At 39.3% G+C, this 57,671-nt stretch carries 41 protein-coding genes, 1 pseudogene and 1 other annotated feature (2 of these 43 running past the window's edge); of the genes and pseudogenes, 33 read left to right on the top strand and 9 right to left on the bottom strand.

Annotated features, from left to right (window positions below; genetic code table 11):
• Together IGJ45_RS14185 and IGJ45_RS14180 are read left to right on the top strand one after the other, a co-directional pair.
• A protein-coding gene (locus IGJ45_RS14185; protein ID WP_029486312.1) for a phosphoketolase family protein crosses the window boundary here: on the top strand, window positions 1-1,959 show its 3' portion. It extends 405 nt beyond the left edge of the window; only the last 1,959 of its 2,364 coding nucleotides appear in the window; its start codon lies off the left edge, out of view; the stop codon is at window positions 1,957-1,959.
• Window positions 1,960-2,585: 626 nt separating this feature from the next.
• Window positions 2,586-4,226, top strand: a complete 1,641-nt coding sequence (locus IGJ45_RS14180) for a glycoside hydrolase family 43 protein (RefSeq protein ID WP_005470138.1) — start codon at window positions 2,586-2,588, stop codon at window positions 4,224-4,226.
• Window positions 4,227-4,330: 104 nt separating this feature from the next.
• On the opposite strand, the gene IGJ45_RS14175 is transcribed toward IGJ45_RS14180, so the two are convergent.
• A complete protein-coding gene (locus IGJ45_RS14175; RefSeq protein ID WP_096710904.1) occupies window positions 4,331-5,485 on the bottom strand; it encodes an ROK family transcriptional regulator in 1,155 nt (384 codons plus the stop codon).
• Window positions 5,486-5,759: 274 nt separating this feature from the next.
• Here IGJ45_RS14175 and xylA point away from each other — a divergent pair, with 274 nt between their 5' ends.
• From xylA to IGJ45_RS14145, 6 genes are all read left to right on the top strand, one after another.
• Complete coding sequence (gene xylA, locus IGJ45_RS14170) at window positions 5,760-7,067, top strand: xylose isomerase (protein ID WP_003128196.1); 1,308 nt, start codon at window positions 5,760-5,762, stop codon at window positions 7,065-7,067.
• 135 nt (window positions 7,068-7,202) lie between these two features.
• Window positions 7,203-8,711, top strand: coding sequence for a sugar ABC transporter ATP-binding protein (locus tag IGJ45_RS14165; protein WP_003128197.1), 1,509 nt, complete (start codon window positions 7,203-7,205; stop codon window positions 8,709-8,711).
• Between the two features lie 61 nt (window positions 8,712-8,772).
• The gene (locus IGJ45_RS14160) at window positions 8,773-9,741 is read left to right on the top strand and encodes an ABC transporter permease (protein WP_096710905.1); all 969 of its coding nucleotides are present in this window, start codon (window positions 8,773-8,775) and stop codon (window positions 9,739-9,741) included.
• A 48-nt stretch (window positions 9,742-9,789) separates the two neighbouring features.
• A complete protein-coding gene (locus IGJ45_RS14155; protein ID WP_003128199.1) occupies window positions 9,790-10,848 on the top strand; it encodes a sugar ABC transporter substrate-binding protein in 1,059 nt (352 codons plus the stop codon).
• A 188-nt stretch (window positions 10,849-11,036) separates the two neighbouring features.
• Window positions 11,037-11,663, top strand: coding sequence for a ThuA domain-containing protein (locus IGJ45_RS14150; RefSeq protein WP_003128200.1), 627 nt, complete (start codon window positions 11,037-11,039; stop codon window positions 11,661-11,663).
• Between the two features lie 119 nt (window positions 11,664-11,782).
• A complete protein-coding gene (locus tag IGJ45_RS14145; RefSeq protein WP_003128202.1) occupies window positions 11,783-12,982 on the top strand; it encodes an iron-containing alcohol dehydrogenase in 1,200 nt (399 codons plus the stop codon).
• 194 nt (window positions 12,983-13,176) lie between these two features.
• Here IGJ45_RS14145 and IGJ45_RS14140 read toward each other — a convergent pair whose 3' ends face one another.
• Window positions 13,177-13,350 carry a hypothetical protein gene (locus IGJ45_RS14140; protein ID WP_005470142.1) on the bottom strand — a complete coding sequence of 58 codons (174 nt, stop codon included), beginning with the start codon at window positions 13,348-13,350 and terminating at the stop codon, window positions 13,177-13,179.
• A 604-nt stretch (window positions 13,351-13,954) separates the two neighbouring features.
• On the opposite strand from IGJ45_RS14140, the gene IGJ45_RS14135 reads away from it, so the two are divergent.
• The 4 genes and pseudogenes from IGJ45_RS14135 (at window position 13,955) to IGJ45_RS14120 (ending at window position 24,218) form a co-directional block, all read left to right on the top strand.
• Complete coding sequence (locus tag IGJ45_RS14135; protein WP_096710906.1) at window positions 13,955-17,212, top strand: MucBP domain-containing protein; 3,258 nt, start codon at window positions 13,955-13,957, stop codon at window positions 17,210-17,212.
• Between the two features lie 973 nt (window positions 17,213-18,185).
• Window positions 18,186-18,820: pseudogene (locus IGJ45_RS14130) on the top strand (CatB-related O-acetyltransferase).
• A 601-nt stretch (window positions 18,821-19,421) separates the two neighbouring features.
• Complete coding sequence (locus IGJ45_RS14125; RefSeq protein ID WP_096710907.1) at window positions 19,422-20,942, top strand: helix-turn-helix domain-containing protein; 1,521 nt, start codon at window positions 19,422-19,424, stop codon at window positions 20,940-20,942.
• Window positions 20,943-21,581: 639 nt separating this feature from the next.
• Window positions 21,582-24,218 carry a mucin-binding protein gene (locus IGJ45_RS14120; protein WP_257007635.1) on the top strand — a complete coding sequence of 879 codons (2,637 nt, stop codon included), beginning with the start codon at window positions 21,582-21,584 and terminating at the stop codon, window positions 24,216-24,218.
• A 280-nt stretch (window positions 24,219-24,498) separates the two neighbouring features.
• Here IGJ45_RS14120 and IGJ45_RS14115 read toward each other — a convergent pair whose 3' ends face one another.
• Together IGJ45_RS14115 and IGJ45_RS14110 are read right to left on the bottom strand one after the other, a co-directional pair.
• Window positions 24,499-26,148, bottom strand: coding sequence for an ATP-binding cassette domain-containing protein (locus IGJ45_RS14115; protein ID WP_029486316.1), 1,650 nt, complete (start codon window positions 26,146-26,148; stop codon window positions 24,499-24,501).
• Between the two features lie 568 nt (window positions 26,149-26,716).
• Entirely contained in the window at window positions 26,717-27,052 is a 336-nt protein-coding gene (locus IGJ45_RS14110) for a hypothetical protein (protein ID WP_003128211.1), read from the bottom strand.
• Window positions 27,053-27,586: 534 nt separating this feature from the next.
• Here IGJ45_RS14110 and IGJ45_RS14105 point away from each other — a divergent pair.
• The 12 genes from IGJ45_RS14105 (at window position 27,587) to IGJ45_RS14050 (ending at window position 43,578) form a co-directional block, all read left to right on the top strand.
• Complete coding sequence (locus IGJ45_RS14105; protein WP_003128212.1) at window positions 27,587-28,963, top strand: PTS transporter subunit EIIC; 1,377 nt, start codon at window positions 27,587-27,589, stop codon at window positions 28,961-28,963.
• Window positions 28,964-28,989: 26 nt separating this feature from the next.
• The gene (locus IGJ45_RS14100) at window positions 28,990-30,057 is read left to right on the top strand and encodes an ADP-ribosylglycohydrolase family protein (RefSeq protein WP_029486318.1); all 1,068 of its coding nucleotides are present in this window, start codon (window positions 28,990-28,992) and stop codon (window positions 30,055-30,057) included.
• Window positions 30,014-30,733 carry a GntR family transcriptional regulator gene (locus tag IGJ45_RS14095; protein ID WP_225585883.1) on the top strand — a complete coding sequence of 240 codons (720 nt, stop codon included), beginning with the start codon at window positions 30,014-30,016 and terminating at the stop codon, window positions 30,731-30,733. The genes IGJ45_RS14100 and IGJ45_RS14095 overlap by 44 nt, the downstream gene beginning before the upstream one ends.
• A gap of 169 nt (window positions 30,734-30,902) precedes the next feature.
• Window positions 30,903-31,136, top strand: a binding site (T-box leader).
• A gap of 264 nt (window positions 31,137-31,400) precedes the next feature.
• Window positions 31,401-32,045: an amino acid ABC transporter permease gene (locus tag IGJ45_RS14090; RefSeq protein WP_003128216.1), complete on the top strand. Its 645-nt coding sequence runs from the start codon at window positions 31,401-31,403 to the stop codon at window positions 32,043-32,045.
• A 13-nt stretch (window positions 32,046-32,058) separates the two neighbouring features.
• Window positions 32,059-32,691 (top strand): amino acid ABC transporter ATP-binding protein, encoded by a 633-nt coding sequence (locus IGJ45_RS14085; protein ID WP_021150538.1) that lies wholly within the window; start codon window positions 32,059-32,061, stop codon window positions 32,689-32,691.
• A gap of 12 nt (window positions 32,692-32,703) precedes the next feature.
• Complete coding sequence (locus tag IGJ45_RS14080) at window positions 32,704-33,507, top strand: amino acid ABC transporter substrate-binding protein (protein ID WP_003128218.1); 804 nt, start codon at window positions 32,704-32,706, stop codon at window positions 33,505-33,507.
• Between the two features lie 295 nt (window positions 33,508-33,802).
• Window positions 33,803-36,199: a DNA translocase FtsK gene (locus IGJ45_RS14075; protein WP_096710908.1), complete on the top strand. Its 2,397-nt coding sequence runs from the start codon at window positions 33,803-33,805 to the stop codon at window positions 36,197-36,199.
• Between the two features lie 54 nt (window positions 36,200-36,253).
• Window positions 36,254-36,955, top strand: coding sequence for a GntR family transcriptional regulator (locus IGJ45_RS14070; protein WP_003128220.1), 702 nt, complete (start codon window positions 36,254-36,256; stop codon window positions 36,953-36,955).
• A 70-nt stretch (window positions 36,956-37,025) separates the two neighbouring features.
• On the top strand, window positions 37,026-37,823 hold the full coding sequence (gene proC, locus IGJ45_RS14065) for a pyrroline-5-carboxylate reductase (RefSeq protein WP_021150536.1): 798 nt from the start codon (window positions 37,026-37,028) through the stop codon (window positions 37,821-37,823).
• Between the two features lie 57 nt (window positions 37,824-37,880).
• Window positions 37,881-38,558: an HAD family hydrolase gene (locus IGJ45_RS14060; protein ID WP_029486321.1), complete on the top strand. Its 678-nt coding sequence runs from the start codon at window positions 37,881-37,883 to the stop codon at window positions 38,556-38,558.
• A 272-nt stretch (window positions 38,559-38,830) separates the two neighbouring features.
• A complete protein-coding gene (locus IGJ45_RS14055) occupies window positions 38,831-41,533 on the top strand; it encodes a YhgE/Pip domain-containing protein (RefSeq protein WP_029486323.1) in 2,703 nt (900 codons plus the stop codon).
• Window positions 41,534-41,754: 221 nt separating this feature from the next.
• Window positions 41,755-43,578 (top strand): APC family permease, encoded by a 1,824-nt coding sequence (locus IGJ45_RS14050; protein WP_003128226.1) that lies wholly within the window; start codon window positions 41,755-41,757, stop codon window positions 43,576-43,578.
• 138 nt (window positions 43,579-43,716) lie between these two features.
• Here IGJ45_RS14050 and IGJ45_RS14045 read toward each other — a convergent pair whose 3' ends face one another.
• Entirely contained in the window at window positions 43,717-44,607 is an 891-nt protein-coding gene (locus tag IGJ45_RS14045) for an ArsR/SmtB family transcription factor (protein WP_003128227.1), read from the bottom strand.
• A 317-nt stretch (window positions 44,608-44,924) separates the two neighbouring features.
• Between IGJ45_RS14045 and IGJ45_RS14040 the strand changes: the two genes are divergently transcribed.
• From IGJ45_RS14040 to IGJ45_RS14000, 9 genes are all read left to right on the top strand, one after another.
• A complete protein-coding gene (locus IGJ45_RS14040; RefSeq protein WP_003128228.1) occupies window positions 44,925-46,175 on the top strand; it encodes an extracellular solute-binding protein in 1,251 nt (416 codons plus the stop codon).
• 44 nt (window positions 46,176-46,219) lie between these two features.
• Window positions 46,220-47,110: a carbohydrate ABC transporter permease gene (locus tag IGJ45_RS14035; protein ID WP_171917874.1), complete on the top strand. Its 891-nt coding sequence runs from the start codon at window positions 46,220-46,222 to the stop codon at window positions 47,108-47,110.
• A gap of 12 nt (window positions 47,111-47,122) precedes the next feature.
• Window positions 47,123-47,974: a carbohydrate ABC transporter permease gene (locus tag IGJ45_RS14030; protein WP_003128230.1), complete on the top strand. Its 852-nt coding sequence runs from the start codon at window positions 47,123-47,125 to the stop codon at window positions 47,972-47,974.
• Window positions 47,975-47,982: 8 nt separating this feature from the next.
• On the top strand, window positions 47,983-48,399 hold the full coding sequence (locus IGJ45_RS14025; protein ID WP_021150529.1) for a hypothetical protein: 417 nt from the start codon (window positions 47,983-47,985) through the stop codon (window positions 48,397-48,399).
• Between the two features lie 15 nt (window positions 48,400-48,414).
• The gene (locus IGJ45_RS14020) at window positions 48,415-49,371 is read left to right on the top strand and encodes a glycoside hydrolase family 43 protein (protein ID WP_003128232.1); all 957 of its coding nucleotides are present in this window, start codon (window positions 48,415-48,417) and stop codon (window positions 49,369-49,371) included.
• Window positions 49,372-49,385: 14 nt separating this feature from the next.
• Window positions 49,386-51,008 carry a glycoside hydrolase family 43 protein gene (locus IGJ45_RS14015; RefSeq protein ID WP_003128233.1) on the top strand — a complete coding sequence of 541 codons (1,623 nt, stop codon included), beginning with the start codon at window positions 49,386-49,388 and terminating at the stop codon, window positions 51,006-51,008.
• A gap of 10 nt (window positions 51,009-51,018) precedes the next feature.
• Window positions 51,019-52,464, top strand: a complete 1,446-nt coding sequence (locus IGJ45_RS14010) for an alpha-N-arabinofuranosidase (protein ID WP_034705107.1) — start codon at window positions 51,019-51,021, stop codon at window positions 52,462-52,464.
• A 4-nt stretch (window positions 52,465-52,468) separates the two neighbouring features.
• Window positions 52,469-52,729, top strand: a complete 261-nt coding sequence (locus tag IGJ45_RS14005; protein WP_003128237.1) for a DUF6171 family protein — start codon at window positions 52,469-52,471, stop codon at window positions 52,727-52,729.
• A 207-nt stretch (window positions 52,730-52,936) separates the two neighbouring features.
• Window positions 52,937-54,154 carry an arabinan endo-1,5-alpha-L-arabinosidase gene (locus tag IGJ45_RS14000; RefSeq protein WP_096710909.1) on the top strand — a complete coding sequence of 406 codons (1,218 nt, stop codon included), beginning with the start codon at window positions 52,937-52,939 and terminating at the stop codon, window positions 54,152-54,154.
• 327 nt (window positions 54,155-54,481) lie between these two features.
• Here IGJ45_RS14000 and IGJ45_RS13995 read toward each other — a convergent pair whose 3' ends face one another.
• The 4 genes in view from IGJ45_RS13995 to IGJ45_RS13980 are tightly spaced (at most 4 nt apart) and all read right to left on the bottom strand, a layout consistent with a single transcriptional unit that may run on beyond the window.
• Complete coding sequence (locus tag IGJ45_RS13995; protein ID WP_003128239.1) at window positions 54,482-55,144, bottom strand: ABC transporter permease; 663 nt, start codon at window positions 55,142-55,144, stop codon at window positions 54,482-54,484.
• A gap of 4 nt (window positions 55,145-55,148) precedes the next feature.
• Window positions 55,149-56,069 carry an osmoprotectant ABC transporter substrate-binding protein gene (locus IGJ45_RS13990; RefSeq protein WP_003128240.1) on the bottom strand — a complete coding sequence of 307 codons (921 nt, stop codon included), beginning with the start codon at window positions 56,067-56,069 and terminating at the stop codon, window positions 55,149-55,151.
• Window positions 56,070-56,705, bottom strand: a complete 636-nt coding sequence (locus tag IGJ45_RS13985) for an ABC transporter permease (protein WP_003128241.1) — start codon at window positions 56,703-56,705, stop codon at window positions 56,070-56,072.
• A 2-nt stretch (window positions 56,706-56,707) separates the two neighbouring features.
• A protein-coding gene (locus IGJ45_RS13980; protein ID WP_005470181.1) for a betaine/proline/choline family ABC transporter ATP-binding protein crosses the window boundary here: on the bottom strand, window positions 56,708-57,671 show its 3' portion. The gene runs 203 nt beyond the window's last position; only the last 964 of its 1,167 coding nucleotides appear in the window; its start codon lies off the right edge, out of view; the stop codon is at window positions 56,708-56,710.

Genomic DNA, 57,671 nt, shown 5'->3' with positions numbered 1-57,671 from the left:
ACACCAGGATCGATCCATGAAGGGGGCGAACTAGGTTATTCCATCGCGCATGGAACAGGAGCTGTCCTTGATAATCCTGATGTGATCGCTGCTGTTGTGGTTGGAGATGGCGAAGCTGAAACCGGTCCGTTAGCGGGCAGCTGGTTTTCTAATACATTTATCAATCCGGTAAATGATGGGGCTGTTCTGCCGATCTTACATCTGAACGGTGCTAAAATCTCTAATCCAACGATTCTGGCTCGCAAATCGGATGAAGACCTAACCAAGTATTTTGAAGGAATGGGTTGGACACCTTATTTTGTTGAGGGAGATGATCCTGCTACTGTTCATCCGCAAATGGCGAGAGCATTGGACCGCGCCGTTGAGCAGATCAAAGCGATTCAAACCAAAGCTCGTCAAGGAAAAGCTGATGAAGCAGTCATGCCCCACTGGCCTGTTCTGATCGTGCGCACACCTAAAGGATGGACAGGACCAAAAATTTGGGAGGGAGAGCCGATTGAAGGCGGTTTTCGCGCCCACCAAGTACCTATCCCAGTCAATGCGCATCAGATGGAGCACGTGGATGCACTAATCGATTGGCTGAAATCGTATAAGCCAGAAGAACTCTTTGATGAATCTGGCCGCATCAAGGCTGAGATTCAAGAACTCGCGCCGAAAGGACAGCAACGGATGGCAATGAATCCCATCACTAACGGGGGAATCGATCCTCAACCGTTGAAAATCACCGATTGGCGACAGCATGCGATCGATATTGGTGTTCCTGGCTCAACCACTGCTCAAGACATGATGGAGTTCGGAAAGTTTGCTCGGGATTTGATTGTTGAAAACCCGACTAATTTTAGAATCTTTGGTCCGGATGAAGCCAAATCCAATCGTTTGAACCATGTTTTTGAAGTGACAAATCGCCAATGGTTAGAACCAAAACAGCCAAACTATGATGAATGGCTAAGTGCTACCGGACGGGTGATTGATTCCCAATTATCGGAGCATCAAGCAGAAGGCTTCCTAGAAGGCTACGTCTTAACTGGGCGTCATGGCTTTTTTGCTAGCTATGAATCTTTCTTGCGAGTGGTTGATTCCATGATCACTCAGCACTTTAAGTGGACGCGTAAATCGAAAGAATTGCCTTGGCGCCATGCCTATCCGTCATTGAATTTGATTGCTTCCTCAACCGTATTCCAGCAAGACCATAATGGGTATACCCATCAAGACCCAGGGATCATGACACATATCGCTGAGAAAAAAGCGGAATTCGTACGGGTCTATCTACCAGCAGATGCCAATAGCTTGATGGCTGTAATGGCAGAAACATTCCAAACTGAAGAACAGATCAATCTGATTGTTTCTTCGAAACATCCTCGGCCGCAGTTTTATACGGCAGAAGAAGCGGAGATATTGGTAAAAGACGGCTTAAAGATCATTGATTGGGCTTCAACAGACCAAGGAGAACCTGATTTGGTGATCGCTGCAGCAGGGACAGAGCCAAATTTAGAAGCTCTCGCTGCTGTAAGCCTGCTGAATGAGGCGTTTCCAGAGTTGAAAATCCGCTTTATCAATGTTGTTGATTTATTGAAACTACGTCATCCGGATGTCGATCCTCGTGGATTGACAGATGAAGAATTTGAGGCTTACTTTACTAAGGACAAGCCAATCATTTTTGCTTTCCATGGCTATGAAGGACTGATTCGGGACATTTTCTTCGGCCGCAAGAATCAGCGTTTGCATATTCATGGCTATCGTGAAAATGGCGATATCACCACACCATTTGACATGCGGATCTTATCTGAACTTGATCGCTTCCATTTAGCGAAAGACGGCGCTGAGTGGGTCTATGGCGAACAAGCTGCCGACTTTGCGCAACGAATGACAGAGACGGTTGCCTATCACCATGACTTTATCCGTGAGAATGGCTATGACATTGCTGAAGTCCAAGATTGGCAATGGAAACCATTGAAATAGAAGACGAATCAAACAAAAAACTGTCCAGCAACGATCAAGAGATCTGTTGTTGGACAGTTTTTTTTAAACAGAATCTAAATGGTCTTTTGTTTTACAGACACTATAAATGGAAAGAAGCTGAGACTGTTATAAGTAAATTAGGGTCTAGAAATTTTCTAGATATAAGTTGAACGAATGAAAATAGTAGCTAAATAGAGGGAATGCGCAGGAAATGATTTTTACGGGAAAAAACAGGTCTTGCTTTTTTTCTTGTAAGCGTGTACTATGAGGAATATAGTTGGTTTGGAAATAAAACGAACTAACTTGTTTGTCACCATGGTCACTGACAAAGGATGTTTCTTAGAGCGATTGCTAGCTCAGAAAAAAGAAGAAATGATAACGGGAGATGAGTTCTATTACCGAAAGATTTCCCTATATGTTAATTAACTAGTCAATGCTATTGCGTGACTCCTATTGTGACTTCAATATAGTTGAAAGAACTAAATGGTGTTTCAAGGGGTCTAACATACGCCGATATGAAAGCGTTTCATTCGGCTGATTGTTGCTAGAAAAAATTAGGAGGGCTTTGAAAACGATGTAAAATAAGCCGCCCTTTATTAAATAATGGATATACGGAGGTAGTTAGTATGAAAATTAAAAATCCTGTTTTACCTGGTTTTAATGCAGACCCATCGATCATTCGCGTCGAAGATACGTATTATATTGCCAATTCGACATTTGAATGGTTTCCAGGAGTGAGATTGCATGAGTCAAAAGATCTGGTTCATTGGAATCTATTGCCTTCTCCTTTATCAACAACGACATTATTGGATATGAAAGGAAACCCTTCTTCTGGCGGAATTTGGGCACCAGATCTCTCCTATGCAGATGGAAAATTTTGGTTAGTCTATACGGATGTCAAAGTAGTTGATGGTGCATTTAAAGATATGACCAATTACTTGACGACAGCGACAGATATCAAGGGTCCTTGGACTGATCCGATTAAATTGAATGGTGTTGGTTTCGATGCTTCTTTATTCCATGATGAGGACAATCGCAAATATTTAGTCCAACAAACATGGGATCACCGCGAATACCATCATCCATTTGACGGAATCACGTTAACAGAATTTGATACACAGACGATGAAATTAAAGCCAGATACTGCTAGAACCATCTATCGCGGGACAGCAGTCAAATTAGTTGAAGGACCGCACCTTTACAAAATCAATGGTTATTATTATCTTTTTGCGGCAGAAGGGGGAACTGTTTTTACCCACCAAGAAGTGGTGGCACGCTCTAAAACATTGGAGGCAGATTCATTTGAAACGGAACCAGATGGTCCATTCCTAACGAACTTTGATACCCCAAATTCCTATCTACAAAAACAAGGACATGGTGCCTTAGTAGATACGCCAAGTGGTGAATGGTATTATGCTTCACTCGCTGCACGGCCATGGCATCATCCAAATGAATCGATTACTGATCCAAGAGGATGGTCAACATTAGGTAGAGAAACATCGATTCAAAAAGTCGAATGGGATCAAGATGGCTGGCCAAGAATAGTAGGGGGGCACGGAGGAACAACTTATGTTGATGCACCTAAAGATGCGATTTTGACGGAAGCACCAAACGATCATTCACAAATCGATGATTTCCAAGATGAAAAACTGGATATAAACTGGAATACACTGCGCGTGCCATTTTCAAGTCAGATGGGGCGTGTTGGAAACGGACAACTGAAATTGATTGGCCGGGGTAGTCTTGCTAACTGCCATGACTTATCCATGATTGCTCGCAGATGGCAAGCCTTCTATTTTGATGCCGTGACAAAAGTAAAATTTTCCCCATTTTCGTATCAGCAAATGGCAGGATTGACCAACTATTATAATGACAAGCATTGGTCCTTTGTATTTGTGACGTGGAATGAAATAAATGGCACAGTTATTGAGGTAGCTGAGAATAACAGGGGTGTTTACACCTCTTATTTAAAGGACGCAGCCATCAATGTTCCGGAGGGGATCGAGTATGTCTGGTTTAAAACAAAAGCAAGAAAACAAACCTATACTTATGAATACTCGTTTGATGGAAACAATTGGCAGACGATCCCTGTGACGCTAAATGCAGCTGTTTTGTCAGATGACTATGTACTGCAAACATCTGGCGGCTTTTTCACTGGCGCCTTTGTAGGGTTGGCCGCAGTGGATTATTCTGGATATGAAACTGAAGCCCAATTCGATTTCTTTGAATACAAGGAATATGGGGATGAAGCTGATTCCGTAAAATAGGAATGAAGCCCTTAACTAGGTGGAAATGAACACCTAGTTAAGGGCTATTTATTAGGAGTAATGTGAAGCGCGAAGTGATAATAAACATTCAGATAGTGGAACAGTTAATTGGTCAGCTTTAAGTGTTTGATGTTTAGGAAACGTTGAAGATTAAAAACAAGGCCGCCTAGCAAGGTAGCTTTTTCATCTAATAGACTACTTCTAACAATCACTTTTTCAGAGAAACGACTATGTAGCGATTTTGTTAATTGCCCAATCATATCAGGAATTTCATGATACAAAGAACTATTCAAGATGATGACCTCTGGATCATAATGTACAACCAGATTGTTGATGCCAGCACTTAAGTAATGGACATTTTCCTCAGTTACATGAATCGCATCCGGATCATTATTTTGGTAATATTCGCGCAAAATGATGGCATTCACATAATCCATCGATTTTATGTTCGCAAATTTTTCAAAACAAACTTTATTTGCAGCATACATTTCCAGACAGCCGTGATTGCCACAAGGACACTCAATCCCATAAAGTACCACGATTTGATGCCCGATTTCTCCCGCCAGTCCATTTGTCCCGGTTTGTAGAATACCGTTCTGCACAATTCCCGCACCGATGCCGCTATGCATATTGATACAGATCAAACTAGAAGATTTCGAAGAGAAGGTATACTCCCCTAAAGCAGATAGATTCGCTTCATTTTCCAAGTAGACCGGATAATCGACTAATTCTTCGGCAATGTCCCGAAATGGAATCTGAGCCAGCTCGTGGTGGGGCGTAAAGATGACATTGCCCTCATGAACAGGACCGTGAACAGCGATCACTACACCAATAATTCCATAATAAGTTTCTGGCAAGGATTTCTTAAAGTGATTAAAAAGCTCAGTGAAATGGTCTTTGATCGTATGCTCATCTAAATGGATCGGCTTTTTTTGAATCGACTGGACTTCTTCTCCATCAAGAAAAGCCAATAGTCCATTGATATAGTTGTAGCCAATATCAATGGAAATGGAAAGTCCAGATTTTCCGTTGTATTGCAAAATGATTGGTTTGCGTCCGCCAACATTGCTGGATTCGCCAGTGCCGATTTCGATGACTAGCTGATCTTCAATTAATTTTTTGACGATAGCGGAAGTGGTGGCTTTGGTAAGTCCAGTCATTGTTGAAAGGTCTGCCCGGGAAAGATTGTGATTGTTCATAATCAATTCTAGACAAAGAGATTCGTTTTTTGTACGGCTGATATAAGTTGATTTGGTCATAAATAAATTCACCTCGTTAATTTATTAATTAAATATACTTACTTTATTGTAGATGTTTTCTCGTTTTTTTGCTAGTTATTTTGTATGTGAAACAAAATGGAATCCTTTACAATAAACATTTTAACTCAAAATGAAGACAGAGAAGAAGAATACTTTGATTTATAAATAGCACTTGACTAATTTATGGAAAGCGGATACAATATCCTTGTTAAGTTAGTTCGTAAGGTAAACGAACTATAAAATATTGTTATTTTGCTTTTAGGAGGAATAGAGAATGAGTTATTTTCCAAATGTAGAAAAAATTAAGTATGAAGGCCCTCAAACAACAAATCCATTTGCTTTTCGTCATTATAATCCAGAGGAAGTTATCGCTGGAAAAACTATGAAGGACCATTTGCGTTTTGCTATTGCTTACTGGCATACAATGACACAAGACGGTAGTGATCCATTTGGTTTACCAGTGAATCAGCGTACTTGGTTTGGCGCAACAGAGATGGAGACTGCACGAAATCGTGTAGTAGCTTTTTTTGAAATTTTAGAAAAATTAGGCGCAGAGTATTTCTGCTTCCATGATGTCGATATTGCACCTGAAGGCGATAGCCTAGAAGAGTTCTACAAGAACCTAGATGAAATCACCGATCTCATCAAAGAGCAAATGGACCGGACAGGAATCAAATTGCTTTGGAATACGGCAAATATGTTCAGTAACCCAAGATATATCAACGGAGCTGCGTCAACAAATAATGCAGATGTTTTTGCTTATGCAGCTGCTCAAGTAAAAAAAGGATTGGATATTTCGAAAAAACTCGGTGGAGAAAATTATGTGTTTTGGGGCGGTCGTGAAGGATATGAAACGCTGCTGAATACAGATATGGCATTTGAGCAAGACAACATTGCCCGCCTGTTTAAAATGGCAGTCGCTTACGGAAATAAAATCAATCATAAACCGCAATTCTTGATTGAGCCAAAACCAAAAGAACCAAGCAAACACCAATATGATTTTGATGCAGCGACCGCACTGCAATTCATTCAAAAATATGGGTTAGCAAGTGACTTCAAATTAAACTTAGAAGCCAACCACGCAACATTAGCTGGTCATACATTTGAGCATGAAATCGAAGTTGCAAGAATCAACCAAGCACTTGGATCACTGGATGCCAATCAGGGAGATGTTTTGCTAGGCTGGGATACGGATGAATTTCCGACGAATGTTTACGATGTCACACTTGCAATGTATGGTGTCTTAGAAAACGGCGGTATTGCTCCTGGCGGAATCAACTTTGATTCAAAAGTTCGGCGCTCGAGCTTTGCAATGGAAGATTTGTTTTTAGCCCACATTGCCGGAATGGATACATTTGCTAGAGGCTTGAAAGCAGCGGTTAAATTGAAAGAAGACCGTTTCTTTGATGAATTGAAAGAAAAACGCTATGCCAGCTTTCAAACAGGGATTGGTGCATCCATTATTTCCGATCAAGAGGACTTAGAAAGTCTGACTGAATATGCACTAAAATTAGAGGATATTCAATTAGAATCTAGCCACATCGAATATGTCAAATCACGCTTGAATGATTATTTAGTCTAAACTACTTGGTCAGTAATATAGAAATAGTCTGAGCAGGAGCAATCAGCCATTCTTAGTCTCACTCCTGCTCAGGGAATAAATGTTTTCGATTATTGTAGAAAATAGGCTGACGTTTTTTACAAGAAGGAGGTTTTCATGGAAAATGAACTTTTGTTTTCAATGACAAATATTGAAAAAAGTTTTGGGCCTGTACATGTATTAAAAAAAGCAAGACTAGAAGTTCGAAAAGGTGAAATCCATGCTTTCATGGGAGAAAATGGAGCTGGAAAATCAACACTGATGAACATTTTAGCTGGTCTAATAGACAAAGATGAGGGAGAGATCATCTTTGAAGGAAAAGAAATCCACAAAATGACCCCAGAAAAAGCAACTAAGTTAGGGATTGGCTTTGTGCATCAAGAGCTGAATTTAGCGGAAGATTTATCTGTTGCAGAAAATGTGTTCATAGGCCGGTTACCTTATAAGAATCAGCTATTAGGAATTGTCGACTACAAGAAACTTTATGAAGATACTCAGTATTGGTTGAATCTTATTGATGCAAAGGTGAAACCGACTGATCTTGTAGCTGGGTTATCCACAGCTAATAAGCAGTTAATCGAAATTGCAAAAGCGCTGAGCCTGAATGCAAAAGTAATCATTTTTGATGAGCCAACAACCTCATTATCCGACAAGGATGTCGAAGTATTATTTATTATTATTCGAAGATTAAAAGAAAAAGGGTTTTCAAGTATCTATATTTCCCACCGGATGAAAGAAATTTTTGAACTAGGTGAACGAATCACGATTATGCGTGATGGTGAGTACATCGCCACAGACGAAGTGAAAAACTTATCCGAAGATCAAATCATATCTATGTTAGTAGGGCGTGAGATTAAAGACTTATATCCCAAACAACCAACTATCATTGGTGAACCGTTTTTACAGGTAAATCATTTATCGGATCATTTGGAACGTGTGAAGGATGTCAGTTTTGAAGCAAGAAAAGGTGAAGTTCTTGGATTTGCTGGGTTGGTAGGTAGTGGCCGAACAGAGACGATGCGCTTGCTTTTTGGCGCAGATCGCATAAAGACCGGCGATATTAAAATCAACCAACAAAAAGTTTCAATAAAATCCCCCGTTGATGCGGTTCGCAATGGGATCAGTTTATTGACAGAAGATCGTAAACATCAAGGCTTATTGCTAAATCTTTCGATTAAAGACAACATCAACATCACCAATTTAGAAAATTTTGTTTTAAATCAAAATCAGTTAAAAGAGAATGCACAGACATTTGTCAAAGATATTAATATCAAAGTCAGTAATATCGAAAATCCTGTTGCCAGTCTTTCGGGAGGAAACCAGCAGAAAGTTGTTTTAGCAAAATGGTTAAACAAAGATAGTCAACTATACATCTTTGATGAACCAACTAAAGGAATTGATGTCGGGGCAAAATCCGAAATCTACTCGATTATTAATAAGCTGGCGCTGCAAGGGAAAACAGTTTTGATCGTTTCATCTGAAATACCAGAATTGTTAGGTATCTGCGACCGAATCCAAGTGTTTTGTGAGGGAACGATCGCCGGTGAAGTTAAGGTCAGTGAGTATGCAGATAAAAGAGATGAGGCACAAGAATTAATTATGAAATACGCAACGACGGATCAATAAAATAGTTATTGGATTCATCTCGAGTTCACTTATCTTTTGTTTGAATGAAGGAGATATAGATATGGAAAATGTAAAACAAAAATGGAACCTAAAAACGCTTTTTATGAATTATTCGGTATACATTGTGTTAATTGTTCTAGTGGCGTATTTCTCATTAGCTAATGGAGACTTCTTAAGCACTTATAATGTGGAGAACTTTTTGCAGCAAATTCCGCCAGTAGGAATTTTAACGGTCGCTTATGGTATGGTGCTGATTTGTGGATACGTTGACTTATCAATTGGTTATGTAGGAATGGCAGCTGGTATGGTTGGATTATATACCGCTAACCTAGGAATGCCGGCTCCGCTTGTAATAGTTATCTCATTGTGTGTCGGTGCTCTATTAGGAATTATGAATGCGCTTTTAATAAAGAAGTTTGATTTGCCCGCATTTATTTTAACTTTAGGGACAAGTTATGTCATCAAAGGAATGTTAGGTTTTTTCACGGATGAGCAATTTATTGGTTCGGAAACAGAATGGTTCAGCAAACTTGCTAAAACACCTATTGGAACGGAGATGATCAAGAGCAATGCGTTGATCTTTGCTATTGTGATTATCATTTTTGTTTTTATTATGAATAAGACTCGTTTAGGAAAATATACGTATGCAGTAGGATCCAATCAAGAAGCCGCACGACTTTCTGGAATCAATGTTGATTTACATATCGTGAAAATCTTTGCTATTGAAGGCATGCTGGCTGCTATTGCTGGATTGTTGATTGTATCGAATTTGAATGGAGGCGCCTCTAAGGATGCCAATGGATTAGATTTGTTTGCGATGGCAGCAGCAATTATGGGGGGAACTTCATTTAGTGGCGGTATCGGAACAATCGGAGGAGCAGTCGCCGGTATCTTAACCTTGCAAATATTCAAGAACGGTTTAACGCTAATGGGAGTAAACTCATTCTTACAAGATACTGTGACAGGTTTGGTAATCATTTTTGCTATTATAATTGATTATTTGAAACGGCGCGCAAGTCGTCAGTCGTAAAATGATTAATTGATAATAAAAGATAAAACAAATAGGGAGCGGATAAAAATGTTTAAAAAAAGCAAAATTGTTTTAACGGGTATTTTGATGACAATGGTCCTATTGGCATCTGGCTGTAGTAACGGGAGCTCGGCGGCCAGCAGCGATAATGACAAAACACTGTATTTCATTCCTATCGTTGACACAGGGGCATACTGGAATCCTATGAAAAAAGGAGCCGAAGATGCTGCCAAAGAACTTGGGTACACGTTAGTTACAAAAACATCTCCTTCTGCTGAACCAAGTAAAAAAGAAAAACACATTGGGTTTATTAAAGAAGCAACTGCTAAAAATGTCGCAGGAATTGCTATTGCGCCAATCGAAAAGAAAGCCTTTGTTGATCCAATCAAAGCAGCAATGGATAAAGACATTCCTGTAATCACATTTGACGCTGATTTAGAGAATCCAGATGATCGTACGGCTTATGTTGGAACAGACAACGTTTCTGCCGGAAAAGAACTTGGAAAACGTGCTGCGGAAGAAATGAAAGAAAAAGGAATTACTGGAGGTTCGATTGCTATTGTCTGTGTGGATGTGGCACAGCCAACAATGATTGATCGCGAAAAAGGCTTGAAAGAAGGCTTTGAAGAAGTGTATGGCACAGATGCTAAAAACTTCAAATTCTTGGCAACAATTCAAGATAATGATCAACCTTCTGAATCTAAAAAACAATTAGAAGGGTATATCTCAGCGAATAAAGACTTAGTAACAGTATTCTCATTAGGTTCTGAAGGACCAGATGTGGGTGTAATGAGTGCTATTGAATCTCAAGGAAAATCTGGAAAAATTTTACACTATGGATTTGATTACACTGATACATGGTTAAAAGGTATTGAAGATGGCCGAATCACTGCAATCGTAGATCAAGATGCTTACCAAATTGGCTATCAAGTTATCGAAAACTTGGTAAAAGCGATTGATGGAGAAAAAATCGATGCGACGATTCCAATCGATGTAAAATATGTGCCAGCAGCAGAATTGAAGTCATACGGTGAAGAAAAAGGAAAAATCAAAACCGATTCAGTAGAAGATTCTACTGAAGAAACAGTAGAAGATTCTAGTAAATAAACAAGTGCTATCTGCATAACCGCAATCGAAGAGCGTAGACGTTGTTTAGAAAAAAGTAAACGATCAACTGATTCGCCAGCGGCATCTGCTATTTAAAAAAAGAGTGGAATTAAAAGCAATTCTTTCAATAGTAGAAAGAGAAAACTTTTATTTTCACTCTTTTCTTTGTTGAGACAGGAGAATCATTTATGAAAAAAGTAGTGAGTATTTTGGGTGATCCTTATCATCCCCACGAGCCGTTAGTTCAATTTATCCAAACTATTCTGAAAAAGCTACCGCAAAAGACCTACTGGAAGGACAGTGGAATGGAGGAATTAGGCAAAGAGTTGGGAGACAAGCCTGATCTAGTGATTCTTTCTAAAGAAAACCGGTTATCGCTGGGTGACGCTGTCAAAAATATGTGGCTGACAAAAGAGCTAGATCATGCGTTGGAAAACTATGTTGCTGAAGGCGGCAATCTTTTAGCGCTGCATTCCGGTCTTTCTTGTTACCCGGAAACTTCCCGCTATCATCAATTATTGAAAGGTCGCTTTGTCCATCATCCTAAGCAAACGCAAGTTACCTATCAATTAACAGATGGTACGTCATTTTCATTTTACGATGAACATTATTTTACCCAAGTCAAACAAGAAGAGACTGAAATTTTCTTGCGCAGTTTTTCTATCTATGGTGAATCTCTGGCTGCTTGGCGGCATTCTTATGGAAAAGGAAAAGTTCTTTGTTATACACCTGCACATAGTCTTGCAGGAATGTTGGAAGATATGAATCAGCGAACCCTCATCGAAAATATTCTTTGGTTTTTTGAGAGTAAATGATTTATTGGCAAGTAGCTACTAGTGGCTTTTGGAAAAGATGTTTGACGTCACTCTCAGAAGGAAAAGCTAATGCTATCAATGAAACGACGAAAAGAAGTTAGTTAATGGAGGAAATAAACATGCAAAATTTTCGATTTTATGTACCTACAGATATTCGCTTCGGAACAGATCGATTGTCGGAACTGCCAGAAGCCCTTTCATCAATTGGAAAACGAGTGCTTCTAGTTTACGGAGGCGGATCAATAAAAAAATCAGGACTCTATGACAAAGTCCAACAGCAATTGGTGAAGGGCGGGTTTGAAGTCGTCGAATTATCAGGGATTGAACCAAATCCTAAAATCCACTCTGTTCGAAGCGGCGTAAAATTAATTCGCAAGCATCAACTTGAAGTGATTCTGGCAATCGGTGGAGGGTCAGTCATCGACACAGCAAAAGTCATTGCTGCAGGCGTGTTTTATGAAGGGGATCCATGGGATCTAGTCGTAGATAGCAGCAAAATAAAACAGGCACTTCCAATTGTTGATATTTTGACCCTAGCTGCAACTGGAACGGAAATGAATCGGAATGCAGTTATTTCTAATGCAGATACAAAGGAAAAATTAGGTACTGGCGGGGCTGAATTGCTCCCTCATGTTTCTTTTCTTGATCCAACGACCACATTCAGTGTGTCCAAGTGGCAAACTGCTGCCGGAGCAGCAGATATACTGAGCCATCTTTTTGAACAATATTTCAACCGAACAAAGGCCGTTCAAGTACAAGATAATATTGCAGAAGCATTAATGAAAGTCGTCATTGATTTTGCGCCAGTAGCATTCGAAAATCCAGATGATTATGGCGCGAGAGCGAATCTCTTATGGGCATCTACATTGGCGTTAAATGGATTGGTAGGTAATGGTCGCAGTGGAGGTTGGACCTGCCATCCAATCGAGCATGAGTTGTCAGCATTTTATGATATTACCCATGGCATTGGCCTAGCAATTTTAACCCCACGCTGGATGGCGTATTGTATCACTCACGATCCATCGACCCATGAAAAATTTGCGAAGTATGGAGAAGCCGTTTGGGGATTAACTGGCGATTCACAAGCAGAAATTGCTCGAAAAGCAGTAAGAACCACCTATGAGTTTTTTGAAGATCAACTAGAAATTCCTATGACATTACAAAAAGTTGGAATTGAAACAACCGAATTGGTTGACGAAATGAGCCAACAAGCGGTGGTTCATGGGGAGTTAAACACAGATGGACCATTTGTACGTTTAGATGAAGAGGCAGTCAAATCAATTATTACATCTTGCTTTGAGGAAATGACACTGAACTAAGAACAAACAGTTCACTGATTCTTTGTATCACTCATTTCGGATAGAAACTTTTGATCCAGTAGGCAAAAAATTGCTTTTAATAAATACAACGAGCAGTGGATGATACATCCTCCAATATGAAGAATCAATAGAAGACGAATCAAACAAAAAACTGTCCAGCAACGATCAAGAGATCTGTTGTTGGACAGTTTTTTTTAAACAGAAGTCAAAATGCGATAAATTCCAATGAAGAAAGCTTTGATGCCTCGAAAGAAGCGGTTCTTATCGGTCAATTCATGATAGACTTCGGCGATCGTGCGACGGGTCAATAAATAGAAGAGAAATCCAATCAAAAATGTGAAAAGGAAAAAGAAAAACAACAGTCGCATAAATCATCACCTAAATTCTTACTCATTATTTCTTTATCTTAACAAAAAAAGCAAGGATAGGCGAAGCGATTTGATTTGGAACTGTAGATAAGGTTGGAGTAAAAAGCAAATCAACTATTTCACTGTCTGGAGAAATAGTTGATTAAGAGAAAGCTGCGATGAATAGTAATATATTCAGAGAATGTAAAATAATCTATCTGTCTCAAAAACCTTCGTTTTTGGGACAACACGAAAATAGACATCCGAAAACTTCGAATGTCTTACAAAACTTGAATTATAGATTTTTGTCGAAAAAATGTCTAAATGAGAAACTATTATCTAAAAAACGAAGATTTTTGGCACTAGAAGAAGGTACATGCATACAGAAAGCCTCAGAAAATCCATTTGTCGAAGTTGAGGGTTGGGAACAACTTTTTAAAGAAAACTCTTTAGATCGAACCTTATTGAAAGCTTGAAAGCGAATCAGCAGGTAAAGCGCATGGTTTGATTAACAAAACACCTTTAGCACAGAGACAATACAAAACATGTAGGTAATAACATCCATTGATGATAATCGGAATATGGATACTAAAGAGAAAGACTAAAAGAGAAAGGATGACTTGGTATGGGAAAGTGTAGCAGGATACTATTGTTGGGAGGCTTGTTGTTAAATCAAGCGCCATGGACAATGGTTGTTAGCGCTGATTCAGTGACTGAAGATACTGTTTCTATACAGGATACAGTAGAGAGCACGATCGCTGTGGAACAAGAAGAAACTTTAATGTCTCGTGATAGTAAGGATGAACACATTCATTCAACGAAAGATAATGATGGAAGGAATACAGAGCCCAGTGAACTTAGTCAATCAGATAGTTCAGAACCTGTCGAACTGAACGAATCGACTTCTTCTTCAAGTGAGAATGAAGTTAGAAGTCAAAATGAAACAGATGTAATAGAGAATCAAACTACTGAAGATCCTACTGAAAATATGGCCTCGGGAACTTATGGTACTTCAGATTGGTATATCACTTATGACGGAGTTCTCCATATCGGATCTGGAACATTCCGATCTACTTCTGAGATTAACCCTTGGTCCCGGTATAGGGTTAAAAAAATTGTGTTCGAGGGGAATGTTATTGCTGGTGAGGATTCTTCTTATTTATTTGGTAACTCCGGCGGTACGTGGACTGACCTTACTGAAATAGAAGGCTTGGACAAGCTGGATACTAGCCGAGTAACGAATATGTCTGGCATGTTTAATAATACTCGAGGATTAACAAAGCTCGATGTATCCAACTTTGATACAAGTAACGTTACTAATATGTATGCGATGTTCAATGGACTGTTCGATTTGACTAGTTTGGACGTCTCCAATTTTGATACAAGAAATGTAACGAATATGTCTTTGATGTTCGCGAATGTGATTAATATCGATAAATTTGATTTAAGCAATTTTGATACGAGAAATGTTACGGACATGTCTTTGATGTTCGCAAACCTAAGAAGAAGTGATCTCGATACATTCAGTATGGATCTAAGCAATTTTGATACTAGCCAAGTAACGAATATGGATCGAATGTTTCAGGGCTTAAATAGAGTCTCTAGTCTGGATATATCAAGTTTCGATACCAGTAAGGTAACGAATATGTCTTCTATGTTTAGCGGTATGCAATCGTTGAAGATCATCAGATTAGGCCAGTCATTTTCATTTCATACAAATGCAATGTTGCCTAGTCCAATTTCATCAGAAATTTATACAGGAAAATGGGTCAATGTTGGAACAGGATCAATAGATTTCCCGAATGGGCTAAATATTTGGTCGGCTTCCGAGTTAATGGCAAACTACAATGGAGAAACTGACTCCGATACGTATGTTTGGCAGCCCAATTTAATAGATGCAGCTCCTGTAACAGTCAAGTATCAGAATTCTGAAGGCGAACAGCTGAGTGAACCAACGGTTTTAAGTGGAAAAGTCGGTATGGCTTATGAAAGCAATCCGAAAGAGATCACGGGCTGGAACGTGGTCAAAATACCAGATAATGCAGTCGGTGTATTTACTGAAGAAGCACAAGAAGTGGTCTATGTTTATGAGCGTTCAGATGCGGCACCAGTCACAGTCAGATATAAAGATACAGACGGCAATGAGTTAAGCGACCCAACGATTTTGAATGGCAAAGTCGGATTGCCATATACCAGTGAAGCCAAAGAAATCTCAGGTTGGTATGTAGTAGAGACGCCAGCCAATGCCTCTGGAATTTTCAGTGAAGAAGCGCAGGAAGTGGTCTACGTGTATGATCGCTCAGATGCGGCACCAGTTACGGTCCAATATGAAGATACAGACGGCAACGAATTAAGCGACCCAACGATTTTGAATGGCAAAGTCGGATTACCATATGCCAGTGAAGCCAAAGAGATTCCTGGTTGGTATGTAGTAGAGACGCCAGCCAATGCCTATGGAATTTTCAGTGAGGCAGCGCAAGAAGTAGTCTACGTGTATGATCGCTCAGATGCCGCTCCAGTGACTGTGAAATATCAAGATAGTGAAGGAAATCAATTAGCAGAGCCAACTGTCTTAAGTGGAAAAGTCGGGTTACCATATGCCAGTGAAGCCAAAGAGATTCCTGGTTGGTATGTAGTAGAGACGCCAGCCAATGCCTCTGGAATTTTCAGTGAAGAAGCGCAGGAAGTGGTCTACGTGTATGATCGCTCAGATGCCGCTCCAGTGACTGTGAAATATCAAGATAGTGAAGGAAATCAATTAGCAGAGCCAACTGTCTTAAGTGGAAAAGTCGGGTTACCATATGCCAGTGAAGCCAAAGAGATTCCTGGTTGGTATGTAGTAGAGACGCCAGATAATGCCTATGGAATTTTCAGTGAGGCAGCGCAAGAAGTGGTCTACGTGTATGATCGCTCAGATGCGGCACCAGTTACGGTCCGATATGAAGATACAGACGGCAACGAATTAAGCGACCCAACGATTTTGAATGGCAAAGTCGGGTTACCATATGCCAGTGAAGCCAAAGAGATCCCAGGCTGGTATGTAGTAGAGATACCAGATAATGCTTCTGGAATTTTCAGTGAAGAAGTGCAGGAAGTGGTGTATGTATACGAACGCAGTGATGCGGCACCAGTGACTGTGAAATACCAAGATAGTGAAGGAAATCAATTAGCAGACCCAACGATTTTGAATGGCAAAGTCGGGTTACCATATGCCAGTGAAGCCAAAGAGATCCCAGGCTGGTATGTAGTAGAGATACCAGATAATGCTTCTGGAATTTTCAGTGAAGAAGTGCAGGAAGTGGTGTATGTATACGAACGCAGTGATGCGGCACCAGTGACTGTGAAATACCAAGATAGTGAAGGAAATCAATTAGCAGAGCCAACTGTCTTAAGTGGAAAAGTCGGGTTACCATATGCCAGTGAAGCCAAAGAGATCCCAGGCTGGTATGTAGTAGAGATACCAGATAATGCTTCTGGAATTTTCAGTGAAGAAGCGCAGGAAGTGGTGTATGTATACGAACGCAGTGATGCGGCACCAGTGACTGTGAAATACCAAGATAGTGAAGGAAATCAATTAGCAGAGCCAACTGTCTTAAGTGGAAAAGTCGGGTTACCATATGCCAGTGAAGCCAAAGAGATCCCAGGCTGGTATGTAGTAGAGATACCAGATAATGCTTCTGGAATTTTCAGCGAGGAAGCGCAGGAAGTGGTGTATGTCTATAGTGTTCTTCATAAAAATAATGAAAAAGAGAATGATTCTAGAGGGACTTTGCCAGCTACGGGAGAAGAAACGTTGGGACAATCAATGTTGGTGATTTTAGGAACCCTACTAATTCTCTTATCGTATAGAATCAGTAAACGAAAAAAGAACCTATCAAATTAAGTGTATTATTTATAGTAAGAACATGAATAAAGTGTCTGGATATCATTTTTTCTGGACACTTTATTTTTTTAGTATATATTTATTTATAATCATGTTTTTTGAGATACAAATTGAGGAAATTATACTAAGAATCGATGAGAAAATCTTTCATTAAGTCAAAATATGAAAGCAAAAGGTAGTGATTAAATTTAAGAAGGAGTGAGGGTGCATGAGTTATAGTTGGATCTATTATGGACGAAAGGTGCGAAGAGTCGCTTTGTTTTCGATTAAGCTGATTGACTTTTTTCTACTGTATCTTGCTATTGGTAAACAAATTTATCTATCGTTTGGGCTGTTTATTCTGTTCACTTTGTGTTGGGCGGTCGGTTCAGGAGTGGCATTGATTAGAAGAAAAGTTAGACAAGATGATATTAAAGATAGACCAAAATCAGAAGCCTATCTTCATCCAAACCATGATCGTCGAGAAAATCTTATGTTATTCGCATGCATAGTACTATTAGTAGTCGAGCTATATATTGTCTCCTTGCCTGTTCCGTTATAGTCATGAAAAGACTGATTTTTTGCCCAATTTGCCCAATAGTTTTTAGTGGTTAGTTCTTTGTAACGTTCAAAAAAAGAATCGTATATAGTTTCTGGAGAACACAAATGAATAAAAAGGATCCTGTCTTTTTTATTTAAATATCCTTGTTTTATTTTAACTGTTGGTGTAAGTTTTTTTATGAGTATACAATGGCTATAATTTATTTGATTTAAATTGTGGTAAGCACATTGATTTTGAAGTGTCCCGTATTCGTAGCAGTTGAATGAAATACCATGTTAGTAGCGGTTTTTTCTTCAGCTGCTTACTATTTCAAGTACTATTATTTAGATATATTCATTACGTACATAAATTGAGAAGAGGTAAAAAAATGAAAAAGTGCATTGTAGTATGTGAAATAGTCAAACGTTAACACACCAAAAGGAGAAGAATATTATGACTACTTCACGAAATAAAATTTACCCAAGAACCAATGATACACAAACGATCTATCTAAAGAATGCCATCACTAACCCAAATATTAGCGTTGGAGAATACACGATTTATAATGATTTTGTAAATGATCCACGCGAGTTTGAAAGGAATAATGTGCTGTATCAATACCCAATCAATCATGACAAATTGATTATTGGCAAATTTTGTTCCATTGCTTGTGGATCAAAGTTTCTGTTTAATGCTGCAAACCACTCATTATCAAGCGTTCCAAGTATACATTTCCGCTATTTTTTGAAGAGTGGGGTCTTGATAAAGCCGATGTGGCTGCTGCATGGGACAATAAAGGCGATATTGTGATTGGCAATGATGTCTGGATCGGGTATGAGTCACTGATCCTGGCAGGCGTAACGATTGGAGACGGCGCCATTATAGGTACTAGAGCTGTAGTCACGAAAGATGTACCGCCATATACCATTGTAGGAGGCGTTCCTGCGAAACCAATCAGAAAAAGATTTAATGATGAAACGATTCAGTATTTACAAAAGGTCCGTTGGTGGGACTGGCCGGAAGAAAAAATAAAAGCGAACCTTGGGCATCTCATGTCTGGGTCCGTTAGTCAATTATCAAAGAAATGAGTAATAGAACTTTAACCAATGTATCTAGAGAATTTCTTACTGATGATGCGAGGATACTCAGATAATTCGTTAATAAGTTATCCTAAAACTGTTTTATGAACATCAAAGTGTATTCATTAGCTTTGATGTTTTTTTGTATAAAAGCCTAATTTTCAGTTCAAACAATAAAGTACCTAAGAAATAACAGCTTTCTGGACACTTCATTTTTGTTTTGTATTTGAATGTTTGCTAGTTTGACTGTATCATCTAGTCATTCAATTTTTCTTTAGTAAAAATCACTTTTATGTTAAAAAATGGCACTTGTATCATACAGTAATGTTCTAGATGAAAATCCTATAGAATATATCTTTTTTCATATTCAATCATTGAAAAGTTACTGATTAAGACACTGGATTGTAACGCAGCATTGAAGGAAGTTGATTATGCAGATCAATAGGAGGAGAAAGAGAAAGGACACTTATGAGACAAAATGAAATAGGCTGGCTATTTAAGTAGAAATTTAAATAATTATCAAAAACATTATGGATTAATGCACAATCAATGATATTAGAAGGTAGAAGAGGTATAATTTATTTAAAGTAAGAGGTTAAGAGGTGAGGGCATGTATAAGTTTCTTTTAACTAAATTAGATCAAGATGTCTATGAAGTATTTGCTTATTTTTTTGAAAATGCTGAGGAATATGAAAGTATAAGCGACTTGGCAAATAAATTAAGTGTTTCGAAAAGAAGAATTGTTTTAGTTATTGACCGTGCACTGGATTTGAGAGAACGGTATCCCTTTTATGATATCGAAATAATTGACGGAAGAACCATTTCACTTCGATTTGCCTCAAATTTTTTACTTTCTAAGTTATATTCTGTCATGTTAGAAGAAAGCATGCCTTTTCAAATATTGGACCGATTATTCAGAGAGAAATATTTATCCTTGGAGAATACAGCGCAACAGCATTTTGTGAGTAATCGCACGGTTCAAAGAAAACTCAAGGAGATCATGGATATCCTTGAAAATTATAATATTTCGTTGAATTTAAAGAGGAAGCCGTTATTTGTAGGAGAAGAATATCGTATTAGGCATTTTTTTCATATCATGTATTGGCAAATTTTTGATGGCTCAAATGTACGTTATTTTGGCCTGACTCAAAAAAGTATTACTGGTTTCAAAGAAAGACTCGCGATGTATCCAAGTTGTTACCGAGGAATCGATCAAGAAAAGTTTATCCAATTACTGGCTTTAAGTCTCTATCGTTTAAAGAGAGGATTTGCTTTGAAAGAAATTCCACCGGGAATGACAGAAACATGCCATCTCACTATTCCTTTTGAGCAATTCAAAAAGGAGCTTATAATGCCCCTCTTAAGAGATAATTATTTGTTAAATGAAACTTCAGAAAATGAGTATATCTTCTTGTATTATATGTTTTCAGTAATGACCACCTATTTACTTGATGAGATCCCTACAGAGTTGACGATGACAAATCATTTTTCAGAAGAGAGCTTACAAGCCGCTAAACTTTTTTCGGAAACAGCGAAACAAGCTTTTCTTGTTCCTGATAGTGCTACAACGTATCTTTTTGTCAATGCATTGAACATCCATTCAACCTCTCTCATGTTTGCTTCTAAAAATAAGATTGATGCTTTTGGAAAAACAACAACAGACAAAGATTATCGAAGAGTATTCCCTAAACTATTTCCACTGGTTCAAGAGATGTACCAATCGTTATCAGAACAATCATCGATTTTTAGTACGCTGTATGTCTCAAATAACCGCCTGCTTTTTCAGTACAGTATGCTTCTTTCGATTGTAGCTAGAATTGATCGGTCAACTGTGCGGGTTTTTCATGAATCAAAATTTGGAAAAATTCAGGAAATTAGGCAAAAAGAGCGATTAAAACGATGGTTTGGATATACTCTTTCTTTTGTATCAGAAAAGCCGGATTTTGTCGTGATGGATTATCCTGTCGATCGTCAATACTTTATTAATCAAAATCGCGAAGTACGTTTCTTTAGATGGAATAGTTTCCCCACCGGAGATCGCTGGCTTGAATTAGTCGAGGCGATCGAAAAGTTCCAAAATGAGTCTATTAATGAGTCTATTCAAGAAACAGGGACAGATACCTCACTATAGAATCATTACAGATAACGTTAGATATCCGTATCTGCTAGTGACGATCTTTTTCGAATTGGCAGTATCAACAGCTAAGGTGTGAACTTGACTAAATCAAATGTTCAAGATCAACAAGCGAATACTTAGCAGACCCAAAACACGTGGCTGCAAGTATGACTGCTTATCCATTTTTATGACTGCAATATAAGTGACAGTGAAAACAACTCTAAACGATATTTTTGATGCAATGCTGCGCAAGTGGGCAAGTCCTTTTATCGTTGAGACAGTTGATTTGCTCAAACGCTTGTATTGCGGTTTTTTGTCTTTTCTCTAAGTGAATGATTAGGAATAAAAAGAGATCTTCCATGTTCAAAATCTTTTCGCATAATCCGTTGAAATACTGATATGAATGTGATTATTTTCTTTTTTGTCATAATTTCCAAAGGATTTTAATTATTTTTTTTAAACAGGACGAATCTTGTCTTTTTTAGAGCAGATGTTGTCGTGTTCGCTACTCAGAGCCATGTGATAATACATACTTAAGGAATGAGGACAACAGGAGTATTAAAATATGTCTGAAGTAGTTGTCAGTTGACAGCTTTTTTGCATTGGATAGAACGAGACTGTGTTCATTCACTTAGATAGAAAGAAGGAAAAATAATGAGAAGATCGAAGAAGCAAGAAATCGTATCACGTATTCTTGTCAGTTCCTCTGTATTTATATTAGGCAGCCCGATTTTTACACAAGCACTTTTTAGTATTCCTGCATCAGCTGCATCAATTAGCACTACAGCAGCAGAAGAAACAATGCTTACTGCGGGGGAGTTGTTGCCTGAACAGCAAGAAGTAGAAAAAGTAGTCGAGGAAACTGTAGGAACAGAGTCAGAAGCAATAGAATCTGAAGAGCAAGCGACAGCAGAAGAATTTGCAGCAACTAAAACGGAATCTGAAGAAGATGCAGAGAAAAATAGTTCAGAAGCGTCGACAGACAGTACAGCAGCAACTGAAGAAAAGAAGGCTGCTCTTGCAGACAATATCCTTTGGAGTGGAATGTGGGGGACTGCTCCAGCAACCCTTGATATTGAGGGAGTTCTAACTGTAGGAGAAGGCACGCTTACTACAACGGTAGATCAAGTGATTCCAATAGCAGAAGTTTCATCAAACATGACTATTAGAAAAGTAGTTCTCACTGCCCCTGTTGTTCTTCCAGCAGATGTTCCTGGACTATTTGAAAGCACTGGCCATTATGGAAAAGTGCCTTCAGAGTTGGATGAAATCGTGAATCTACATTTGCTTGATACAAGTCAAGCCACAACAATGAACAGCATGTTTTATGGCTTTAGAGGGACTAGTTTAGATTTATCAAATTTTGATAGTACCAATGTAATCAAAGCCTTAGGGGCTGGAATGAATCAATTTCTAGCAAATGCACGATATCTAAAAGAAATACGACTAGGGGAAAAATTCAGCTTTGTCGGCTGGAACAATTGGCCAGGTAATGAGTACCCAGTTAATTTGACAAATCCAAGTGGAATGATTGGATTTAGTTCAAGCTATTATACCGGTTATTGGCAAAATGTTGGATCAGGTACGATAGACGCTCCTTATGGTGATCAGGTATTCCTGTCTAAGGAACTGGTATTGAATTATGATGGAGCGACTATGGCTGATACCTATGTATGGCAGCCAAGGTATATTGAAGGGGCACCAATCACAGTGAATTATATCGATGAAGAGGGGAAAGAATTACTTCCTCCAAGTATAATGACTGGTGGCAATATAGGCGATTCATATACGATTACTCCGAAAGATATCCCTGGATATATCTTGAAAGAAGTGCAAGGTGATGAGACAGGAATCGTTAGCAAAAATCCCCAAACAGTCACGTATGTTTACAGCCCTAAAATAGAAACGAGAGAGGAAAGTAAAATAATCGCACGGATAATCCATTATTTGTATGAAGACGGATCAGAAGCCGCGCCGGATCATGTGGATACAATAGAATTTATACGAACAGTCACCATTAATGAAGCAACCGGTGAAACCTCCTATGGTGATTGGGAAGCCAAAGACAATGACACCACTTTTGATGCGGTGGTCAGTCCAGAAATAGCCAACTACACGCCAGATAAAAAAGGTGTGGCAGAAATGGTTGACTTGACAGCAGAATCGAAAGACAGCGAAGTAACGGTTACTTACAAGGCAAACATGGTGGAATCAACCGAGACCAAAGAAGTGCAACAAACGATCCATTATCTGTATGAAGACGGTACAGAAGCCGCCCCAGACAAGGTGGATACAGTCACTTTCACCCGAACAGTCACCACCAATGAAGCCACAGAGGAAACAACGTATGGTGAGTGGCAAGCCAAAGACGATGACACAACCTTTGATGCGGTGACTAGTCCAGAAATTGAGCACTACACTGCAGATAAGCCAACTGTTGAAGAAGTCACTGGTTTAACGCCAGAGTCAAAAGACAGCGAAGTAGGCCAAGATGAGCAAATAAAGATCAATCGCTGTCTAGATATGCCAGTTTTTAAATACATTCGGCATAGTTATTTTTCAAAAAAATATATTTGTTCATCAGATGAAGCGACAATCGTCACCTATTTTATCTGCTTATTTTTAATTACAGTTGGTGGGATCCCCTATGAGGAAATTCGACTAGGATTATATACTAGCAAAAATCCCGTCTTTGAGATAACCGATGAAATAATGGCCGCGATCCAGTCGATTTATAAACTAAAGTCAAATTCAACCATTAAATCCAGTGTCTTTTCTCTCATCGCCCAAGTTTATTATTTTCATGGGGTCAATTATTCGATCGATAAAGTCACTTTGAATTATTACCATAACTTGTTTAACAATTCGTTTAGAAATCAGTTTGTCTTAGACATAATAGAAAATATTATTGAACCGACTAAATTGTTCAACCACACGAAATTAAAGTATTTGAAAAAAAGATTAGTGTTCTTAATTTACATGCTGTCTCCTAAAGAGGAGTATCAAGTGAGAATAGCGGTCTTAAATATGGGCTCTAGTATTTTGGCAGATGCCTCTATTTACTTATTAGAAAATGAGTTGAAAGGGAAACAAGACGTTGTTCTCCTACCCTATACAAGTGATGAACCATTTGATTTATTGATCTCTAATGCCTACCTTCCCGCATTAGGGAACAATTACAGTCAGTTCTATCAAGTAACGGCAATCGGCGCAGATTTAGAGATAAAGAAAATTTTTACTATTATCGATCAAATAGCCTATTCCAAGTATCGTTCTTTTGTTATTAAGTAATAGTTACTGTAGAAGACGTAGGATGGATGCAGCGAATGCGAGAACTAAAGAAAGGCTTAGAGTAACGGTGATTGTAAAGTGTCGCGCTCTATAACTAATTTAATAGCAGAATATTTTGTTAACATAGAGTAAGAAGAATTTTTTAATCTGATGAAATTTTATTTTAGTAGGAAGTCAATGAGCCTCAAACAATAACCCTCAAATGTTCTTTGTCATTAGTAGTATGACAAAGAACATTTTACTAGGTTCAGTTCTTTTTCTAACAAGTTCAAGGAGGGACTCATAAAGACAAGCGAATAAAGGGATCGTTTTGTTTTTTGAGGGGTAAAGCATCTAAGTGAATCAGCTCGTCAAAAGAGTCTAGAAAATCAGGACTAGTTGAATGAGTAACTACGATAATTATCTTATCATTGAAAGAGTTGATCAAATCTTTGATAATCAGCTCATTTCCACTATCGAGCCCAGAAGTCGGTTCATCCAATAGAATGATATCGGAATTTTTAAAGACAGCGCGAGCGATTTCGATTCTCCTTAATTCCCCTCCTGAAAGAAAATTTATCCATTTGTTTTCTTGGTCTTCTAATAATTTCTCGTAGTTAAAGCGATTGGCCAAGCCACTCTTATTTAATGCATCAACAACTCTTTCAAGTTCAAAATCATTAAAAACAGAGAGATTAGAAGCAATACTGGTCTGAAAAATAGCGGTCTTTTGTTGGACAAGTGAGACTTTTTGATACAAGGAATCTCTAGAAATTTGATTCATCTCTTGTTCATTGATAAATAGTTGACGGTCACCGACAGAATAAATGCCTGCTAAAATATTCAATAGCGTGGATTTACCGCTGCCACTCGCACCTGTAATTGCATACTTTTTCCCTCTTTCAAATTGATAGCTTAATTCATTGATTAATGTACGGGTACCATAACTATAGCTTAAGTTAGCAATCGACAAAGTTGTGATGGGACTTTCAAGAATGATTGATCGAGTCATTTCATCATCATCTGTACTATCGATAAAAGATATAAGATCATCAGCGACTTTCTTACTGGATAAAATATCGGTAATCGAGGTGCTGAAATATTCCAATGGACCGGCAATCGTACTCATTAAGGTAGTCATAGCAATGAGGTTAGGAAGGGTTATTATTTTTGCTGCAACAAAAAAACCACCAATAATCCACGTTCCAGAGTAGGCAAGGTCGCCAAGACCAAAAGAAATCGCGTAGGTAAGTCCTTGTAACGATTCAAAATGAATATTTTGCTTTTTCAGTCGCTCGCTACTTTCAGAAAAACGTGTAGCATATTTCGGGAATCCTCTGCCTACTCTTAGTGTCAGATAGCCAGAAAGAAGTTGTTCAAATAAACTGAGTGTATGATCTTGTGCCTCGACCGCCGCTTTACGACGAGTTCCAAGAATTTTTTTGGCAAAATAAGGAGCTAACAAGGGGCTAAAGGCTAGCAATAGCATGACAATTGAAAAGGAAGCACTAAGTCTTAAAGAGAAAAGAAGTGAAAAAATAAAGGTAAAGATGCTTAAAACCAATCCAAATCCAGGTTTCAAAAATTCTTGCTCAATAACTTTTATTTCATTGGCTAGCTTTGAAAGGTAATAATTTTTTTCGCTTTTTAAAAACTTTTCTGGATCCATTCGGACTATCTTTTGCGAGAGGCCGACTCTCAGCTGATCCGTTATTGAGTGGACCAAGATAGATTTACTGCGTCTGGGGACAAAGTCGCTCATGGTGTTTAATAAGATATAAAAGAAGGCGAATAAGCCAACAACCATAAGCTTTTGTATATTTCCTGACATAGCAACTTCTGTGATAAGGCTATAAACAAGTGCAACGCCAACCTGAATAAGCGCAGCGATTGCGCAAATAATCACATGCGTAACAAGCAGTTTTTTATTTTTTAGTACTATTTTTTTCATTTTCTCCCTCCTTAAGTAAACTATAACATAGTGATTTGATACATATATAGTGCAAAAAGATACTATTTTTTTGATTGTGGAGCATCATGGTAGGCTTACCATACAATCAAAGAAGAGTTATGGAAAAAATTTAGGATTGGTGTTAAACCTTCAGTTGCTATACTAGATTTAAGTGCAGTAACATCTGTTATAGGGGGGAGCATCAGAAATAGAACAACATAATCGTACGTCATTACTTGATATTGAAGAAATGCATACAATATAGTTCGAAAAACAATAAATGTAATTTTTTGAAAGTGTTACGTTTGGATTAAAAGCAGATAGAACGATAACTAACGAATAAAGAAAAAGCTATCTAGTTTTATGCTCTTCATTCTCCCCGTTATGAATATTGATAAGATATCAAATAATCAGTGTTCTTATTAGTAGAGACCTATCTAGGCGCTTAGATCAATTATTACTTGCTTTATTTTAGATAGGACGAAAGATAAATAATACATAACGACACCTCTTCTCATATTCATTAGTATGAGAGGGGTGTCGTTATTGTTACAAGCAGAAAAACTGTTCAAATTCCGCCTAAATTTAGGGCGTTCAGAATTGTTTTTCTGATAACTGTAGTATTTCCGGAAACCATATCTTTAAAAGAAACAGCAATGCCTTGTTTTTTTATTTCTTCGCTTAGATAGTTTGAATCCATATCATTAAAAACAAGTAAATCTGCAGCAGGAATATCATTACTTGAAATATCATAACTAATAAATTGAGTCTCAATTTCTGCTGGTAAGAGTGTCTTGATTTTTTCTTGAAATGATTTTGCTTGTCTAAGATTCATTGTTGTGCTGTAACCGAATGGTGCCATACCCCGAACATTGATAGAAAAAATCCAACAGATTTTTTTCATTGCTAAAACTCCTTTTTAAAAAGTGTATCATCTAATAAAGGGTAACTCAATAAATTTTCAAATTCATCCTTTTATTTTTAGATTTGACGAGAGAGTCTTCCTTGGGTGTCTGATACAAACTCATTAATTTATAATAAAATTAGAAATGAGATAGTTGAATAATAGATATACTTGATAAATTTTTCTAAATGAAACTACTTTGGTGGACTTTATACATCTTCTTACAGTTCAAAGTTTTATAGTTAATGTTTACTTTGATTAAAACAGATTATAATATGATTAGAATAAGACGTCTTAGAACAGAGATCACAGGGAGTTTCTTTCTATCCTCTTTTTAACTAAAGTGTTAAAAAATAGTTTCAATAGAACGTGTTCAAAAAAGCTAAATCTTGAAAGCAGATTTATGAGTGATAAATAAATCTTTGGATATATTTCTTTTGTAATCGTTTACACTCAAGGGCGTTAGGGGTATATTTTAGATGTTGATATGACGTCATAACGACTTGCTAATTCATTATAGAAAGGGGATTTATCATGAAAAATGAAAGGTTAGCCCAGCAGATTCTAGAGTATCTAGGCGGAACAGAAAATATTGAGTCAATTACTCACTGTGCAACAAGATTACGCCCAAGTCTGAAGAAACGTGAGTTAGTTCAAAGTGAAAAAATAGAATTATTGGATGGTGTGACAGGAGTAGTCAATAAAGATTCCGGGTATCAAATAATTATTGGAACGAATGTAGGGGAAGTTTATGAAGACTTCTTAAAAGTATTGAATAGAGAAAATAATGAGACGACCAATGAAAAAAATTCTAAAGTCCAGACAAAAAAGAGCTTAATAAATGAGTTTGTTCAACTCGTAGTGAGTATTTTCTCGCCTTTATTACCTTTATTAGCCGGATCGGGTCTTCTTCGAGGATTTACAATTCTTGCAAATGAGGTCGGAATTTTATCTACGGATAGCTCGACAAATTTGATGTTGACACTTGCTGCAACATCTGTCTTCTACTTCTTACCGTTACTAGTTTCGGTAACTGCAGCAAACCGATTTAAAACGAGTCCTTATATTGCCATTGCAGTCGCTGGTGCATTGATTATGCCAGACTTTATTAATTTGATCCAAGGGGACGGGGGCAATACGATTTCTTTCTTTGGTTTACCAGTTCCAGTCTTTAACTACACTTCGCAGATTCTGCCCGCAATTTTTACAACATGGGTACAATCGAAAATGGAACATTTCATGAAAAAAACAATTCCGAATAGTTTGCATATGATTTTGATACCAACCGTTCTTTTGTTTGTGTTAGTGCCTGTAACTGCCAGTATTTTTGGTCCCTTAGGTAACTATATTAGTATTGGTATTGCTGGATTTGTAAATTATTTAGCAGGAATCAATCAGATTATTACAGGGGCAATTACAGGTGGCATTTGGAATATTTTGATCATGTTTGGTGTTCATTGGGCACCAAATACCATGGTTATTATTCCGGAAATCGCTAGCACAGGTCACTCACCATTCATTGCGTATGGCGCAACTGCAAACTTTGGGATGGCAGGAGCAGCATTTGCAGTTTTCTTACGATCAAAAAATACCAAATTAAGGAACTTTTCTTTGACTGCAATTACTTCTGTCTTTTTATCTGGAATTGTAGAGCCTGCTATTTACGGTCTAGGAGTAAAATTTAAAACACCGTTGATTGCTGGCTGTCTTGGTGCTGCAATGGGTGGAGCTTTTATGGGTGCATTTAATGTTATTGGTAACGCCTTTGTATTTGGAGGATTAACCACCATTCCAGCTTTTGCGGGTCCTACACTTTGGGCGTACATTGTGGGTTTGGTGATTGCATTTTTTGGTGGAATGATCCTAACAATCATTTTAGGTATAAAAGACCCAGAAGCTGAAATGAAATAAAGAATAAGAGAATGGAGATAGTTTATATGAGTTTACAAATAAAAATTCAAGGTACATTGGGGGCAGCAGCTATTGCAGATGCTATGGGAGCTGCAACAGAAAATCTTACTTTTGATCAAATTAGAACAAAGTTCAATGGCAAAGTTTCTACCTTTTTAAAACCAGAGGAAGGTGCTTTTGCATTAGGGAATGAAGCTGGACAAGTCACAGATGATTTTTCGCAAATTTATACGTTGTGTCACAGTATTATAGAAAATAGAGGAGTAATTGATTCTGAAACAGTGAAGACAGCCATCTTGAAATGGTCAGAAAATACATGGTACTTCGATCGATTTGCAGGTCCAACTACGCGAAGTGCGATTGCAATGTATAAAAATCCTGATCAAAAAATGGCGCCTTTACCGGGAGCTATGGCTGTAGACTATGCTTCAAAAGCTACGAACGGAGCTGCAATGAAAATCGCACCTGCAGGGATATTAAACCCAGGAGATATTGAAAAAGCTATTCAAGAAGCGTTGATTATAACGCAAGTAACTCATGATAATGCACTGGCTATTTCTGGAGCAGCTGCAGTTGCGGCAGCAGTGTCAGCCTCTTTGTGTGACCATGCAACTGTGGACCAATTAGTAGCAATAGGGATTTATGGCGCTTGTCGGGGAGAAGAATTAGGCAAAGTTTATTCCCGAGAAGTTGGCGGTCCCAGCGTTGTTGAACGCATGAAACTAGCGTATACTATAGTTAATGAATCTGGTACCCATGAAGAAAAACTACAGCGACTAGCTCAAATCATCGGTAGTGGGCTCCATATCTCAGAAGCAGTTCCGTGTGCGTTTGGAATTATCGCCCTAAACAAACAAGATCCTTTTAATGCGATCATAGATGCAGTGAATGTAGGATACGACACTGATACGATTGCGACAATTGTAGGATCCATGGTTGGGGCATTGATTGATCCAGATGATGAACGTTTTACGCCACTGTTTCGTGATGTTCAATCAGCGAATAGCTACGATTTAACTAGTTTGGCTGAATCTTTAGCAAATGTGGTGAATGAAAATGATAAGTCCAAAGGTAAAATATCTCTCGATTTATGAAGAGCTGAAAAAAGAAATCAATGAAGGAAAATATCCAGTTGGGCAACCTTTTTTGACTGAACCGGAACTTCAAGAAAAATACGGAGTAAGCCGTATTACAGTTCGTCATGCCTTGCAACTTTTAGTAGATGAAGGTTTTATCAAAAGAATTCATGGTGTAGGTACAATTGTACTCAGTACGAAAGAATTACTGCAATTACAAACCCTTCTAAGTTTTTCGGAAGAAAATAAACTGCAGTCCAATCATTCAGAGTTAATTTCTTTAAATACATCTTTGGAAGCAAATGAGGTGTTGTGTAGTAAGTTAGATTTGCCAAAAGGAGCGGAGGTCAGCAAACACGAACGCCTTCGCTACGTGGATGATCAATGTATTGGATTTCAACGAGTATATTGTCCATCATACATTGAGCTAAAAGAAAAAGATCTTGCTGACAAACATGCATCACTTTATCAAATTATGCGTAGTCAAGGTTTTATAGTAACAACAGCACAAGAAACCATTGAGTCAGTTGTGTCTGATGAAGAACTCTCCAACTTATTAAAAATTGAAATGAATACACCACTTTTATATGTCGAGCGTCTGACTAAAGACCACAAAAATCGCTTAGTTGAATATGCTGAAATTTATTATCGTGGGGACCGCTATCGCTATCATGTTCAACTGAAAGTACCATAGAGGGAATACAAAGTTGTACTGATCATTACGAAGTCTAAAATGCATTTAGGGCGGATAGAATGTTTCTATTCGTCTCTTATTTTGTGAAAATGAATTTTCCGATCAAAAAACTGAAAAAAAGTATTTGACTTTTTTTCAGTTTGCGTATAAAGTAATAAACAACTTAATGAAACAGACATCGAAAAGAAGAGTAGCAAGGTTTCTTCGTTTTAAGAGAGTCTCTGGCTGGTGAGAAGAGACAACAAGGACTTGTGAACCACATCTTGGAGTCGTTTTTCTGAACCGAGTAGGAAAGACCGGGAGTGCCCGTTATAGCAGCAGTCATTGTTTGATGACTTTCTGAGATCAGTTGCTGTGAAGCACTGATAAACAAAGGTGGAACCGCGTTGATAACGTCCTTTAGCTGTAATGGCTAAAGGACTTTTTTTATTTAATGGCGGTATCAGCAAATCCATCAACTGACTGCATGAGGTTTTTTCTGTGAAGGAAAAACAAATTGAGGTGGAACCACGTATTAAACGTCCTCTGGCATTAGGCCGGAGGGCGTTTTTTGTTGGGCGCCTTTCATTTTAATGATTTTAATCAAGTGGAAACACGGCAAGATGGTGCTTGGTGATTGTAAATCAAGCAAGCAGTCATTGCCGCAAAATCAAGGAGGCAAAAAGAAATGATCGATTATTTAGTAAGTGTGATGCCGCAACTGCTTTCTGGGGCAGGGATCACAATCAAATTGTTTGGATTAACGTTAATAGGATCGATTCCATTAGGGATCATCTTGGCTTTTATTCTTGCTAGTCGACTACGGATCTTGAAAGCAATCGTGCAAGTGTATGTCTGGCTGATGCGAGGAACGCCTTTACTGTTACAACTGATCTTTGTGTTTTATGGTCTGCCGATCCTGAACATTGTCTTTGATCGGTTTGAAGCAGCACTGATTGCCTTTATTATCAATTATGCCGCTTATTATGCCGAGATTTTTCGGGGAGGGATCCAATCAATCCCTGCAGGGCAATACGAAGCAGCAAAAGTTCTGCGCCTAGCACCTTTACAGACGATTCGCAAGATTATCATTCCGCAAGTAGTCAAGATCACGCTTCCTTCAGTAGGGAACGAAGTGATCAATTTAGTAAAAGATACTTCGCTTGTCTATATTTTAGGTTTGTCGGATGTTATGCGTATCGGTAAAATCGCAATGGAACGAGACAGCACGTTGGTACCATTACTGGGCGTTGCGCTGATTTACTTAATGATGACTGGTATTTTTACACTGATTTTGAAACAGTTAGAAACAAAACTCGATTATTACCGTTAGGAGGCGTAGGAACATGTTAGAACTGAAACAAGTATCAAAAGCATTTGGCGACAAGCAGGTTATCGATCGCTTAGACCTGACAATTGAAGAAGGCAGCATCCTAGCGGTAGTCGGACCTTCTGGCGGTGGAAAAACAACCCTGCTGCGTACCCTGGCTGGATTGGAGACCATCGATTCAGGAACTTTTTTACTAGATGGACAACCTTTTGATCCCACGGATACGAAAAAACAAGAACAAGTAGTCGGTGTCGTTTTTCAAGACTTTCAGCTATTTCCGCATTTGTCGGTATTCGATAACATCACACTGGCACCAAAAATGGTATTGAAACAAGACAAAGCTAGCTATACCGAAAAAGCTGTTGCTTTGGCTAAACAGTTGGGATTATCTGAACTTTTAACGCAATATCCTTACCAACTTTCAGGAGGGCAACGCCAACGGGTAGCGATTGCGCGGGCGATGGCGATGGATCCGAAAGTATTGGCGTATGATGAACCTACGAGTGCATTAGATCCAGGTCTGCGCCAGCAAGTCGAAAAACTGATCTTAGATTTGAAAAAAGAGGGCGTTACTCAGATCGTGGTTACCCATGATCTGGTTTTTGCAAAAAATATTGCCGATCAATTATTAGAAGTTGAAGGGAACTAAGGAGGAAGAAAAATGAAAAAAATTGGATTAACGTTGTTAGCCGGAGCCAGCTTATTACTTTTTGCTGCATGTGGCAATAGTAGCGAGAAAGCAGAAAGTGCTGCAGACAAAGAGGAAGTCATCGTTGGGTTGGACGATACCTTTGTACCGATGGGCTTTCAAGATGACCAAGGGGACATCGTTGGTTTCGATGTTGACCTAGCAAAAGCCGTTTTTGATTTAACAGGAACCAAAGTCAAATTCCAAGCAATCGACTGGTCGATGAAAGAAACAGAATTAGATAATGGTACAATCGATATGATTTGGAATGGCTACACAAAAACAGAAGCCCGGGAAAAGAAAGTATTATTCAGCGATACTTATATGGAAAACAAGCAGGTTCTAGTAACTGCCAAAGACAGCAACATCACTTCATTTGATGCAATGAAAGACAAAGTTCTAGGGGCACAAGAAGGATCCTCTGGCTATGATACCTTCAACAATCAACCAGAAGTATTGAAAGACATTGTCGCCGATAATGAAGCAACTTTATATGCTAGTTTCAACGAAGCGTTTATCGATTTGGAAAATGGTCGGATCGATGGTCTTTTGATCGATCGGGTCTACGCGGAGTACTATTTGACTCAGACGAAAAAAGCGGACGATTACAATGTTATTGAAAGTCCCTTCAAAGCCGAAAATTTTGCAGTAGGAGTACGAAAAGACGATCAAGCATTGGCGGATAAAATCAATGAGGGATTAAAGAAACTGCAAGAAAATGGCACATTTGCTGAGATTTCCGAAAAATGGTTTGGAGAAGATGTTTCTCCTGAATAAATGAAAAACGATTGACGGCGACATAAGCCACAACAAAAACGATCACAGTAGCTACCTGGCATGAAGCGATTGATGAACAGGTGCAAGGTAGCTTAACTGTAGTCTTACTAAAGAGATTTTTAAGAAGCATTTCTTGTCTTTTCTCCTTTAGATCGTCTTTGTTTGATGGATTTATGGAGCGGTCTTTTTTTCATTAGTGGGATCTTTTATTTCTAGTAGTAAACTTTCTGACAGGAAAACTTTTGTTCGCCTTCTTTTTTCGTTATAATAGGTAGAGACGAAAAGAGGGATAAGAATGGCGCAAAAAAAACGCGCGAAGAAACGCAAAACAAAAAAACAACAAAAACAACAAGAGAAACTGATTCTAGTCGGCATCGGCTTGCTTTTCATCTTGTTTTCGATCTTTGGTTTTTTCCACTTAGGCTTTTTAGGAACGCTGATCGCTAACGGCTTTCGTATCATTGGAGGCAATACGTATCAAGTGCTTTGTCTCGCATTGGCCGTTTACGGGGGATGGTTGGCAATCAAGACCACAGAAGCTCGTTTTACGAGTTTACGTCGAGTGGTTGGCTGTGTGCTGATCTATTTGGGGATCTTAGTGATCCTGCATGCGCATTTATTCAATAATGTCATGAATGAATCGCCGAATGTCTTGCAGACGACTTGGTCGACATTGCTGGATGATATTCGCCGCAGTCAAGTTTCACAAAATGTGGGAGGAGGCATGGTCGGCGCATTCTTCTATCGCGGAACCTATTTCCTTGTATCCCAGATCGGCAGTTACATTTTAGCTGTCTTGATGATCATGATCGGGGGCTTTTTGTTCAGTAAGATGAGCAGTCACGAGTTGCTGGAGCATCTGCAGCACGCTGGTGAAAAGGTTCAGCAATGGTTGGAAGGATCACCTGAAAAACAAGCAGCCCGCGAAGAACGAAAAGCGCAAAAAGCTGCTGAAAAAGCAGCGAAAAAAGAAGCAGAGCGTTCTGCTGTTTTGGCTGAGATCAAAGAAAAGAATCAAGTCCGTCCCTTCACGGAAGAAGAGCGAGCAGCCCAATCAGAACCAGATTTGTCGGAAATCGAACCAGAGCAGTTAAGTTTTGTGCCAATCGATCATTTTCAAGAATTGCCCAAAACACCGCCAGCTGCATCATCCTCTCCGGCTTCGGCACAGGAGAAAAAAGAAAGTGTTGAAGAAATGGAAGATGATGGCGAAGTATTGGAATTTGAAATTTCCGAAGAAGCAGAAAATCGCGACTATGAGTTGCCGTCCGCTGAATTGTTGGACTCGATCCCTGCAACCGATCAAAGCAGCGAGTACAAAAAAATCGAACAAAACATTGGTGTTTTAGAAAAGACTTTCCAAAGCTTTGGCGTCGATGCCAAGGTGGTAAAAGCTAGTTTAGGACCAGCAGTAACTAAATTTGAAGTACAGCCAGCAGTCGGAGTCAAAGTCAGCAAAATCGTTGGCTTAACAGATGACATCGCACTGGCGCTAGCTGCTAAAGATGTACGGATGGAAGCACCGATTCCTGGGAAATCACTGATTGGGATCGAGGTGCCTAACAGTGCTGTCAGCATGGTTTCCTTCCGAGAGGTGATTGAAGCACAGCCGGATCATCCCGATAAGTTGTTAGAAGTCCCTTTGGGTAGAGATATTTCTGGCCGTGTCCAAACGGCCGATCTAACGAAAATGCCTCACTTACTGATTGCAGGATCTACTGGTAGTGGGAAATCCGTTGCAATCAACGGTATCATCACAAGTATTTTGATGCGGGCAAAACCCCACGAAGTCAAATTGATGATGATCGATCCGAAAATGGTTGAATTGAATGTCTATAATGGCATTCCTCATCTATTGACTCCGGTAGTGACGAACCCTCGGAAAGCAGCGCAAGCGTTGCAAAAAGTGGTTAAAGAGATGGAAGAACGGTATGAGAAGTTCGCTGCGACAGGAGTTAGAAATATCACAGGATACAATGAACTAGTGATCAATAAAAATTTAGAAGATGGTGAAAACCGACCAATCTTGCCATTCATCGTTGTCATTGTTGATGAATTGGCTGACTTGATGATGGTCGCAAGTAATGAAGTAGAAGATGCGATCATTCGTCTAGCTCAAATGGCGCGGGCTGCAGGGATCCATATGATCTTGGCGACACAACGTCCTAGTGTGGATGTCATCACAGGAATCATCAAAGCCAACGTACCTTCAAGAATGGCGTTCGCCGTTTCCAGCGGGGTCGATTCCCGGACAATCATTGACAGCAACGGCGCGGAAAAACTTCTTGGACGAGGCGATATGTTGTACTTGCCTATGGGTGAGAATAAACCAATCCGGGTGCAAGGAGCCTTTATCTCAGACCACGAAGTAGAACGGGTCGTGTCGTTTGTTACCGAGCAGCAGGGAGCGAATTACGAAGAGAAAATGATGGTTACCGAAGAAGATACGGCAAGTACCAGCAGTGGTCAACCACAGGATGGACTATTTGATGATGCCAAAGCATTGGTGATCGAAATGCAGACGGCAAGTGTCTCTTTATTACAACGCCGCTTTCGGATTGGCTACAATCGGGCAGCCCGTCTTGTTGACGAATTGGAAGACCAAGGGGTCGTAGGTCCTTCAGAAGGCAGTAAGCCTCGGAAGGTGCTGATCGAAGCAGCAGCCGAAGAAGTGCCGGGTTTTGATGAGTAACGTGCAAGTCCTCTTTTTGAGAGAGAATCAATGACTGGAAAGGCGAGGAAAGAAATGAAGCGTAAACATATTTTATATCGTGATGTGGCAGATAAAATCAAAGAAGACATCATGTCCGGACACTATCCTGTTGGTTCTTTTCTACCGACAGAAACCGAATTAGAAGCAGCCTTCAATGTGAGTAAAATCACGGTACGCAAAGCAATCGAGCTATTAGCAGCAGATGAATATGTCGAAAAGCGCAGTGGACGCGGGACCACGGTTTTAAGTAATCGACCTTATAACAAGTTGTCTAAAGGGACAACTTTCAGCCAGTTATTAGAAAAAACCGGCAAAGAATATACCAAGAAAAATCTTGATTTTAACCTAGTCGAGCTCGCAGAAGATCATCCAGCTTCTGCTTTGATGGGCAGAGAAGTCATGCGTTTGCGGCGCATGTACTATTTTGACCATCAACCATTTATTTATTATGAATATCATTTGCCCAAATTGTTAAAAGGCCTTGCCATGGAAGAATTGGAAGAAAAATCACTGTACCGTATTTTAGATGAACATCGGATGGTGATCGATACCTTTGAAGATTCATTTGCAGGACTGACGTTGAATGAGGAACAACAAAAATTTCTGATCACACCAGAGATTTCCGCTTTAAAGCGCGTCCGTCGCTCTTATGATCTGCATGGAGAAGTGGTAGAATATACAGAGGGCATCTATAATACAGCATTGCATCCTTATGTGATCGAGTTTGAAGCCTAATCTCTTGATTAGGCTTTTTTTACAAGAAACAGCGAACATAGGATCATAAATGTTAGAAGGAGTGAGTGTTATGAAAACCATCGCCTTTATCGGGGCCGGAAATATGGCAAAAGCAATTATCAAAGGATTGATCCAATCGGAACTATATCAACCAAAGGAAATTTTAGTCTACAATCATCGGTATGAACCGACACTTAAACAGTTGGAACAAGATTTAGGGATCACCCCTACATTAGAACTTTCTGAAGCCGCAGCTGCTTCCATTTTGATTTTAGCTGTCAAACCGTTTGTGTTTCCTAAATTATTGGAGGATCTAAAAGCGCAATTAAATGAACAACAGTTAGTTGTATCGATCGCAGCAGGCGTTACGATTGCGCAGATGGAAGAAGTTTTGGGTCAGCGCAAGATCGTTCGAGTGATGCCGAATACTCCGGCACTAGTCGGAGAAGGGATGACGTCTATCAGTAACAATCCGCATGTGACCGTAGAGGAAGCTGCAGAAATCCAAAAATTATTTGAAAGCATGGGAAAAGCAGCTCAAGTGCCTGAATCCATGATCGATGCTGTGATTGGGGTCAGCGGTTCTTCCCCAGCATATACCTATCTGTTCATTGAAGCATTGGCCGATGGCGCAGTCGCCGAAGGAATGACCCGCCAAATGGCCTATGAATTTGCTGCTCAGGCAGTTTTAGGCGCTGCGAAGATGGTGCTGGAGACCAAAGAACATCCTGGTGTATTGAAAGACAATGTCAGTTCTCCTGGTGGTACGACCATTCAAGCCGTAAAAACACTGGAAGAAAATGGCTTTCGTGCTGCGGTGATGAAGGCTGTTCATGCAGCTGCCGAAAAGAATCGTCAAATGTCTTGATTAAAATACTTATATTGAAACTGCTTGAGTATGAAGGAGAGAAGGAGTAAAGAGTCTATGAAAGAATTATTGATTTTTGATTTGGACGGATTGCTGCTAGATACGGAAAGAGTCTATCATGAAGGCTGGTTGGCACTTTTTGAAAAGTACCATCTACCGATCACATCAGCAGATATCGTTGCTTGGCGTGGGCAAAGTTGGCAACAGACAGCAACCTTACTAGCGAAAAAAGTTGGTGGTCTTCAACGTGTGGAGGAACTTCGGCAAGAACGAGAAGGGTACATTGAAGACCAATTGCTCAATGGAAACTTGCAGCCAAAACCATTTGCTCGTGAGACATTGGCTCTGGCACGAGAAAAAGGGTTAAAGACAGCATTAGCCACTTCTTCGATGGCTTTTCGAGGTGAAAAACTACTGGATCATTTTGAATTGCAGAATGCATTTGATTTCAAGACATTTGGTGACGATGTCCCAGCACACAAACCAGATCCGGCTCCCTATTTGCTGACATTGAAAAAAGCAGCACGAACCTCTGAATCAGCTTTAGTTATGGAAGACTCATTGCCAGGAGCTACCGCGGCAACTCGGGCAGGAATTCAAGTGGTGTTGATACCGGATCAAAGTTTCACTCATCATTTTTCAGCTGATGAAAAAGCAGGTTTGAACCTTTATGCCGAAACGACTTCTCTTGAGTACGTTTATCAACTATTGGCCACTGAGCAGTTGACAAACTAGAACAGGCACCATTGATCGTATCAAGGGAAACGGTCAATGGTGCTTTTTTTATGATTGCTTTTAGCAAACAAATTGTTCGTCTGCCAAAAGCAGTCGTGTTAAAGTTAAAGAAAAGATTAACAATAAGGGAAATTACGCGAAAAGTAAAGGGGTTTCATTTTGACAAATGGTACTTTTTGTCAAAAGGCTGATATCAAGGGAATCATTCCCATTGGCGGCGTACAAAAAACGTGGTAAATTATCCTTCGACGAAGAAAAGTGGGGGAAAGAAAATGAACAAAATCAAAAACGTGTTTTATTTATACAAATTAGACTGGAAACGAATTTTTAGTAATCCGATTTCCGCTTTTTTGATCATTGCTTTGATGATTTTGCCCTCGCTTTATGCGTGGTTCAATATCAAAGCATTATGGGATCCATATGGAAACACTAGTGAACTGCCCATTGCGGTTTACAGCGCGGATAAAGGCGCAGAATTCCAAGGGAAAGAGCTATCGATTGGGAATGAAGTGATCGACTCTTTACATGAAAATAAACAGTTAGGTTGGCATTTTCTAGATTCTAAAAAAGAATTAGTGGAAGGGGTCAAATCAGGTAAATATTACGCGGGAATTTACTTGCCTGCTGATTTTTCAAAAGATCTGGTCAGTTTTACCAGCGGTACGATCGTTAAACCGAAAATTGAATACTACAGTAACCAAAAAATCAATGCTATCGCACCTAAGATTACTGACAAGGGAGCAAGCAGTCTCCAAGAACAGATCTCAAAGAACTTTATTGAAACTGCTAGTTCTACATTAGTCAAAGTGTTCAACGAAATCGGGTATGATATTGATTCAAATCTAGTTAGTATCAATAAAGTCAAAAATATGATTTTAGAGACCGATGGCAATCTTGACACCATTGATAGTTACACGAAGCAAATTGTTGATTTGCATGACAAGTTCCCGGAAATCAAAGACAAAATCGCCAAAGCCGAAGAATTTACGGATTATATTCCTCAGGTCGATGAAATGGGGGATAAACTGATCGCATTGAATGACAAGCTGCCAGAATTAAAAAAACAAGCTAGTGTCATTCTGACATTGCAGAAAAAGATCCCTGAGATCCAAAATGCCGGCAAGCAATTAAAAATGATCGATGATGATTTTGATTCTATTGCTAGTACAATGACAGATGGTATTGATACAGCTAAACAAGGACTGCAAATCATTGATCAAGTACAAACCGCATTGCCAGAAATCCAACAATTAGGGGACCAAGCAACAGACTTTGCCTCAGCGACGAAAGAAGGTGCCCAACAGTTACAAGATGCGCTACCAAGTATTTCTAATAGTGTTCAAGTAACGATTGAAGCCGTTCGTCAAGTTGCGTCTTCAACCGCAAGTTGGTCAGAAGCGTTGAATGAGGCATTAGATGAAGAACAGTTAGCTAATGACCGTGAGTCTATCCTCAAAACGATTGATGGTTTTCAACAGAGCATCCAACAACAACAAAGTATGTTAGATTCTTTGATTACATTTTTAAATAGAATTGAAGGCTCAACAGAAAATACGCAAATTCAAAATATTATTACACATTTAAATGAGGTCAAAATCAAATTAACAAATCTATCTGATTTACTAGCGAGAGCAAGAAAAGCAGTTCAAGATGGTGATATTAAAGGAGTAAAACAATATTTAAGTGAGATAACAGGAGCTGCAAAAGAAATTGATGGACTTTTGGGATCCATTGATGTTCCTTCAATTACTAAAACAATAGAAAAAATTCTAAGTGATTTGATCACCACCATCACCACAGCTCAAGATGTATTGAAAAAAGCGCAAGCCATTGACTTCAAGTCTTTATTGGCATCAACCAAAAATGTGGTCAGCAATGCTATCAGTATCTTAGAAAAGTATCAAAAAGAATTACCTGCTATTAAGCAAGAGTTGCATGATGCCAATACGATGCTCAATGGTCACATGGATGAGATCGTCGCAGCCATCAACAAAGGGGCCGATCTTTACAACAATGAACTGCCAATCGTTGAAGATAAGTTAGGGATTGCGGCTGGTTTCTTACAAAATGACTGGCCAACCATCAAAGCTGAAATCACTTCGACCATGAACATGGTTGATGAGAAACTGCCAGATGTAGAAAAAGCATTGAATGCGGCAGTTGATTTGATCAATAATGATTGGCCAAATATCAAAACAGGCATTCATAAGGCAGCCAATGCGATTCGCAAAGGTGAAAGTGAAGTTGATCTAGGCGAGATCATCAAGTTGTTGAAGCTTGATGCAACTAAAGAAGCGGATTTCTTCAAACAACCAGTTGAATTGCAAACAAATGACATCTATCCGATTGCCAACAATGGTTCTGCCAGCACTCCATTCTATACAGCGTTGTGTTTATGGGTCGGGGCGTTATTGTTGTCAAGTGTGGCTACAACAGAGTATCATTTAGAGAAGAAAGATAAAGAACGCTTTACGCAACGAGAAACATTCGTTGCTCGAATGCTGACTTTCCTAACTATGGCCATTGCGCAAAGCTTGATCGTTACACTAGGAAATATGTTCTTATTAGGAGTAGATGTTCATAATCCGGTATACAGCGTCTTGTTCGCATTACTCGTTGGACTAGCATTTATGATGATCGTCTACGTCTTAGCCGGACTGTTTGGCAATGTCGGGAAAGGGATCGCGATCATTATCCTTGTTCTATCGATTTCTGGTGGGGGCGGAAATTATCCGATCCAAGTCTCTGGTAAATTTTTCCAATTTATTAATCCGCTGTTACCATTCACCCATGCAGTCAATCTGTTAAGGGAATCAGCCGGCGGGATCTATTGGCCAAACGCCATTCCTCAGTTGATTATTTTGTCACTGTTGTTTATTGTATTTGGCATCATAGGAACATGGGCTTATCCTTATCTAACAGATGTAACTAAGAAACTAAATAATGTCTCGAAAAAGAGTCATTTTTTCCATTAAAAAATCAAGAGCAGATAGGGCACGATGTTCTATCTGCTTTTCTTGAATCTTCTTGCGAATTCTGATAAAAAGAAGAGGGAGTTTGTTCAAATTTTTCATGCCATTTTCATTGACTTTTGTCGGTTTCAGGAGTAGCATACAGTCTTGTTAATTCAGTAATTATCAAAGAAATTTTGTATGTGCAATTATGATCTTTTTCATGAAAAAAGGAGTGTAAGAAAGTGGAATATTTGAAACGTTTGTTGGTCGGACGTCCATTGAAATCCGCGGAGAATGATGAACAAAAATTGACAAGGAAAGCCGCGTTGGCTTTGTTATCTTCGGATGCATTGTCATCGATTGCTTATGGGACCGAACAAATCGTTGTTGTCTTAGTTGCTTTGTCAGCTGCTGCTATCTGGTATTCACTACCGATCGCCGCATTCGTTATTATCTTGTTGATTTCATTGACCTTATCCTATCGTCAAATCATTCATGCGTACCCTCATGGTGGTGGGGCGTATGTCGTTAGTAGTGAGAATTTGGGCAAGAATGCAGGTTTGATTGCTGGCGGCTCTTTATTGATCGACTACATGCTGACTGTTGCCGTTTCGGTATCGGCTGGGGCAGAAGCGATTACTTCTGCCGTACCCGCTCTATATGGGCATCAGGTGGGTATCTCGATCACTATTGTTTTACTGATCATGATGATGAACTTACGGGGGCTACGAGAATCTGCGAGTTTCTTGATGGTTCCTGTATACACCTTTATCGCTGTGATCACGATCTTGATTCTTGTAGGATTATTTAATATTATCACTGGGGTACAGCCATTAAATGCCACAGCCTTACCAGGTGCTGTTGTGCCAGGGGTTTCTGTCGCATTGATCTTACGCGCTTTTTCTTCTGGTTCTTCTTCATTGACAGGGGTAGAAGCAATCAGTAATGCCGTGCCGTTTTTCAAAAAGCCGCGAGCAAAAAATGCAGCTGCAACATTGACGATCATGGCTGCGATCCTAGGTTTCTTCTTTGTGGGGATTACATTCATCAACTATTGGTATGGAATCGTTCCAGAAGCAGAAGTAACGGTCCTTTCGCAAATCGGAGCTGCGATCTTCGGTCACGGATTCATGTATTACGTTCTGCAGTTCGCAACGGCTTTGATTTTAGCAGTTGCAGCGAATACTGGATTCTCCGCATTCCCAGTGTTAGCCTATAACTTAGCGAAAGATAAGTATATGCCTCATATGTATCAAGATCGGGGAGACCGCTTGGGTTATTCTAATGGGATCATTACGCTGGCAGCAGGTTCGATCGTTCTATTGTTCATTTTCCAAGGATCGACGGAACGGTTGATTCCACTTTATTCGATTGGCGTGTTCATTCCCTTTGCGCTCTCACAAACAGGAATGGTAGTTCGATGGAAGAAAGCTGGTAAAGGATGGTTCTTGAAATCATTGGCCAACATCGTCGGAGCGTTGATTTCTTTTGCGATCATTGCGATCTTGTTTGTTTTTCGTCTAGGTGACATCTGGCCATTCTTTATCATCATGCCAATCCTACTGTTTGTCTTTTATAAGATCCATGATCATTATAAGAAAGTCGCTGAGCAGCTACGTTTGGAAAAAGAAGTGGCACTCCACAAATATGATGGCAATACCGTTATTGTATTAGTAGGAAATGTGACCCGTGTAAATATCGGGGCTTTGAATTATGCACAATCCATCGGAGATTATGTAGTTGCAATGCACGTATCTTTAGATGAAGATGTCAAGAAGGAAAAAGAAATCGAACAAGAGTTCAAACAAAATTTCCCGGATGTCCGTTTTTCTGTAGTGCATTCTTCTTATCGTTCAATTGAAAATCCAATCATTCGTTATGTAGATCTAGTCAGCAAAAACGCAACGAAACACAATTATACGACGACAGTTATCATTCCACAGTTCGTGCCACGTCGTCGCTGGCAAAATATTTTACACAACCAAACAAGTCTGCGTCTAAGATTCCGTTTATCATGGCGTGAAAACATTGTCGTAGGAACTTACAGTTATCATTTGAAGAAATAGATTAAGTTTTATAATCAAAAAAGACTATCTAACTCTAATATCGAGCGAGATGGTCTTTTTTGTCTTATTTTCAGCGAAGGAATCTTTTACCGCACATCAAAAATGATGAGAGAGTGTGCCTGTGATTCCTAAAAACGTTTAGCTGTAAAACATTTTGATTTTGATGTCTTGATCGTAATTTCCAAACCCTTTGCCAAACAATGTACAACCGCCCATATTTTCAGCCTCTTCTTTTACCTCGACTCTTAAATGCCAAGTATCTTCATAAGCAGGAATATCCTTGATCGTGACGTCTGATAAAGGTTCTCCTTCCATATAAGTCCCATGATCCATGATTCGAATCGTCTTCAATAACCCATATTGATTTAAGTTATCAGGATACCAATCTGGCGTATACTTGCCGCGAATATCGGCGAAGTCACCGGGACTTGTCCAAGTTCCAAGCTCGATGCCATTTAAGCTAAAGGTAATGTCAGACGGCCAATTATTATTAGAAAAAGGGAATTCAGAAGAAATCTCCATGGAAATCTCCATCATCTCTAGTTTCTCATCTAGAGAAAGAAAATTAGGTGACTGGTACTCAACAAACCCTTTCGTAAACCAGAGGATGCGAGCATCCATTCGATTGGGGTCCATAAAAAATTTAGGTTCATCTACTGGACCGATAAAACCAGCAAGCGTGGCTAATCCACAAGTGGGTTCAACCGAATAATTTGTATAATGACCAATTGGAATTGACGTTTCTCTCGTATCGAATGCATTAAAGATTTTTTCTGGAAAATTGATATCGATATGATCGACTCTCAGACTAGATATCTTTCGCTGACCGACACGTTCTGTCTTGATAATTTTTGCTTCTTCTAGTTTTTTGATATGCATCGTGACGATAGCACTGCTTAATCCTAATTCTTGTGCGATTTCTTTCACATTCATTTTGTTTCTTGCAAGTAGTTGAATGATTTTGATCCGTACATTACTAGCTAACGCCTCATAGACGGGCAATGCTTCTTGATTGATTTCTAATTGCATCATTTCACCCCCATTATAGTTATAAATGATTTACTTGAATGTTAACATATTTGTTAATTTGTGTAAATAGTATTATTTATAGTAGTTACTATTAATATATATATTAATTAATAGATATATTATTTAGAGTTGTTTAATTAAAATATTGTTGACAGCGATTACAAATAAAGTTATTATTTAGTTGTAAATTGAAAGTGTTTGCAAACGCTGAATATAAGTAATTAAATTATACATGATTGTTTAACTAGTGTTGACGAGGAGGATAGGGCTATTGGCTTCAAAGATTACAATTCAATTTCAATGAAAGAGGGTAAATCATGAAAAAGAAACTTATTATTATTGGCGCATTGGTTGCAGTAGTTGCAGTTGCTCTCGTTGGGTTTAACAGGTACCGCGCTTTAGAAAAAGAAAAATATACAATCAATTTTTGGTCCCCACTCACTGGTGATGACGGTGCCTATATGGATAAGATTGTAGATGAATTTAATGAACAATCTGATTCAGATTACAAAATAAATCATGTGATTACTTCGGATATGTATACAAAATTAAGTACAGTTGTTAGCTCTAAAAATGGTATCCCTGATTTGACACTAATGCATTCTTATAAAGTTGAGGAGTTTGTTAATTCAGGCATTCTTGATACAGTTGAGCCTTTGATTTCGTATCAACCAGAGTTAGAAGAGAGCAATTATTTAGATACTGCTTGGGATGCAGGAAAAATCGGCGATACTCAATATACGATCCCATTAGATATCCATGCCAGTGCAATGTATTACAATCAAGATCTTTTAGAAAAATACAATGTCACTTCTTGGTTAGACGACAACATCGTGACGTTTGATGAAATGATGTCTTTAGCAGGAAAAATGGATGAAGGCGATTATGTTGTTAATAATGCTTTGCTTTCTTGGGTTATCTTAGCACAAATCCGTAACTTAGGCGGCGCGATTTCTGACGATGCTGGGAACCCGACGGTGAATACGCCGGAAATGAAAGAAGCATTGGAAAAAATAAAAGCGTTAACAGATGCAGGTTTAATGACTCCTTATGGAGAAGATGGCTATTTGATGTTCCAAGGCGGAAACGTACTCTTATCAACAGATGGTACTTGGACTTCCACCGCTCACGATGCCGTTGATGGGCTAAATTGGGGTGTAACAAATATTTATTCGACTTCAGATGACATCGCAACCAACCGAGCAGCTTCTCATATGTTTGGCATGCTGAAGAGTGAGTCTAGAACAGAAGAAAAAAAGGAAGTTATCGCAAAATTCTTGGAGTTTGTTCGTACTAACTCGATTGAATGGGCTAAAGCTGGACAAATCGTTGCCAGTAAAGATGTTTTAGAAAGCGATGATTATAAAAAATATCCACAATCTTTCTTTACATCAACACCAGAAGAAGAAGACACACTATATATCTTTGACTATGTTTATTTCTCTTATGTTTTAGAAGCACTAGATGTCTATTGTACAGATATTGCTTATGGTGAACTAGATTTAGATGAAGGTTTAGCTACGATGCAGCAGTATGTAGAAGACAAAATTGCGGAAGTGGCGAAATAAATTAAAGGGGATAAAATTATCCCCTTTCGGATTTTTTGAAGGGAATGAAAGGAATGAAAAAAAAGAACATTAATTGGGCTTCAATTGCATTTATTGGACCGCATATGGTTCTCTTTATTATTTTTGTATGTATTCCAACGCTCTATGGTGTTTATGCTTCATTTACTCAGTGGAATTTGATTTCTGATCCTGTTTGGATAGGTCTAAACAACTATAAGACATTATTATTTGATAGTTCTTCCACGTTTTACACTCAATTTTGGAATGGTTTGAAAAATACTTTTATTTTCGTTTTGATCATGGTTCCCTTACAGATCATTATTCCTTTGATGATTGCAGCGGCTCTACAACATAAAAAAGTGAAAATGAAAGGTCTTTTTCAAGCAATTCTATATATTCCAGGTCTTATTTCAGTATCAGCGGGATCTCTGATATGGTCACTAATTTTTCACTCGAGATTAGGCGCTGTAAATAATATTTTTGGATATGATTTTTCATGGGCTTCTAAACAGCCATATGCTTGGATCTTGATATTTGTTGTCAGTATATGGGGAGCGATTGGTGGGAATATGATCATTTATCGCTCGGCTCTGGCAGGAGTAAATGAAGATTTATATGAGGCTGCTGAAATCGATGGTGCCGGACCAGTTCAAAAATTCTTTAATGTAACATTGCCATCTATTCGTTTTCCTCTTCTATATACAATTGTTATGACAACTGCCGGTGCATTCAATGTTTTTGCGCAACCGCTGATGATGACTGGCGGTGGACCAAATCGAAGTACTACTGTATTAATGATGTACATTCGTTCATTAGCATTTAGTCAAGGGGAATCAATTGCAGGGATGGCTTCAGCAATGGCTGTCATATTAGGACTAATTATTATGTGTGTATCTGTATTTCAATATTTTCTATTAGATAAAAACAATACTTAAGGGGGCAAAAAGATGAATACACAAAAGAAACATATACCTAGTATGCTAGTCGCATATTTATTTTTAATCACTTTATGTATTATCTGGGTAATTCCATTGATTTTTAGTTTTGCAACTTCTTTTCGTTCCCAAACTGAAATCGTGTCTACTGGATTTCGACTATTGCCAGTTAACTGGATTTTAGATAATTATGTAGCAATCTTGGCTAATACTTCTACTGCACCAATCATGCAATGGCTGTGGAATTCTCTTTTTATTGCCGTTACTCATACTATCTTAGTGGTAATTGTTGTTTCTGTAACAGCTTATGGCTATGGCAGAATGCGTTTCAAATACCGAGACCGTATCTTTTATATTCTAATGGGGATTTCTATGTTCCCTGGAGTAGTTAATTTGATTCCTTCCTACAAAATTATCGAAACATTTGGTTGGGTCAATTCATCACTTGCTATGATCATTCCGGGATTAGCAGGGATGGGGAATATTTTTCTTGTGCGACAGTTTATGAAAGGCATCCCGCTGGAATTTGACGAGTCGGCAAGAATGGATGGTGCAGATGAATTTACGATTTTTTCTGAGATCATCGTTCCGTTGATCAAACCTGTTCTGATCGTTGCTGGACTCTTTTCTTTCACTGGTTCTTGGAATGATTTCTTATGGCCGGTGATCGTGTATACGGATGTCAGTAAAATGCCGATCACAGCCGGTTTGCTATTACTACAAGACATTTATGGCAATTATCGAATGATTGGACAGTTAATGGGATCAGCATTGATCGCCATTATTCCAACAGTACTGCTGTTTTTATTTGCCCAAAAATATTTCATTGAATCTATGAACTTAAATGCGGGAATAAAGGGATAGTGAAACTTATGAACAGAAAAATAGAAAGAAATTTATTACGGGTCAGTGCTGTCTGGGATGTGTTGATTGGGTTAGTTACGATGTTTGGCTATTATCCTTGGTTTGAAGAACAAGGCATCGCTGCTTTTCAAAATAAAAATCAGTATGAATATTTGCAATCAAGCCTTGTAGGTATGATCTCAAAAGTAGTCATGATCGTTGCTTTAGCGACTATCTTAATGGGTGTGATCAGTTGGATCAACGCTAAAAATATGAGAGATAAACAAATCAATAAAGGAACTATGAGATGGATGATTGCCTGTGTCATCATTCATTTAGTCATCTATGATGTCATCGGTATTGTATTCTATTTACTCGCAACTATTTTGTATATATCAAAAAATAAAGCCTTAAGAACGTTAAAAACTGAAGATGGATATTTTTAAGAAGGTGTAGAATTTATGGCAGAAAATTATTTGGAACCAATTGTATTAGAACGAGCAGATCCATGGATATACAAGCATACCGATGGATATTATTATTTCACTGGATCAAAACCAGGATATCAGGAAATCGAATTAAGACGTGCGAAAACCTTAAAAGGACTGGCTGACGGTGAAGTAAAAGTCATCTGGACGGCTCATGCCGAAGGCCCCATGAGTGAGCTGATTTGGGCGCCAGAGATCCATTTTATTCAGGGAAAATGGTACATCTATTTTGCTGCTGCAGATCATGGAGAAGTCAGAAATGATCAGCATCATCATCGGATGTTTGCGATCGAAAATGCGAATGAAGATCCCTTTGAAGGTGAGTGGGTAGAAAAAGGGCAGATCAAGACGCAATTTGAAAGTTTCAGCTTAGATGCTACGGTATTTGAACACAGGAACCGATTGTATTATGTCTGGGCACAAGCGGATCCAAATATTCCAGGCAATTCTAATCTTTACTTATCAGAGATGGAAAATCCTTGGACTTTGAAAGGAAAGCAGATTCTTCTGAGTATTCCTTATTATGAATGGGAAAAAATCGGCTTCAAAGTAAACGAAGCACCTGCTGCCTTGATTAGGAATGGAAAAGTGATCATTACTTATTCAGCAAGTGCGACGGATGAAAACTATGTGATGGGACTGTTGTGGGCAGATGAGGATAGTGATCTATTGAATGGATATTCTTGGCATAAGTTGAAGGAACCGGTTTTTTCGAGTTCGGAACAAAATTCCCTCTACGGACCAGGACATAACTCCTTTACAGTCGATGAGGAAGGGAAACAAGAGATCTTAGTGTATCATGCAAGACCAGAAATAAATGATTATAGTAATCCTTTAGAAAATCCCAATCGACATGCGTATGTCCAACCGTTTACTTGGGATAAAAATGGACTACCAGATTTTGGTGAACCCGGTGCAGTCAAAGGATAAAAGAGAGGAAAAAAATGAATACAAAAAGAAAAATGCTCTGTTTAACCATGTCCGTTTTTTTTACTAGTTTTTTTCTTGCTGGCTGTCAAACAGGAGACGCCGCTGAGCAACTTTCACAAAAGGAGTGGGAAACAACGACAAAAAATCGAGTGTCGATTCATGACCCATCGATTACTTCTATTCATGTTGGTGACCAAGAGCTGTTTTACGTATTTGGTTCGCATCTCGCTCAGGCGAAAACCGCAGATTTACAAACTTGGGAAGTACCTTTCACTTACGAATATGAATCAATGGAAGACAATACGATCTATGGTAACACAAAAGAAAATCTAGCTGAAACTTTTGAATGGGCAGGCTACGATGATGCCAATTCACAAGGTGGTTACAGCCTTTGGGCACCAGATGTCATTTGGAATGCTGATTATGAATGGTCAAATGGTGATAAAGGGGCCTATATGTTGTACTATTCCGCAAGTTCTACTTGGCGCCGTTCAGCGATTGGATTAGCTGTAGCTAAAACGATTGAAGGTCCCTATAGTTATGCGGATACTGTAATCTATTCTGGCTTTACAGAAAAAGATTCGACAGATGGTAGTGAGCGCAATACTAACTATCAAAATACCCGTTTGGCGAAATTGATCAAAGAGAGAAAAATCAGCGGTTTCAGCGAAAACTGGGCGATCGAAGATGGTCTGACATATAACACCGATTATGCGCCAAACGCCATTGATCCAGCTTTGTTTTATGATGAAGAGGGAAAACTATGGATGACCTATGGTTCTTGGTCTGGCGGTATCTTCTTATTAGAAGTTGATCCAGCCACTGGAAAACCAATGTATCCTGGGAAAGATAGCACGACGGAAGACGGTCGTATCATTGATCGTTATTTCGGAATCAAGCTTTTTGGCGGCTATCACCAATCAGGAGAAGGTCCTTATATTGTTTATGATGAGAAAACCGATTATTATTACTTATTCGTCACTTACGGTGGTTTAGCAGCAAAAGGTGGTTACAATATGCGACTCTTTCGCGCGGAAAAACCTGAAGGACCTTACCTCGATGCTCAAGGAAATAGTCCAATTTTGGAACAAGGAGAGCAAAATTCAAACTATGGTATCAAATTGATTGGCAACTACCAATTCTCGTTTCAACAAATGGGGTATCGAGCGGCAGGACACAATTCGGCGATCATCGATGAGAATGGTCAGTGGTCCTTGGTGTATCATACGCGCTTTAACAATGGAACCGAAGCCCATGAAGTGCGAGTCAACAGAATGTATATGAATGAGGAGGGCTGGCCAGTTCCAGCACCCTATGAGTATCGAGGCAATGAACAAGTAGCAGATGCTTTGACAGCAGATGAAATTATCGGACGCTATGAAATCATTAACCATGGCACCGATAATGGAACGACCATGCTAAAAACACAAATGATCGAGCTTCAAAAAGATGGAAACATCACTGGAGAGCTGACCGGGACTTGGACATACGATGCCGGACACATCACAATGACCTTCGCAGATACTACCTTCAAAGGGACCTTATTAACTCAGGATATAACAGAATTCGAACAGCAAAAATTAACGTTCTCAACGATTGGCGATAATAATGAGTCCATTTGGGGAATCAAAGAATAGGAGTATAACAATGACAATCAAAATTCTAAATACAAAATCAGGAACAACGATCAGCAAATATATTTACGGACACTTTTCAGAACATCTCGGCCGTTGTATCTATGAAGGATTATACGTAGGAGAAGATTCTCCTATTCCAAACAAGAATGGGATGCGTACGGATGTTGTGGAAGCTTTGAAGAATATCAAGATTCCAGTTTTACGCTGGCCAGGTGGCTGTTTTGCCGATGAATACCATTGGAAAGACGGTATTGGACCAAAAGAAAATCGAAAAACGATCGTCAATACTCACTGGGGGGGTGTGACTGAAAATAATCATTTTGGGACACATGAATTCTTTGAATTGGTCAAACAACTGGAATGTGAAGCATATGTCAATGGAAATGTCGGCAGTGGGACAGTCCAAGAAATGTCTGAATGGGTCGAGTACATTACCATGAACGGAATTTCTCCAATGGCAGATTGGCGTCGAGAAAATGGTCATGAAGAAGCTTGGAGCATGAAATTTTTCGGTGTAGGAAATGAAAATTGGGGCTGCGGTGGAAATATGCGTCCAGAATATTATGCTGATCTTTATCGTCGGTATCAGACTTACGTTCGTCAATACGGTGATCAAAAAATATACAAAGTGGCTGGCGGAGCAAATGTTGATGACTACCACTGGACAGAAACGTTGATGAAGAATGCCCATTGGCTGATGGATGGATTGAGCTTACATTATTATGTCCATCCCCAAGGGTGGGAGAAAAAAGGTAGTGCGTTAGCATTCGATGAAGCAGAATGGATTATTACCTGTCAAAAAGCTGCGCATATGGATGAATTGATTACGCGTCACAGTGCGATCATGGATCAATATGATCCTGAAAAACGGGTGGGCATCATTGTTGATGAGTGGGGAACTTGGTTTTCTGCTGAACCCGGAACGAATCCAGGATTCTTATATCAGCAAAACACGATTCGTGATGCAATGGTAGCTGCTATCACCTTAAACATTTTTCATAAGCATGCAGAACGAGTGCACATGGCAAACATTGCCCAGACAGTGAATGTTTTGCAGGCAATGATTTTGACTGATGGCGAAAAGATGGTCAAAACACCAAGCTATCATGTATTTGATTTGTACAAAGTCCATCAAGATGCCGAACGCATCGAGAGTCATGGAGCAGCAAGTGAAACGATCACCTACACGGTCTCGAAACAAGCAGATACCCTCCACCTGTCGATCTGCAATTTCGCAGTATCTGGCTCGGAAGCAATTAGTTTTGACTTTGAAACTGCCATTCAAGGAATCAAAGAAGCTCGCTATATTGTGGGGGATAAAATGAATGCACACAATGATTTTGATCATCCGGAAGACGTAGTGATCCAATCATTTGAAGACTACACAACAAATAATAGCCAATTAACGATCAATATACCCGCTATGAGTGTATTGACAATATCTTTGGCGGTGTAATTCAATGACGTGTAAAGGTTGCGATGTCAAGGAAACAGCAGCAACGGTAGATGTAGAAGCGTTGATTGAAGAACAGCTAGCCATCGAGAACGACCTTGCTGCACTTGAAGTCGTTCAGTCCCGTATAAAAATTTGTGAAGCCTGCCCATTTCGGTCCAATCACACCTGTACTAAGTGTGGCTGCTTTTATAAATTTCGGGCAAACCTATCAAAAAAATACTGTCCTGCAGGAATGTGGGCACAAACAGGGCAGAGCATTCAATGACTGTCCTGTTTGTTACGCCATAAGCAGTTATAGAAACTCTAGCCTGGGGTAATCTTGGAGGTAGCAAAGATCAAGAGCAGATAGATTGTTTTTAATGAAAGTGGCGTAATAAGTAAGAAAGAACTAAATAAATATAGAAAAGAATCGATTCTGCTTTCGTTCACTGAAGTCAAACTAAAGTGAATCGATTACTGAGAGGAAGAATCTATGAACTGGAAAAATGGTGTTCATGATCCAACGATCATTGAACGAGACAGCGTTTATTACTTATTTTCAACAGATACGCAACAACCTAAAACGGCAGGAATACCGATCCGGACATCATTGGATCTCATACACTGGCAGTTTGAAAAGCAGGCCTTTCCTCAATTGCCACAATCTGCAAGAGAATGGAGTCAAGCAGAAGGGTTGTGGGCACCTGAAGTGATAGAGTACCAAGGGGAATATCGAATGTACTATTCCGCTTCTACATTTGGCAGTACCACTTCATTTATTGGTCTTGGAACAGCACCGCATCCTTTGGGACCTTGGGTAGATCAAGGAGAAGTTGTGAAAACGCATCGAGGCATCGCCGATCATAATGCCATTGACGCAAATCTTGCTCTAGATCGTATGGGACACCATTGGCTGATCTACGGATCATTTTTTGGCGGGATTTATATTGCACCTATAGATCAAAGCACTGGAAAGTTAGCCGAGAAGGGATACGGAAAAAAAATAGCGCAACGACCTGCTTCTGTTGATACTGCGATTGAGGGTCCTTTTGTTTATTATCATCCAGAAACGGATATGTATTACTTATTTGTCTCTTTTGATTCTTTGAATGAAACCTATAATATCCGGGTTGCAAGAGCGAAAGAGATTACCGGTCCCTATACGGATTGGAACGGCCTGTCTCTGTCGGAACAAGAGGCGGTACCGGAGAAAATTGGTGTTAAATTACTAGGGAGTTATCAATTCGAAGAACAGTCTGCAGTCTATGCACCTGGCCACAATTCTATATTCAAACGTTCAGATAATGAATTATTTATTATTCATCATGCACGGAGACAACCTTTTAGTGATGATTTCTTTTTAGATGTCAGAAAAATTTATTGGTTAGATAGTGGTTGGCCGGTCATATCAGCAATTAGTTATGCGAAATCAATTCCTGAAATCCCTATGAAAGAGGACCTCATAGGAACGTGGGAGATTATTCAGTTTACAGCAGAGTCCAGTCTCATTTCTTCAGAATTTGTCATGCTTACAGACATTCAGCAAATGGAGAAGAGCTATTTTTGGCAGGGGCATGAATTTACAGCTTATTATGAGACAGATTCTGAAGAACGTGTCTTGTGTTTATCAGGAATGGACCCGAACGGCATGGGGTTCATCGGAAAAAAAGTCCCAAAAGAAAGTAGGGGGAAGACGAAGCGTACAACTTAAAAGCGACCAAACTTCAGAATGATCTTTGGAGTAGCGATCAGAGCAGTGTTCGAGAAAAAACGACCCCATATCAGTATCAAGTATGGAATGATAGCATACCAGTCGCCCCTCAAGCAAAACGATGGGCGCCAATCCATTTGTATGGATCGAGCCTTGAAACAACCACCTCTAGGATATGATGCGTGATTCCCGATCATCTCAGGAAAAATCGAGAAGCGCATTCACCTGCTTTGAGTGAATTAGTTAATAAATATAGAAAAACAAGCATCCTTCTTGTATGTAAGGATGCTTGTTTTCTATATTTATAAAAGCGCTAAGAAATGGCCTTTATTTCGACGAGCGGCTTGCTGGATCTAACCGACGTTCAATAAAGCCTAAGCCTAAGTCGGTGATGATTGCCATCAATGCAGTGGGTAAAGCTCCGGCAAGAATGATTGAAGCGCCATTGGTTGCATTTGTCCCACGGATGATGATATCACCTAGGCCACCAGCACCTACGAAGGCGCCAATGGCAGTGATTCCAATTGCAACGACTAATGCATTACGAATACCTGCCATGATCACGGAGACGGATAAAGGCAATTCGATCATATACAGTCGTTGCCAACTTGTCATGCCCATTCCTTTACCAACATCTAGTGTATTACGGTCTACCTGGCGCATGCCGGTATAGGTGTTTTTGATGATCGGTAAGAGCGAGTAGAGAAAAATCGTCAGAATAACGACATTGACACCTAATCCCATTCCAATCATCAAAATCGAGATCATTGCTAGCGAAGGGATCGTTTGGATGATATTGGCGATGCGGATCACCCAATCGGCCATACGCATCTTTTTAGAAATCCAGATTCCTAGTGGAATACCAACGATTGCAGCGAATAAAACGCCATAGATAGAGATCAGGAAGTGACGAACAAACTGTGCAAAGACATAACCGCCATTTTCCTGAAAATAGGCAATAAATTGTTGAAATAGATTCATGTCATTCATTTCGTCACTCTCCTTCAAAATAATTATTTTCTTGTAAGAAACGTTCTGCGACCACTGTCGGTTCCAACAGGTCATTATCAACTTGATAATTTAGTTGCTGCATTTTTTCAGTGGAGATTGTATCAGCAAGTTTGTTCAAGGCGTCCGCTACTTCTGGTGTGTCTTTGATTAATTTGTCATCGACTACTGGAGCTGCATCATAAGGTGGGAAGAAATTCAAATCATCTTCCAACATTACGAGGTCATAACTAGCGATCCGTCCATCCGTTGAATACCCGAGTACGATATCCATTTTTCCGTTGTCAACAGCATCGTAAACGAGACCGATCTGCATAGGCAAAATGTTTTTGAAAGAAAAGCCATATGCTTCTTGAAAGCCATCATACCCGTCACCTTCACGGGTGATCCAAGCTGTATCGACACCAGCAACCAACTGATCGGCAACGCCTTTTAAATCACTGACTTTTTTCAGATTATATTTTTCTGCAGTGTCTTTTCTGACTAGAAAAACATATGTGTTATCAAAGCCGTAGGAAGGAAACCAGGTCTGATGGTAACGTTTCTCAAATTCTTTTTTTACGGTATTGAAGGCAGCAGTTGGATCAGATTCTGGCTCTAAGCCAAGTGTTGTTGTCAAATCTGTTCCGGTATAACGAGCGGCAGAGATAGACGCATCGCCATTCATCATTGCTTGATGATTGATTGTCGTTGTTGCTAAGTTATTAATGACAGTGGTATTTTTGTCCGTATAATGTTCTACCATTCCTGCTACAATAGCGCCAAGAATCTGAGCTTCAGAAGTGATTCCTCCTGTGATAGCTACGGTGTCTTCATTAGATGTAGAAGCAAGTCCTGGAAAGGAGCAGCCTGAGAGTAAAATAATGATCATGGATAACAAAAGACCAAATTTCGCTTTGATTTTCATTTAGGCATCCCCCTTTAATGCAGCTGGTGTTAGTTTATTCTCAAGTAATCCGAGTAACCAGTCTGCTAAAAGTGCAAAAATCGTCACTGGGATTGTGCCGGCAAAAATCAATGCCGGTTGATAGTTATTCAATCCACTAAAGATCAAGTCTCCAAGCCCCCCTGCACCAATGTACGAAGCCAAGGTTGCCCAAGCTAAGACATAGACTGCTGACAAGCGGATACCTGCCATGATCGTTGGGATCGCTAACGGCAGTTCCACACTAATGATCGATTGGAAGTTAGTCATTCCCATTCCTTTAGCGACATCTCGATAATTCCAATCGACTTTCTTCATGCCAATATAGGTGTTTCGCAAAATAGGCAGCAAAGAATAGATAAAGAGTGCAACAATAGCTGGGACCTTACCGACCCCTAAAATCGGGATCATCAATGCCAACAGTGCCAATGAGGGAACAGTTTGCAAGGCACTAGTCACACCGATCACGATAGAAGCGGCTTTGGGAAAGCGTGTCAATAGAACGCCCAAAGGGACTGCAACGACAATGCCTAGAAATAATGCGGCAAAGGAGATGTATAAATGCTCAATGCTTTTCGTGACCAATTGGCCGCCATATTCATTAAAGAAGCTTTGCATGGCTAGACCTCCTCTGGTTTTGCGGATTCGATCGCTTCAAGAAGGGAGGATTCCTCGCCCCAAATAACGTCATAAACAATATCGACTAATGAAGCACGCGTCAAAATTCCTACCAAATGATTCTCAGCATCCACGACTGGCACATATTTCAAACCGCGTTTAAGGATTCGTTGCAACGTATCTCGCAGTAAGGCGGTTTCTTTTACATAGAAAACATCTTTATTAAGAATATCCCCGACACTGGTTACTTTGCCTCGATTGCGGTCGATCGATTCTACATCGATATACCCTTTTAAGACATTGCTATTATCCGTCACTAATAATGTATCTACCCGTTTTTCTCTCATCAGGCGAATCGCTTCTTGTAAAGATTTTTCAGGAGTGATGGCGATTGGTGTTTTGAGCATGACTTCTTTAACTGGTGTGGTGTCTGGTTTTGCTTGCAGAAGGCGGTCTTCACCGATCAATTCTTCAACAAAGGTAGTAGCAGGATTTCGCAGAATATTTTGTGGTGTATCGAATTGGATAACGCGTCCTTCGCTCATGATCACGATGCGGCTAGCTAACTTTAATGCTTCATCCATATCATGGGTAACGAAGACGACGGTTTTACCTAAACGTTCCTGCAAATCTTTGATCAAATCTTGCAGTGAATCGCGAGTGATGGGGTCCAAAGCACCGAAAGGTTCATCCATCAAAATGATATCTTGGTCGGCTGCCAGAGCCCGAACAACACCGATCCGCTGTTGCTGTCCACCAGATAATTCGTGAGGGTAACGATCCAGCATTTCACGAGGAAGTTCCACCAGATCGATCATTTTCTCTGCTGTCTTATTTCGTTCTTCTTGACTGACCTTCAAAAGTTTTTGTACTAATGTAATATTTTCTCGAATCGTCATATGAGGCATCAAGCCGATGCTTTGGATCACGTAACCGATTTGGCGTCGTAATTCTACTGGATTGATA

Source organism: Enterococcus sp. DIV0574, from assembly GCF_051711125.1.
Lineage (GTDB): Bacteria > Bacillota > Bacilli > Lactobacillales > Enterococcaceae > Enterococcus_D > Enterococcus_D gallinarum.
The sequence above is the reverse complement of the archived record's forward strand: the minus strand, read 5'-3'. Positions and strand labels throughout refer to the sequence as shown.

What these genes read in the sequence shown, in the direction of transcription:
- IGJ45_RS14075 (WP_096710908.1), top strand. Translation starts at nt 33,803, where the DNA reads ATGGCGCAAAAAAAACGCGCGAAGAAACGCAAAACAAAAAAACAACAA.
- IGJ45_RS14085 (WP_021150538.1), top strand. Translation starts at nt 32,059, where the DNA reads ATGTTAGAACTGAAACAAGTATCAAAAGCATTTGGCGACAAGCAGGTT.
- IGJ45_RS14000 (WP_096710909.1), top strand. Translation starts at nt 52,937, where the DNA reads ATGAACTGGAAAAATGGTGTTCATGATCCAACGATCATTGAACGAGAC.
- IGJ45_RS14020 (WP_003128232.1), top strand. Translation starts at nt 48,415, where the DNA reads ATGGCAGAAAATTATTTGGAACCAATTGTATTAGAACGAGCAGATCCA.
- IGJ45_RS14175 (WP_096710904.1), bottom strand. Translation starts at nt 5,485, where the DNA reads ATGACCAAATCAACTTATATCAGCCGTACAAAAAACGAATCTCTTTGT.
- IGJ45_RS14135 (WP_096710906.1), top strand. Translation starts at nt 13,955, where the DNA reads ATGGGAAAGTGTAGCAGGATACTATTGTTGGGAGGCTTGTTGTTAAAT.
- IGJ45_RS14165 (WP_003128197.1), top strand. Translation starts at nt 7,203, where the DNA reads ATGGAAAATGAACTTTTGTTTTCAATGACAAATATTGAAAAAAGTTTT.
- IGJ45_RS14155 (WP_003128199.1), top strand. Translation starts at nt 9,790, where the DNA reads ATGTTTAAAAAAAGCAAAATTGTTTTAACGGGTATTTTGATGACAATG.
- IGJ45_RS14095 (WP_225585883.1), top strand. Translation starts at nt 30,014, where the DNA reads ATGAAAATGATAAGTCCAAAGGTAAAATATCTCTCGATTTATGAAGAG.
- IGJ45_RS14140 (WP_005470142.1), bottom strand. Translation starts at nt 13,350, where the DNA reads ATGCGACTGTTGTTTTTCTTTTTCCTTTTCACATTTTTGATTGGATTT.
- IGJ45_RS14125 (WP_096710907.1), top strand. Translation starts at nt 19,422, where the DNA reads ATGTATAAGTTTCTTTTAACTAAATTAGATCAAGATGTCTATGAAGTA.
- IGJ45_RS14145 (WP_003128202.1), top strand. Translation starts at nt 11,783, where the DNA reads ATGCAAAATTTTCGATTTTATGTACCTACAGATATTCGCTTCGGAACA.
- IGJ45_RS14150 (WP_003128200.1), top strand. Translation starts at nt 11,037, where the DNA reads ATGAAAAAAGTAGTGAGTATTTTGGGTGATCCTTATCATCCCCACGAG.
- proC (WP_021150536.1), top strand. Translation starts at nt 37,026, where the DNA reads ATGAAAACCATCGCCTTTATCGGGGCCGGAAATATGGCAAAAGCAATT.
- IGJ45_RS14120 (WP_257007635.1), top strand. Translation starts at nt 21,582, where the DNA reads ATGAGAAGATCGAAGAAGCAAGAAATCGTATCACGTATTCTTGTCAGT.
- IGJ45_RS14015 (WP_003128233.1), top strand. Translation starts at nt 49,386, where the DNA reads ATGAATACAAAAAGAAAAATGCTCTGTTTAACCATGTCCGTTTTTTTT.
- IGJ45_RS14080 (WP_003128218.1), top strand. Translation starts at nt 32,704, where the DNA reads ATGAAAAAAATTGGATTAACGTTGTTAGCCGGAGCCAGCTTATTACTT.
- IGJ45_RS14045 (WP_003128227.1), bottom strand. Translation starts at nt 44,607, where the DNA reads ATGCAATTAGAAATCAATCAAGAAGCATTGCCCGTCTATGAGGCGTTA.
- IGJ45_RS14100 (WP_029486318.1), top strand. Translation starts at nt 28,990, where the DNA reads ATGAGTTTACAAATAAAAATTCAAGGTACATTGGGGGCAGCAGCTATT.
- xylA (WP_003128196.1), top strand. Translation starts at nt 5,760, where the DNA reads ATGAGTTATTTTCCAAATGTAGAAAAAATTAAGTATGAAGGCCCTCAA.
- IGJ45_RS14030 (WP_003128230.1), top strand. Translation starts at nt 47,123, where the DNA reads ATGAATACACAAAAGAAACATATACCTAGTATGCTAGTCGCATATTTA.
- IGJ45_RS14060 (WP_029486321.1), top strand. Translation starts at nt 37,881, where the DNA reads ATGAAAGAATTATTGATTTTTGATTTGGACGGATTGCTGCTAGATACG.
- IGJ45_RS14110 (WP_003128211.1), bottom strand. Translation starts at nt 27,052, where the DNA reads ATGAAAAAAATCTGTTGGATTTTTTCTATCAATGTTCGGGGTATGGCA.
- IGJ45_RS14090 (WP_003128216.1), top strand. Translation starts at nt 31,401, where the DNA reads ATGATCGATTATTTAGTAAGTGTGATGCCGCAACTGCTTTCTGGGGCA.
- IGJ45_RS13995 (WP_003128239.1), bottom strand. Translation starts at nt 55,144, where the DNA reads ATGAATGACATGAATCTATTTCAACAATTTATTGCCTATTTTCAGGAA.
- IGJ45_RS14035 (WP_171917874.1), top strand. Translation starts at nt 46,220, where the DNA reads ATGAAAGGAATGAAAAAAAAGAACATTAATTGGGCTTCAATTGCATTT.
- IGJ45_RS14005 (WP_003128237.1), top strand. Translation starts at nt 52,469, where the DNA reads ATGACGTGTAAAGGTTGCGATGTCAAGGAAACAGCAGCAACGGTAGAT.
- IGJ45_RS13985 (WP_003128241.1), bottom strand. Translation starts at nt 56,705, where the DNA reads ATGCAAAGCTTCTTTAATGAATATGGCGGCCAATTGGTCACGAAAAGC.
- IGJ45_RS13990 (WP_003128240.1), bottom strand. Translation starts at nt 56,069, where the DNA reads ATGAAAATCAAAGCGAAATTTGGTCTTTTGTTATCCATGATCATTATT.
- IGJ45_RS14115 (WP_029486316.1), bottom strand. Translation starts at nt 26,148, where the DNA reads ATGAAAAAAATAGTACTAAAAAATAAAAAACTGCTTGTTACGCATGTG.
- IGJ45_RS14180 (WP_005470138.1), top strand. Translation starts at nt 2,586, where the DNA reads ATGAAAATTAAAAATCCTGTTTTACCTGGTTTTAATGCAGACCCATCG.
- IGJ45_RS14010 (WP_034705107.1), top strand. Translation starts at nt 51,019, where the DNA reads ATGACAATCAAAATTCTAAATACAAAATCAGGAACAACGATCAGCAAA.
- IGJ45_RS14025 (WP_021150529.1), top strand. Translation starts at nt 47,983, where the DNA reads ATGAACAGAAAAATAGAAAGAAATTTATTACGGGTCAGTGCTGTCTGG.
- IGJ45_RS14040 (WP_003128228.1), top strand. Translation starts at nt 44,925, where the DNA reads ATGAAAAAGAAACTTATTATTATTGGCGCATTGGTTGCAGTAGTTGCA.
- IGJ45_RS14070 (WP_003128220.1), top strand. Translation starts at nt 36,254, where the DNA reads ATGAAGCGTAAACATATTTTATATCGTGATGTGGCAGATAAAATCAAA.
- IGJ45_RS14055 (WP_029486323.1), top strand. Translation starts at nt 38,831, where the DNA reads ATGAACAAAATCAAAAACGTGTTTTATTTATACAAATTAGACTGGAAA.
- IGJ45_RS14160 (WP_096710905.1), top strand. Translation starts at nt 8,773, where the DNA reads ATGGAAAATGTAAAACAAAAATGGAACCTAAAAACGCTTTTTATGAAT.
- IGJ45_RS14105 (WP_003128212.1), top strand. Translation starts at nt 27,587, where the DNA reads ATGAAAAATGAAAGGTTAGCCCAGCAGATTCTAGAGTATCTAGGCGGA.